Source organism: Aldersonia sp. NBC_00410 (assembly GCF_026342035.1).
Classification (GTDB): domain Bacteria; phylum Actinomycetota; class Actinomycetes; order Mycobacteriales; family Mycobacteriaceae; genus Aldersonia.
Map to the genome: position 1 here is coordinate 1 of NZ_JAPENM010000013.1, position 57,671 is coordinate 57,671.

Genomic DNA, 57,671 nt, shown 5'->3' on the forward strand with positions numbered 1-57,671 from the left:
GGTGGGGGCGAGCCCCCACCGCCAACCGACACGGCGGGCAAGCCCGCCGCGAAACGCATTGCCCTGCGCCATCTTCCGGTGCCCGCTACGCGGGCGAATGAGCGAAGCGAAATCGCTGCTCGCGCAGCGCTTTCCGAATCGGACCGTTCCGGCTCCGCCGGAACTCAACGGCACCACCTGCGGGTTCACTCCCCCACCCAACACACACCCGCTACGCGGGCGGCGGGTACGGGGTCCGGTTTCCATGTAATCCACAGTACGGCAACCCGTTTCAACGGTCAACGCCGACACGCCCACCAACACACTCATTGTCCCACAACGCATTACCTCCACCCCCCACCGTTCCCCAACCGTAACTCACCACACCCCCGGCTAGGCCGGCACCAACCCGGCCCACCAGGCGCCGGCACTCACACCCGCGCCACCTCTCGCACCACACACGAAGGAGCGGCCCGGACTAACCCCGGCCGCTCCTTCGCTTCCACTCACCCCGATACTCAGTCCTTCGTCACCGTCCAGCCCAATGCCGCTGCGAGCATGTGCAGCAGCTCCTCACCGTCAGGCATGGTGACCTTGAGCATCCGCGCAACCACGGCCGCGCACTCGTCCGGCCGCCCACACTGGCACTCATCGCGCACCGGGCCGTGGTCGGCATAGTCAGAGAACAGCGGGTCTCCGAACGTTGTCGGGTCGATCACCCACCTATCGGTGCCGTCGAGGTCACGCATCAGATACACCCGTACGGCTTCCTCGATGTAGTGCGTTCCCCGCTCGCATGCCCGATCGGACGCACTCACATACGGGACCGGAGTACTCACCGGGCCATCCCCGCATCGAACACGACCGCAGCGCGGCAAACGGCCGTCGCCAGCAGGGCGTCCCGCTGCTGGCTCGTCAAGCTCACCGTCTCCCCCTCACCGTCATGGGATACGAACAGCACCGGCCCGAAGTACGGCTGCGAGCGACGCCCGTAGGCATGTGCAATGCGCGTCGCAACCTCGTTCACCACCGGCTCGGACACACACAGCCCCTCGTCGTCCAGCCACATGTCCAGCACCGGCGTCAGCGCTACCACATCGAACCAGCGGCATCCCAACTCAGCGCGGATAGCAGCAGCACAGCCCTGCCCGTCCACACGCGCCAGCTCCACCACCCGCGCGTCCCCATTCACGCCGACCACCACACCCGACACGAGGGCCGTGGTCGCGGGCGCGGTCTCCTGCGAGGCTCCCAGCGCGCTCACTGCGCCTCCACCCCAGCTACCTCGAAGCCCTGAACCGCCAGCCCGAACCGACGGAAACCGCCGACCCGACGGCCCAACGTCCGCGCCACCATTTCCGGCGTTACCGCAGCCGTCGCAGCAGCCTCCGCCGCCGCAGCCGAGGGCCACGGCCCCGGTACCGGAACCTCCACCCGCACCGACAACCGCGCATCCACCGTCGCCATGAACTGACGCCGACGCGATGCCAACCCGTGCTCGGTCATGAACTGGTCGAACCGCTCGCACATATCGTGGTCGTCAGCCCACGCCATTGCGTCCGACACCACCCCCGCCAACCACTGTTCCCGCTCCGCTGCCTCCGCCTCGCGTGCCCGACGCTCCGAAAACACCGCGCCCAACACCCACTCCAGATGAGCAGCTACACCCTCCGGCAGCTCCGGGCCGTCCACCACCGCCGAAACCTGACCCGGCTCAATCTCGCCCACGAACACGCCACCGGTCAGCTTCACCACAGCCGCCAGCGCCGCCGATGCCGAACCCGACGACACCGCCCCGCGAGCAGCAAAATCGACCACCAACCAACCCACTGCCGAACCGCCCGGATCATCGACACCGGAAACCATCACCACCGAACCATCCACCGGAAACACCCCACCCGGCGAGGACGACGACGGCGAATCCACAACACCCTGCTCCACCACGAAACCAGTCATCACGCACACTCCGAACCCGGCCAAAGACCGGAACAAACGCAGTCGGCAGACGGTCAACCCGCCCACTACGCAACCAACCAGGACACCCCCAAACTAACCCACCCCACCGACACAAACAACACAGCAAACACACACGCGCACAATCAAATACGGGATACTCCCACTCACAGATCGCCGCAGAAAACAACCCCTTTACACCGCCCACCCAACCAGTGCCGGGGCACCGGTTGGGTGGGAACAAAGACCGGAAGAGAACTGCTCTAAGCTTTGGTCCCAGGCGACCCAGGCTCCCGGCGAGGACACCGCGATCTCCGATCGCTTCTGAGCGGCCCGCCGCTCTCGGTTTACGCCGCACACACCAGGTGTGGACACGAGAACGCTTTCCTGGGACCACCTGAGCTCTGGTTTTACCGTCGGTACGGGAGCTCTTCGACTTTGAGCGGACAGGTCAGCATGAGGTCTGGGTTGCGGCCCGCTGTTCGCGGGTGCAGTGGAGCCCTGGCCACCTGGGGTTGCCAAAGACCGCGATAAACGCGACGGCACACAAGATCTTTCGACACACGATATGGCCGAGATGAAGCGCCGTGCCTGCCGAGTTTGCGAATGGAGCGTGATGTGCTCAAGCGCTCCGTGGTCCTGATGATGGAGGCGACGAGGTGAGCGCGGCACGCTTTCGTCACTTCGTGGTTGGCGGAGTTCGATGCCCGTGCGTACCCGAAGGCGTCTTCGCCGGCGATCTTCTGCACCGGCACGCCTGATATATGGTCAAATGTCGGTCGTGGCGATCATGCTTGCGTTGGTTCAGGTTCTGGCACTTGTTGTTGCAGTCGTGGGACTCGTCAAACTAGTTGGCGATACTCGAGCGGAAAATTCGCGCAAGCGGCAACAAGCTACGATCGACTTCATTGCATCGACGATTGAGCGGCAGCACACTCTCTACGCGAACGTTTATCGCGATTCAAGCTTTGTCACTAGAGCGAAGGAGATTAATAGCCCGGAATTTCATCAGCTGACCTCTTATCTCGGTTATTTGGAGTACCTCGCTGCAGCGGTAAATATGGAGATTATGGATATCCGAGTCGTAGAACGCACGATTGGGTCCCGGATCACGCGCGGTTTGGAAGATTTTTCATCGTGGATCGCTATCGAACAGAAGCGACTTTTACCAACTGCCTATAACGAAATTGAAACTCTCTCCAAGACTCTGCACAAGCGTCGCAAACCTAAGCTCGCAAACCCGCCAATACAGTCAGCCGACCCGATCCGATAGAACGCCCGCCTTATACCCGCGTGGCTATGGTTTGTGACTTGCTGTCACCGGAACGGGAGTTCGACGAACGCCCTGCGAGCCGGATGCATGTAGGGCGGTCGCAGGCCCATGCGCCCCTGCCCCCCGGTTCGGATACTGCAGCGTCCTTCGATGCATTTGCGAGGAACGGTGCGCCCGAGGCTTCGGTCCGGGTGTAGATGCGCGTAATCGAACGGGTCGCCGCCGGCCTGCGGAGTGACACTCCATTCGAGGATGTGCCCGTGCCCAGCGCCGCGTTTCTTCCCGATCGCGGTGATGTGCTCGAGCAAGCCCGCGATCGCGTCCGGGTCCCCCACCGCACGCCACACCAGCGACTTGCACATGGTCAGCGGCAGCGGCATCACCCGAGCCCGATACCGGCCCTGCCGTTCGGACACCAACGCCAGCAATGCAGCAGCTGTCTGCGCCAGCGCGAGTTGATCTGGTCGCCCGGACCAGTACTGCACGTGCGGGCCCGCGACCTCACCCTCGGGCCACGCGAATGTGGCCGCCCAGTGCCAGAATTCACCCCCTGCACCCGAACATCTCGCGAGCGGAAGCTCGAGCTCATCCGGCACGACCGAGCGGTCGAAGACCGGGTAGTCGACGTCGGCCGTGCGCGCGGCGGCTTTCGCTTCTGCGCGGATCTCGGATGCCAGCAAACCATCGAGGCTGATCCCCCATGGCACTCCGTGCCCAACCCCACCGGCAAGACGCGCCCGCACGATTACCGGCGTGCCATGCCCGATCATGCCGGCAGCGACGTGAGCGCTTCGAGCGCTTCTTCGCGCCGCGCCCCGACAACAGCGCGCCAGTCCAGATCGGGCCCCGCGTAAACCTCCGGCACCAGAGCGGTCGCGACGCGACCATGACCTACACCGGACCGGCCCCCGAGCCAACCCGTACGAACAAACTCGGCAAGAACATCACCCAGGAAAGCATGATCGAGCGCACTGCCCCGCACGATCTGCACCCACGACTCGAATCGCGTTCCCGGGGTGAGCGTTTCGAGTTCGTAGCGCATCAATGGAGACTTGACACCCTTACCGTCACCGGATGCGTCATCCCCGCCGGCCGGGCCGACATCATCGAGGTGGCTGTAGGTCTCGAGCGCTTCGACGTCGAACCTGCTCGGCAACGGATCCGGGTACTTCCCACGCAGCATCGGCCGCGCCTCGTCCACGATCGGCACCACATGCCCCACCTGCAGGCATCCACCAATCGGCGCCGCGCCGACAGCTCCACCGAACACGCTCAGCTGCGGCACGAGGTCCCGCAATCGATGCAATCGACGTCCCGTAATCGGCTCGGCACTGGTCTTCACAATCGCGCCACCATTGCGCAGCGCGTGAGCGACCCCGAGCGGAAGCAACCCCTCGTAGCCAAGCACGTCACGCAGCATCTGCTCACCGATGCGGCGCAGCACGCCGCGAAACGAATTCCCAGAGATCACCGGCACCAACTCGATCGACCCATCGGACTGAATCACCTTCATACGCCGCAGCATCGATGTCGTGCCGAGAACCTCGCCGCTGTGCGATATCGGCGAGCACGCCCGCATCTCGATATCCCAACGCCGAGTGATACTCACTGGCCGCCACCATCGGCCACCCGGGAAGCTCGAACCGCATCGGCGACTATCCGAGTGCGCAGCGTCAAAGCTGTTGTCTGGTCCCGCATGACTCGCAACACCGGCCGCGGTTCACTCGTCAACAACACAGCGAGCTCGTCTCTCTGCTCATTGGTACGTGGAGTAGACCCAAGCCGCGCCGAGGCCGCTGACCACCACTGATGCAGGCTGGCGCTGGAATAGGTGGCCAGCCGCACCCGCGAAGGCAGAAGGCTGTCCCAGTACTCACCGCGCCGAGCACCGACCCAATTCTTATCCGACCAATCGACACCGAAGTGCAGCAGAAGGACCAGGCGTTCCGCGACTTGCGCCGCCGAGTCGGTAAGCAGCGGAAGCGCGGGCGCAGCCGCGATCCATCGAGCCGTAACCGGCGGGGAGCCGCGCCCTCCGACCATCAGACAACCGTACCTAACGGCGGGGCGCACCGGCCAACCGATACGCGGACGCCGCGATTGATATTGCCGCGGACACTGAATCTTGAGAAAAAAATCGGACATGTTGAGATGTTGAGACAAATTGGCCATTGACGGATAGTCGAGCTAAACGCCCAGGCGGTCAGTCCGTTTTCCGCCCTGCGCCGTTGTGGCTTGGGGTTCGGGCGGTCGTTCCGGCGGAGCGGGCGGATTGAAGGTGCAACCCGGGTTCAGCGTTTCGTTCGGCCTCGAACCGCCAGTAGTGCGAGCGCGAGCAGTACCGGAACCAGCAACCTCAGGGCGATGTCGGTTGCAATTCCAATCGGCGTGAGCTCCGGTGTGTTGCTCGGGTTCCGTAGCAACGCCACAGTGTTGCGGCCGGCCAACTCGAACGCATCCCCCCAGTCGAACAACGGCTTATCGACGTCGACGTAGAAGACCGCGCCGGTTGGCCGATCCACCAGAGACACCTCGCGAGTCGACCCGGGAGGGTCCTTCACCCCCACTGTCGCGAACACCACCGAACCAGCCAGAATCAAGACAGCGATCGCAGTGAACGCCCGCCAAGCGCGCAGCCCGTAGCCGGACACCATCCAGTACGCGGTCAACAACCAATGCTCAGCGAGCGACGGCCTACCCCCAGTCGCGCTCGATGCTCGACGCGCCAGACGACGCATCTCCATCTCGCCGTAGTAGAAATCCGCAGCACCCGGCTCATTACTGCTGTCCTCCAGGCCCTTACGGAGCGCACGGTAAACCCCTGCGATCAACTTCGCGTCCGGCGGAGCGGCGTCAGCGCTCCGGTCGGGCGCGACCGGAGCGGTCGCCTCGATCGGGCCGGCGGGCTCGGCGGTCACAACAACCGGATCATTCGGCGCGGACGCTGGCGCCTTGTCCCAAGTCGCGTGCTGCTCCCTCCAGATTCGTTCCTCAGCGATCGCGTCCCGGCGTGTGAACCGCAGGGGTCGACGGAACCTCGTGCCGGTAGGGGTGGTGGGCAGTGTGCAGGCGCTGTCGATGCGCGTCCTGTCGAGACCGTGCGCTCCGGCGAAATGGCAAACGGTGAGGTCGATCGCGGACAATTCGAGGTCGGCGACGGTCGCCCGCCGGAGTGACCGCATCGAGGTCGGCCTTCTGAGGGTCGGTAGAAGGTGATCAGCGAGAGTGGCGCGATCATGGCGACCTTGCTCGTCGCCGACCTCCCGCTGATGTGGTTCGGGAAGCCAGTCGCTCCAATCCTCAGGTCCGGGGTCGGAGATCGTAGTTCGGGCGCCGAATGTAGTGGCGGTGGCATCGACTTGACCGCGTACCAGCAGAGCGCCTCCCAAGCGCAGGTCGACATTGAGCAGACTCAGATCCGGGCATAGCAATCGAATGGTGACCGGCTCAAAGAATCGCGCCTCATCGAATATGACTGTCCATGCTGCCCAGACACCATCGATCGGACCTTTGAACCGCGCCCGCCGAAACGACATCACCGCTCCGAGAGCCTTGCCGAGGCGCAGCGAGGACCCCTCTGTGAATATCGTGTCATCGAACTCGGCCTTCCTCTTGAACGTCGCGCGATCGAACTCGGCCCTCCCGTTGAACGTCGCCCCGCCGAACCCGGCGACCCCGTTGAACGTCGCCTTGTTGAACCCGGCGTCCCCGTTGAACGTCGCCCCTCCGAACCCGGCGTACCCGTTGAACGTCGCCCCGCCGAACCCGGCGACCCCGTTGAACGTCGCGTCACCGAACCCGGCGTTCCCGGCGAACGTCGCCATGCCGAACCCGGCGAACCCGTTGAACGTCGCCCAGCCGAACTCGGCGTTCCCGGCGAACGTCGCCACCATGAACTGGGCGAACCCGTTGAACGTCGCCCCGCCGAACTCTGCGACCCCGTTGAACGTCGCCTGGAACTGAACGTCCCCGGCGAACTTCGCCCCCATGAACTCTGCGACCCCGTTGAACGTCGTCGCCTGGAACTGAACGTCCCCGGCGAACTTCGCCCCGCTGAACCCGGCGACCCCACTGAACGTCGCCAGCCCGAATCCGGCGTACCCGGCGAACGTCGCCTTGATGAACTGGACGTCCTCGTCGAACGTCGCGTACGCGAACTGGGTGACCCCGGCGAACGTCGCCCCCCAGAACCTAACGCCCTCGGTGAACGCCGACCCCACGAACGAGGCGTCCCCGCCGAACTTCACCCCCTTCTGGACCTTCACTGCGCCGAATTTGCAATAGGCTAAATCGATCTCGACGATGTCGGCCGGACCGCTGACATTGAGTTGTCCGGTGATGATCGCGCCTCGCACGGCGACTCTCTCGATGAGCGGTCCCGCGTATCGCTGTCCGCCGGTGATCAGTTCGGCGAGAAACGCTGCACGGATCTCGCGGTCGGGGTCATTCCATTCCGCGATTTCGGCAGGTGTGGGTTCAGCTTCTGGGTCGATGAGGTCGCAGCGTTCACCGGCAAGCGCCGCGTCGAGGAGGCGTTGCTCGGCGGGGAGAAGTTCTGCCAGGTCGGTGGTGGCCATGGTCGGGCCCCTTTACGTGGTGGACGCGGCGCCGGTCCCGGTGGTGTGGTGGCGGCTTGAAGATACCGACCGGGTGGCGTCGAATCCGTCGAAACGGGAGCCTTGTCACGTGGGCGCGTCGTAGTCCTTGCCGACGTACACGTCGACGAAGTCGTCGGGCCGGACGAACTGGTCCTTCGCGTACTGCTTTGGGGGATGCAGGGTGCCGTCGGGGTTACTGGTTCGACGGTCGCGGAAGCTGATGCAAGCCGGGCCGATTCGCGGGTTGATCGTTTCCATCCGGTGTGACATCTCGTGGATCGTGATGCGCAGCGACTCGTCGGGGCCGGCCGCCGAGGTCGACTGCTCCCCCTTCTGCCCGGCGCGCATACTAGCCCCACGCTAGTACGCGCGTTACGCTAGTACCTGCGCGCCGCTAGTACCGGACGGACGGCCGAAGAGGAGCGAAGTGCCAAGCGATCCGATCTCTTCCAGTGACCTCACCGATCAGGTCGAGCAGGGGCCCGACAGTCCGAGTGCGGATTTCAGACGTGAACTCTCGGCGGCGATAGCAGCCGCGCCGGCCGGGACGCCGGCGGTGTGGACGGATGACGTCGTCACTGTCGAAGTGACCGATGCATCGCAGAGAAGTCCGCAATGGCCGCAGCCGCTGGCCACGGTCACCATTTCCACCCCCGACGGCTCCAGCGACGTGCTGTGGGAGACCGCTCCCGCGTCTTGGGATGAGTTGTGGGCCCGCGTTCAGATGCGACGAGAGGCCTGGACCAACGACCGCGACGAACTGCTCGCCGACGCTGTCGCTGCGCAGACACGACTCAACCGGGCGAATGCCAAAGCGAAGGAACAGCTGGCAGATCGCGATGCGAAGGTCCGGCGCACGAAGGCACACGGCGTGACCCCTTACCGGATCGCCAAGGAGCTCAGCGTCGCGGAATCGACGATCGGCCGGGCCATCGGCAAAGAGCATTGACTGCCTCCCGGCCGCGAACGGCCGGGATTCCTACGCAACCGCGACCCGCTGATCGGTCCACATCCGACGGTGCCGCGGCGTGGGGCGCCGTCCGGCATCAGGAACCGCCCTCACGGTCTCCGCGTGATGTGCGGAGACCGACATGGAACCACGGATCCGCCTGCCGCCACGTTTCCAGCGCGCGCCAATCCGTCAACAGTGTCGCCCAGCGATCGCCGCCACACCGGTTCATGATCCGATACTCCGGAGCAGCGGCAGCAAGCATGGCCTCAGTGAAGCCGTCAGCCCGCAACCGCACCATCGCGGCAAGCCGTTCCGAGTCCGCGCGCGACCACGACAGGTGAACGTCATCGACCGTAACGACACCCCAATGCGCCTCCGGCAGCACATGTTTGCGACCCGGCCGCAGAGGAATGACCACCGCGCAGCGTGCACCGACCGGCCCTGACAGAACTTCACGCAACACTGCCGGCGGCGCTCGTCGGATCGAGTCGGGCTCGCGAGTAACCACGTGAGCCTCCGCCCGCAGAGGTGTGTACCGATATCCCCAGACGCACACCTGACACAAATCCCGGCCGCCGAGATTCGTCCACGACTCATACCCGGTGAAACGTCGCGAGAGAACCCGCCCGGCAGGCACCATTTCCGCCGTCCTTTCACCGCAACGCACGCACGATCCAGTATGGGCCGGCTCGCGCCGCGGCGGATCCCCGAACATCGCGCGATACGCACTCCACACCACGTCATCGACACCGCCGGCCACTGCTGCACCGTAACCTTCGTTTGTGCAACGGCTCCCAGATCCCGGCCTGGATCTCACCGTCCTCCGGCGCGTACGCAGCGGTGCCAACCGCACAGGTCCGCGCGAACTCGGCCGGATGCGCGACCGGATCGCGGACCACCTGGACAGGCACGATGGCTACGTCGCGTTCTCCGGCGGCAAGGATTCGCTCGTCGTGCTCCATCTCGCGCGCAGTGTCGAACCCGATGTGCCGGTCGCGTTTTTCGACAGCGGTCTCGAATATCCCGAAACCTACGACTACATCCGCGAACTGGCGACGAACTGGCACCTGGATCTGCACGTCATACCGTCGGTGCCGACGCTGCTGCAGGTTCTCGTCGACTCCGGCCTCTGGGATCACACCCGGACCGGGCGGCCGGTCCCGGACTTGCAACGCGTACTGATCACCGATCCCGCCAAGCGGGCACACGAGCAGCTCGGCCCTGGAGAGCTATGGGGTGTGCGCGCCGACGAATCGGCCGCACGCCGCGCTCTCTACACCCGCCACGGCCGCTGCGACGGCGTCATCGCCCGCCTGGACGGGACCATCGCTTACGGCCCGATCTGGAACTGGTCGACCAGCGAGGTCTGGGGATATGCGGCGTACCACCATCTCTCGGTGAACCCCGTATACGCCAAACTCGCCGCCCTCGGTGTCCGCGAGGAGCACAGCCGGCTCTCTCACCTCATCGACGGAAACCATCTCGAACGCGGACGCTTGACTTGGCTCCAACGCGGGTGGCCAACGCTTTTCGAGCAACTCGCCGACGCGCTACCCCGCATCCGACAAATGACCTGAGCGAAGCGAAGCGCCAGCACTGTAGGGTCTCACGAACCGTGGCAGAGTCTCACGGCACATGGCAAGGGATGCGCTGGGCACCGCAGCCCAACCGTGTGCGCTCGGACGCTCGGACGCGAGCCTATTTGAGGAAGTCGAAGTGTTCGATGACGCGTTGGGCGACGGCTTGGTAGTGCGTGGCGTAGGCACGTTCCTTCGGCGAGAAGGCACCGAGTGGCTGCTCGATCGACATGACAGCTGCGTAGATATCCTCAATCTCTGCTGTGACCAGGCGAAGGGCCTCATCCACGGGTCCCCGAACTCGTAGGTACCATTCCATTGCGTGCGTGATCGTCTGAATCTCGAATGTCTCTTGCGTTCGGTCGAGTTCGGCGAGCTTGTTGACCGCCGCGTAGCGCACACGCTGGTAGGAGTCGTGGATGGCGGCGACCGGGTCCGGTGTGAGCGGGACAGGATGGCGCACATTCGCAGAGTGTTCCGCGTCGACCGAGCCACCCGGCGCCAAGGCCAGACCAGCTGACTCGACAAGCTGTTCGATCCGTGTTTCGAGTTCCACCGAGAACCCCGGACCAGAGACGCTCTTTGCTCCCCTCGCGATGCGATTCAACAGAGTGGCAATGGGTTTGCGCCAGCAGACTGCAAGGCCTATCACCACCAGCGGCCAGATCAGGACACCCACCAACTCTGACGCGAACTCGAATCCGTTCATACGCTGAGTTTGCCCGTCATGGACAGCACCGTCGATGATCCGACGTACACGCTATTTATGTCGCACGCTGATTGCAAAGTATGGGCTGCCCCGTACCCGCACCTACCGGGGGTCAACGAGTTCGAGCGGCGTAACGCCGGCAAGGGCTTCCCATTCCAACGAGATAGTCCGCAGGCTCTCGACCGCCCTATCCAGTAGGGCCCAGTAGATTCGTTCCCCGCGAGTCCGACGTCGTCATTATTGAGCCCTCCCCAACGGGGAACCTCGCCCAAGGCGGACCGCGCAGCGGTATAGCGGGCTTCGGCAGCAGCTACCCGCTCCTGCCTGTACTCAACGTACGAGTCATGGCTGAGGTCTGCTCGGGCAAGGAGATCGGATTCGGTATCGAATTCCCTTTTGGTGGTCTGGAATTCGCCACGCAGCATCCAATACGTGCGCATATATCGGTCCTGGGCAATCGTGAGGACCTCGACGGTCAGCAGCAGATCAGCTCGCGCGCGGTCGAATGCGAGCCGGCCGATGCAGTCCTGGCCCGGGCCTGCGCGAACTTGGCAGCGTAGATCAATGACGTCGATGGGATCGGAGCTTCACCCAGCAACCCGAGCGTGAAGTGAATCAGGTCGCGGTCACGTTCCTGGCGGAATTCCCTGTATGCGCATTGAAGGTCGGTGTGTAATTCCCCCAGCCGTGTGGTGAACAGTCGCGAGCGGCTCGAGGAACGCCCGTGTCTCCACAACCACTGGGCCGGAGTATGTTTCACCGGCTAGCTCGATCGCCGTCGGGTGCACGAGATGGGGCCGTTAGCGGTGCAGGAACTCATCGTCCGGAACGGCGTACGGGTCGCCATCGGCAGGCAGACGGTGCAAGCCGGGGAACTTTGGCGGCGCAGCGACACCATGAACGATGAACAAGATCCGCTCGAAATTTGGATAAAGCGGATGGCTCCGGTTGATCTGGAACTGCGTGTAGCCGTATGCGTTCCCCCGCTCTACCAGGCCCGACTCGACCGCATTGTCCAACTCCCCCGAGAGCGCGGAGCGACTGTGCCCGGTCTTCTTCGCCAGATCCGGCAGGCTTTGTGGGTATCGGCACTGCTGAAGCTCAGCGAGGACATCCCCACCGCCCCCAGTATTCGCGGCCATTCCGAAAATCCTCATCAGAATCCCCATGCCGTCGCACCGTACAGAACTCCACCGACACGTCCACCTGCCTCACCGCACGGCTTGCCAGATGCTGCCGGGGATGTCGAGGACATCGATCCCCGCTACGGCTCGCAGCTCATCCCAGGACTGGGCGGTTCGCGAGCCCATCGGTACCGAGCACCACGAAGTCTCTGCGCTCCACGATTGTCCTGGTCCGGTCCCCGCCGGGCCCGAACAATGCGAGGCAGGCGTCGACGTGAGCCAGATCGTGCAGCGCTCAGTACTGGATCCCGTCGAACTCTTTCGTCTCGTCGAAGGTCGGCATGCACCGATACTTCTTGGCATGACGCAGCAGGACGACGCCGCTTCAGATTCCACGGCCGCCGATGACAGTTCGGCAAGCACCACTCCACCGGAGGTGAACATCGATCACGCCTGGAAGCTTCTTTCCCTGGTCAATGAGTGGATTCGCCATGCGGACGCCAAGGCCACAGCGACATTGGCCTTCGCCGGCGCGCTGGGCGCATTGCTCTACAACCTCGTGAAGAACCAGACCAACACCGCAACAGTCCTCGACGCAGTCGTGGTCGCTGCGTGTCTTTTTCTCGGAGCCACGATCCTCCTGTGCGGCCTGACCCTCGCCCCCCGAATCCGAGACAAAGACGCCATTCCCGAAGACATAAACCGGGTCTTTTTCGCAAGCATCGCCCAGCAACCGCGACTCGACTACCGCGCCGTGCTCCGCACCCTCACCGAAGACGCGCACGAACTGATCCGGGACCTTGCCGACCAGATTCACGCCAACGCGCAGATTGCCACCAAGAAGAACACCTCCGCCAAGTGGGCCATCCGCGCCCTCCTAGCCGCCGGCGTCTGCCTCGCCATCGTCGCCATACTCATCGCACGCTGACCTCGACCCGAAAGGCGAGCACCACTCCGTGGACGGCAACTACAAGTCCTACAGCTGGACATCCAGCGCGAAGCGCATCACCGAGATCCTCGATCAGCCCGCCGGGCAATTTGAGGAAACAGACGACCTCCCGAGCCGCGACAAGCTCACCTACACCAACGGCTTCTACGGCCGCTGCACAGCGCTATTCATCGACATCCGCAGCTCGTCCAAGCTGCCGACCAAACACAAACGGCCCACCCTCGCCAAGATCTACCGCGCCTTCATCTCCGAAATGGTCGCAGCCCTCAACAGTCACCCGAAGATTCGCGAAGTCAACATCGTCGGCGACTGCGTCTGGGCCGTCTACAACACACCGTTTCGATCTGACATCGACGAGGTCTTCAGCACGGCTGCCACCGCGAACACCCTGCTCAAGCTGCTAAACGCCCGCTACCAGAAGCGCGGCATCGACCCCTTGAAGATTGGGATCGGCATCGACTGGGGGCGCGCACTGATGATCAAGGCCGGCTACAACGGGAGCGGCATCAACGACGTCATCTACATGGGCGACGTCGTCAACCGCGCTGCCCACCTCGCACACCAAGCAGGCCGCGACCAGTGGGGCTACTCCTCCGACGCTATCTGGGTCGGAGATGCAGCCTGGAGCAACATGAACGAGCACAACAAAGGACTCCTCACACGCAAATACGACAACGAGCTAGGCGAGGTCTACACCGGCAACATCGTCAACACGCAGATGGATGCATGGGTCGAGGAAAACGGGTAGACGCGAAACCATCGCCCGGCCGGTGGACCACGCTGAACAGAACTCCACCGCGAAGCCGGAGGCGCGGGCGCGAGACGATCCTCGCGGATCCGCGCGGCCGCCGCGGGCTCTACAACCTTCGTGGCCCGCCGGCGGCGAACACGGCCACAGCTCCCACCACCAGGCTGACACCCTCGAACGCAGGGCTGCGGTGCACGCCGTGAGACCAGCCAGGTAACAGCAGATCCGCGCGCCCTGAGATGCAGCCGAACGTGAGAACCCCACAACAGCAGCAGCTGGCGCAGCGGTCACGTACGATTTGGGCACTGCAGAAGCACAGGATGAGTCGGAGGTGTCACCGCTTACGGGCGGCTGGCCCTCCGGCTTTCTTTTTCACTGCGCTCGATCCATTTTCGTCGACGTCGTCGTCGGACACCAAGGGATCCTCGACCGGACGGAAATGTGTCCCACCGAGAATGATGTCGGGGTGCACCACGAGTTCGGGTCGGCCCTTGTCGTCGGTGAACAGGCCCATCAGCTCCCGCTTCCGTTGGTGTCGCGCAGCTGCACCATCATGCGGCGCGCGATCGTTCCGTCCGGGCGACGGTACCTCCCAAGGTGCGACGAGACGACTTCGAACCGCATTCCGCGCGGCAGAAGATGGGCCGTGTCATCGACGCGGTCGGATCGACCCAGATACATCCCGCGGTCTGTCTGGATCTCGAACACGATTTCCCGCTCACCCAGCGCGGGTTCGAGTTGGTGCACGGCATGGGTGGCCATCGTGAATCGATCGAACTCGATCTTGGATCCGGGTTGCAACGTCGAGGGCAGATCCTGCGGGCGTTCGGGCAACTTATCGGGCAGGGTGACCGAGCAGTAGACGACGTGGCCGCGGTCGTTGACCCGCTCGGCTGTCTGGATCGCGCGATCGACCCGCTGGACTCGCACGCGTGTCTTCTCGTCGAGCATCTGCGCATCACCGCTGACGTCGGACAGAACGCCCCCGAGGTCACGCCAGCGATCGGGATTGCCGATGAGCCCGGCGACTTCGCGGTATCCGCTGGCCGGAAGGTCCGATTGCGCACGATGTTTGGCTTTCGACCGCGCTTTGCGTTGCCGCGAGCTCAGCGGTATCCGGACCGAATCCGGGATCGGCAGCGGCCGCCGTTTGCGTGCGGACATCTCTTCGCTGACAGAGGGCCGTGGGTACGCCCGTTCGAGATCCTTGCGGGCGCGGTTGAATTCGCTGTCCTCGACCATCCGGTCCAGCTCGCGCGCACTGAGACGGCTTTGCGCGCGATCCTCGTACTCGTCGCGCAGGCGGTATCCCGCTTCCTTGGACACCAACCCGGCGCCGTCACCGGCTTCGGGATCCAGCCGCCATTGCGCCGGTGCGTCCGGGCTCGAACTGTAGGCCACGGGTTATGGGGCGCCTTCCACTCGATTCGAGCAGCTAACGCGGACGGTGGGTGGCGTGGCAGGCGGAAACATCGTTCCTGGTTGGTGCCTGCCACGCCTGGCCGGCGCGGCTGTTGCGCTGGTGACCAAACCTGCGCACCGTCCCGACGATTTCGAGCATATCGAAACAGCGGACTCCGGCAGGGGTGCTCACTTCGATGCGGGTGGGCGGCCACCACCTGCGCCCTGGCCCGGACGGGTGGGCTCCCATGTACGAATCGTCGCGAGGTACCAGACAGGGCTGCCGCCGATCCGCTCGTCGTGTTCCGGAAGGTCTCCCGGCCGCGGTTGTCCTTCTCGCCTTCGCTTCACCGCACGCGCGTGTGCGGTGCGAGTCGACTTGACCGTCCAGCCCATGTATTCGGCAAGGCGCGCGATGTCCAGCATCCTTGCTTCATTCATAGCAGTCATGTTAGCTACCGGGCGGAACACTGACATCGCGCCATACCACCGCCGACCCGCGTATATGACACGTCCCCGCAGTTCCGAGCCGGAGCCGCACGCGGCCGGCTTCAGCGTCCACCGTGGAAACGGGTGCCGATGCCCGACTTCCGAGCTGAAACATCAGTAAGCCGAGCTGCTGAGCCGCCATCTCACGGTGCTCGGGATCCCCAATTTTGAGTTGCGCCGACCTGGGGGGACGTCGGTAATCAGATCTTCGTGCCCGGAAGGTTCGCTAAACGCGACATTCTTCGTGGTCCGAACGTCGATTCGGCAATGATACGGAGCATGTCGGATGAGTGGGAGTTTCCAGATGCGGACCCGATGCCACGCGACGATGTCCCCATAGAGCGGCTGACATTCCCGCAATCCCTGCACATGTCCACCAGGCTGATCGAGGACGCGGTAGTAGTGATTCCCGGGATCATGGGCACCGAACTGATCGACACCTCGACCGGCAAGCTGTTGTGGGGGTTGAAGCCGAGACTGCTCGCTCAAATGTGGATCTCGCGAACGAGTCTGACGCGATTGGCGGTCACTCGAGACCATGCAGTTCAACCGGGTCGGCTGCTGCGAGTTCCTGCGTTCGCGCCGGTGCTAGCCGGGATCGAGCCGTACACGAATCTGGTGGCGGAGTTGCGGAACATCGTGCGCCATGAATCCGCGATCCTCGAGTTTGGCTACGACTGGCGGTTGTCAGTGCGCCACAACGCTGGCCTGCTGGCCGAGGCGATCGACCGCCACGTGGACGCCTGGCGGGTCCGGTCCGATCGTCGGGACGCCAAGGTGCACCTGGTCGCACATTCGATGGGCGGCTTGCTTTGTCACTCGCTGGCGGCAATCCCCGGTGCCACCGACAAGGTCGCCTCAACGATCACACTGGGTACCCCGTTCGAGGGCGCGGCGAAGGCGATGGTGATGCTCAATTCCGGTGAGGGCACACCGCTGCGATCCGGACAACTGCAGGCGATCGCTGTGACGATGCCGGGGATCTACGACCTGCTCCCAACGTATCGGTGCATCGACGAGGGCGACACGATCCGAGCTTTGACCGCTACCGACGTCGCCGCGGCTGGTGCAGACCGCGACCTCGCGGACGCGGCGTTGGCCCATCGAGCCGAGCTCGCGGATGTTCCGATCCCGCAACATCGGGCGCTGATCGGGATCGATCAACCGACGATGTGCAGCCTTGCCCTGGATGCCGGTCGAATCGAAACACTGTTTCACACGTTCGAGGTCGACCAGGCAGGTGAGCCGGTTCGTCATGTCAACGGTATTCTGAAGCGGTTCCCCGGCCTGGGGGACGGCACTGTCCCCAGGAACTCCGCCGTGCCGCTACACCAACGATGCACGACACCACTGCCGCAGCAACATGGCCCGATCGCCCGCACCGACGAAGCCATCGCCTTCGTCCGGGATCGACTTCTCAATCTCGACACCGGCCCACGGCTCGGTGCAGGTGACCTCGGAATATACTTGCCCGACATCGTGGGTGTCGGCGCCGAGTTCAATATCGCCGTCAACGGTGCCGATAACCCCGACGACATCCGGGCCACGATCGAGGACGTTGCCACCGGCGAGCAGATCGATCGACCGCACGCGCAGCGCCGCGACGGCGAACTAGTTGTGCCCGCGACAATCTATACGCCGGGCCTTCACCGGATCAGGATTGACGGCAGCGCCGTCTCTGCGGTCACCCAACTGGTCTTGGCCGACCCAGGGAACCACCGTTGAGTGTTCACGAGGGTCCCGAACTGTTTCCGATCGCAATCGGTCAGTATGTCGATAAGGGGCATCAGCCGCTCGACGTCGAGAAGGAGGTCACTGCTGTCGCCGAAATCTTGGCCGATTTCGACTGCCAAGTCGTGGAGTGGCCCACCGAGATGGTCGATCGCGGCAGCGATGCCGTCGACGACCGTCTGACTGAATGGGTCGCATCGACGAACCCACACACGGTCCTGTACTGGGTAGGTCACGGCTGGTCCGACGGCGATCGGGCCGCACTTGCCCACGCACGAAGCCCGAAAAACGTAAAGACGGCGGGAATCACCCCGGAGCGTCTCGGCGACGCCCTGATAAAACGTCTTGTCGTTGTCCCGGGGTCGTGGGCCATGGTCGTCGTGGACGCCTGCAGGTCGGCGACTTTCGTCCAGCGTTTGAAGGCCCATATCGGGGGGAGCCGCGACATCCGATATCTGCTTGTCGGTGGTCTGTCCGGCGAGGGTGCCACCACCCTGGGTAGTTGCAGCGACACCTTGCGGTCCATCCTCAATGTGACTTGCCGCGCCGACTATGAGATCCCGCTGCGGAAACTGGCCGAATGCCTTGAGGATGCCGGCGCCGAGGTCGAACAGAAGCGACTTGTCCAGGTTCGGCTGCGGCGGCGCCACGCCGTGTTGTTCAACGTCCCACTCGATGTCGGCAACGAACTCGATGCCGCCCTCGCCGACCTCAGCGTCGACGAGTTGCGGCACTTCCTGCCCAAGGCACACGGCGGGGAGATGCCGTTCACCGAAGCCATGCTCGGCGAGCAGTCGTGGTACTTCCAGGGCCGGGGCGCCGAAACCAGGAGTGTTGCGGGTTGGCTAGCTCGTCGAGAACGCGGGATGCGGGTGATCACCGGACCGGCAGGATCGGGAAAATCGGCATTGCTCGGACACCTCGTCGTACACGCCAACCCGACCCTGCGCACCGCGCTGCACGCTGCCGGTGTCCTCCAACTTCTGCCCAGCGATCAAAAGCTACCCGACAACGCATTCGATCTGATCCTGCATCTGACCGGCGCGTCGACTCAGGAGGTGATCGGTCGCCTCGCCCACGGCATCGGCGCCGACAGTCCCCCGTCACGGGAGGTCGGGCCGGCCGCACACTGGCTCGCCAAACAGTTCGCTTCCCATGCCCCGGTCACGATTCTCGTCGACGCTCTCGACGAAGCGGTCGACCCGCTTTCTGTGGCCCGCACGGTGCTGCGCGAGCTCGCCGCCGTCCCGACCGTGCGACTGCTCGTCGGTACCCGCGCGAGCACACGCGAACAACCCGATCGGCCCGCACCCGACACAGATCTTCTCGACGCGCTGGGCGCAGGTGACGACAACCTGGTCCGGGTCGACCGCGACCCCGACGCGATCTACGACTACGTGCGCGACCGTCTGCGCACCGCGGCCAGTAACGGGGAAATACCAGCGTCGATGCAGGTCGACGCCTTCGCCAAGGCTGTGCAGGCACGCGATCCGCAGTTCCTCTTCGCCCGGCTTGCCGTCCACGAGGTGATCGCAAACCCAGCCTGGCACGCACCCGTGTCGTGGGCAGACCTGCTCAAAGGCAACCATCAGCACCTGTTCGGGCTCGCCGTTGCCCGACTCGCTGCGGCCCGAGCAAGTTATCCGATGCTGCTGGCCGCGCTCGCGTTTGCCCGAGGCCGCGGCGTGCCCGTCGCCGATGACATCTGGGCGACAACCGCCCGTGCCATTTCGCCGACCGGCCACATCACCCGCACCGACATCGATCAACTCGCCGCCGCGGCCGCCCCCTATGTGCTCGCCGACCGGGAGTACGACCAAACCGTATACCGCCTCGCGCACCGTACCTTCGCCGAACACTTCACCAACGAAACCGAACCTACGCAAGCCGACCGCGACACGCATCTGGCCATCACCCAAGCCCTCGCCGCGACCACGGCCGGGTGGGACCACACCGACCCGGTCGCGCGTCCGCTCAACCCCTACCTCACCCATTGCGTGTCTGCGCATGCCGCGAGCGCCGGCGAAATAGGCTGGCGCCTCATCGGGGACGACCAGCGCCTTCTCGCGCTGCTCGACCCAGAATCAGTCGCAGCCGACGCCCTGCGTACCGCGTTCGGGCGCTATCCACTACCGCCCGCAGTCGGAGGTCTGATCACTTCACTCGACGGGTTGATTGGCCTCGACATCCCCGGTCGCAGTTTCGTTATCACGCTCGCCACTGCCCGACAAGCAGGCACGTACACACCCCCCAACGACCGTGCGAGCCCCGATCCCAACGCACGCCTGACCCTCCAGTTCGCCGATCTAAAGCCGCAGCCCGCGCACCGGATTCTGACCGGGCACACCGGAACAGTGCAGGCGTTGGCGACGGTACCGTTGCGCGACGGAGGAGTGCTGCTCGCCAGCGGCGACTACTACGGGACGATCCGGTTGTGGAATCCGCTCAGCGGGACACCGCACGGTGACCCGATGCCCGGACACAATGGCCCGGTACGGGGATTGGCGGCAATGCCGTTGCGCGACGGGGGCACACTGCTCGCCAGTAGCAGCGGTGACTATCACGGAACGATCCGGTTCTGGGACCCGGTGACCGGCGCAGCGCATGGGGACCCTCTGCACACCGGGCGTGTTTCGGCGCTGGCGGCTGTGCCGCTACCGAACGGGAATTCGCTGCTCGCCTGCGCAGGCGGTTACGACCGGGCGATCCGGTTGTGGGATCCGCTGACCGGTCTGCCACACGGGGACCCGCTGCCAGGCAGCACCGGTCGGGTGGTGACGTTGGCGGCGATGCAATTACCGGACGGGCGCGTGTTACTCGCCGCAGGCGACCACTACGGGACGATCCGGTTATGGGATCCACTGACCGGTCTGCCACACGGGGACCCGCTGCCCGGCAGCACCGGTCGGGTGGTGACGTTGGCGGCGATACAGTTGCCGGGCGGGGGTGTTCTCCTTGCCAGCGCCGGTGGCTACGGATTCGGCGGGACGATCCGATTGTGGGATCCACTGACCGGTGCACCGCACGGGGACCCGCTGCAACTAATACATCCCGTGAATGCGTTGGGGGCGGTGCACCTGCGGGACGAGGGCGTGCTGCTCGCCAGCGCCGGCGATCACACCGGGTCAATCCGATTGTGGGACCCGCTGACCAATGCGCCACACGGAGATTTGGCCGGACCCACCGGTCCGATGAGCGCGTTGGCCGCGGTGCAGTTTCGTGACGGGGGTGTGCTCCTTGCCAGCGGCGGCTGGGATGGGACGGTCCGATTGTGGGATCCGCTGAGCAACGCGCCGTACGGCAAGTCGCAAACGCACACCGGAAGTGTGGTGGCGTTGGCGGCCGTACAGCGTGCAGACGGGGGTGCGCTTCTCGCCGTCGCCGCCGGCGCAGGCGACGGGACGATCCGGTTGTGGGATTCGCTGACCGGTGCGTCGTACCGAAAGACGCTGAAGCACACCGAAACGGTGTGGGCGTTGGCGGCGATGCAACTACTGAACGGGGATACGCTGCTCGCCAGCGGCGACAGTCGAATGGTCCAGCTGTGGGATCCGTCCACCGGTCAACCCCTGCGTGTGTGCGGCGGGCGCGTACGGAACTGGTTCCGTCGACGTGGCCACGACTACCGCGGAATCAAGAGCGTGATGGCGTTGGAGACGGTGCAGCTACCGGACGGTGGCGTGCTGCTCGCCAGCGGCGACGGTCGAATGGTCCAGCTGTGGGATCCGCTGACCGGTGCGCCACACGGAAAACCGCTCAAGGTCACCGGTCGGACGCGGGAGTTGACGGCCCTGCAGTTGAGGGACGGGGGCGTACTGCTCGCCATCGGCGTCGAAAAAATGGTCCAGTTGTGGAATCCACTGACCGGTGCGCCACACGGCGATCCGCTACGCCACACCACCTACGTACGGGAGTTGGCGGCGTTGCCGTTGCGCGACGGGGGCGTACTGCTCGCCAGCGGTGACGGCCCAATGGTCCAGTTGTGGGATCCGCTGACCGGTGCGCCACACGGCGATCCGCTACGCCACACCAGCCACGTGCGGGCGTTGGCGGCGGTGCACTTTCGTGACGGGGGCGTACTGCTCGCCAGCGGCGACCAAGAAGGAACTGTCCGGCTGTGGAACCCAGATCCTGCGAACGGACAGGGAACGGTCGTGGCAGCTATTCCGACCAGATCGACTATCCGCTGCATGTCCGCGCTCGATGACGGATTGCTCGCAGTCGGGTTAGCCGACGGAATAGTCGTGATGCGCTTCAATCCAACCGTCCGATGCGGTCTCCCACCTCCTCCTGCAGAGGCACGGTCGACATGATGTCGATCACCCGAAGTCGTCCCGGCCATGGGTGCGCACCCTCCTGCAGTCGATCCACGACCAGACGACGCCGGAAGCGGTTCACGCGCAATATGATCGGGTGCTCGATGCGCTGAGAGAGACTATTGCCGGGCCGAGCAAGTCCGCACCGACCTACTCGCTTTTACGATCTTCCGGACCAGACCTGGCGCCAGATCTGGTCCAATGACCCGGGAACGGTTCAAAAAGAAATCCGTCGCCACCCGACCGCGCCGTCATCATCGGCCTCGTCGGCGCCGTGCTCGCCGAACGACACAACGAATGGATCGAGGAGCCGCCGCTACCTCGAGTTCGACGTCCTCACCGGCGCTCGCGCCGTCGTCACCAACAACGACGACACCAACCAGAACTGATGTGTGTGGGCTCAGGACATAGGTAACAAATCGTCACCGGGACATGGTTACCGCTTCCGGGGGCGGTGAGCGTTGAAGTTGCGGATGGGTTTGGTCGATGCCCGCGCGTGCAGTGAAAGCTCCTTGATGCCGTCGAGCACGCGGAAGTGATGATCTTCGACCACGACGGTGACGATGGTGCCGGCGTGTGTTCGTCCCACTCGAAGTCGCTGTCCAGCAACCATCACGACACCATCTTTGGGAACTCGCCGCTGAACACTCTGCGGCCCAGGTGGCGGCGGCAACGGCAGCGCCGTAGTCGCGGGCCGGGCACCTCTGATATCCTGAAACTCCGTGACAGAGAACGGGTTCGGTAGCGTCTTGAGTAGCATGTTGCCCGCCGAGGCGTGGATGAGGCCGATGTCGAATCTCAGCGTCACCCGAGTTCCGGCGGCCCCGGTGCCCAACGCCAGCTCCTGACCGCGGACAACGACGATGCCGTCGCGGTTGGCGGTGCGCTCGATTTCGATGTGCGTCGGTCGTCTGTTGGAACCGGGATTGGGTGGTGTGGGCGGCGCGGGGTCGGGTCGTCCGGCGCGAACTCCGCGTAGTGACAAGCGTTCGAGGTCGGCGGTGGTCACTCGCGACGAGACGGTCTTGATCACCTCGTCGGCGAGCAGGATGTGGATGCTGGTCAGGTGAATCCACAGGGTCACCGTCAGCCCGGCGTAGTTCTTGCCGATCCAGAGCTGCTGCAGACCCGCGATCACCACAACGCCCGACGGCGGCACACGGGCCTCCATTTCGATCGGTCGTGGCCCACTGCGGACGTTGGGCGGTGTCATCAGCGGAATGGGACCAACCGGCTTGTCGGGGCGGCCGACGCCGGCGACCGGGTGTAGTTCCGGATCGGTGGCTCGGTTGCGGAACAGGCTCGCTGGCGTAGCCATGTCCAGCGATTGGTGGGGCCGCACGGTGTTGTAGGCGTGAACCCATTCGTCGATTCCCGCTTGGGCAGCCTCGATCGATTCGAATGCGCCTGTCTCGTCGAGAAGTTCGCGTCGCAATGTCTTGTGAAAGCGCTCGACCTTGCCGGTGGTCGTTGGAGAGCGTCGTTTGGTTAATCGGGCGGTGATGCCGTTGTCGCGACAGATCCGTTCGAAGAGGACCTCGGCCGGTAATGGTCTGGTGAACTTGCCGGTGAACTGTTTGCCGTTGTCGGTGAGCACTTCGAATGGTGCACCCCAGCGGGCGATTGCGGCCAGGAACGCATCGCACACTGCAGGACCGGACGGCACAGGTAAGACGGTGGCGGCGACGACGAACCGGGAATGGTCGTCGATGGCGGTCAGCATCTTGTGCTCGCGGCCGTTGACCAGGAACACTCCGCCGACGATGTCGAGTTGCCACAGGTGCATCGGCACTTCGGGTGCCCACCGTTTGTAGACTCGTTTATGTTGCTGCTCTTGGCTATTCAAAGACCATTGCGCACCAGAACGCGGTGGGTCGTAGATCGCGACGGGGCTTGTTCGCCGATTTCGAGCGTCAGTTCGTACGCGATGCGTCGGGCTCCCCAGCGTCGATGGTGGCGGCGCATTTCGCAGATCAACGCTTCGAGATCGGGAGAGATCCGGCCTGGGCTGGAATGCGGGCGACGCGACAGATCGGCCAAAGCGTCCAGGCCGCCGGCCTCGTAGCGTTTACGCCACGCCGTGACCGTCTGCCGCGTGACGCCGTACCGTTCGGCTACCTCACCAACGGGCGCGCCGTCGTTGACTTCGGTGACAGCGCGTAGACGGATCTCCACCGTGACACGTGCCGCAACTTCGGAATCAGATTCAGGAACCTTTGGATTGACCACCACGAGAGCGTGGCATGCACGGGTTGCCCGTCAACGATGTCCCGATGACGAACGGTCAAAGATGTCCTGAACCCATACACGTCAGAACGAGGCAATTACTCCGGCACTGACCAATCACGCGGTCAACCTGACCTCGTACACCACGCATCTGGAGCCGGCACAATTTTGAGGCCACCATTCCGCACCGTTGGCTGGCTGCACAATATCGGTAGCCTAGCCACCCCTTATATGCCATGTCCCCCTTGCCATCTCCAATCGCCGCTTGCCTGCCAGGGCTGTCCGATCAGCCACCGGGATCGGGTGTTTCCGACATCGCCAGTCCTTACCGCCAGTCTCACGATCAACGTGTCAGACCAAAGATCAGTCCACCGCTGTTCAGACACTCCCACTCCCCCTGCCAGCGTGCGATGGATGGTGCGAAGGCTTGCGCGAAGGCGTGTGCGAACCACGAGGTTAGTGTGCGGTGGCTGCCCAGGTGGTGCCGTGGCGGATGTCGATGTCGAGGGGTACCGACAGGGTTATCGCCGTGGTCATGGCGGTCTGGAGGAGGCGAGCGAGCTGATCATGTTCACCGGGGGCGACTTCGAAGAGCAGTTCGTCGTGGATTTGCAGGATCATGCGTGATCGCAGGTCGCTGCGGTTGAGTGCGGCGGCGACGTCGCGCATCGCGAGTTTGATGATGTCGGCGGCGGATCCTTGGATGGGTGCGTTGAGGGCTGCGCGTTCGGCTGCGTCGGCGCGGGTGGGGTTGGCGCTGGACAGGTCGGGTAGGTAGCGGCGCCTTCCGAGCAGGGTTTCGGTGTATCCGGTGGTCCGGGCTTGTTCGGCCACGCTTTGGAGGTAGTCGCGGACGCCGCCGAATCGGTGGAAGTACGCGGCGCGGTGTTGGCGTGCTTCGTTGACACCGATGCCGAGTTGGCCGGCGAGGCCGCGGGCGGTGAGGCCGTAGGCCAGCCCGTAGGAGATGGCTTTCGCGCGGCGTCGTTGTTCGTTGGTGACGTCGGCGGGTGCGACTGCGAATGCTTCGGCAGCGACGTAGCGGTGCAGGTCCTCTCCGGATTCGAATGCGGCGATGAGCGCGGGATCTCCGGAGAGGTGCGCCATGATCCTCATTTCGATCTGGCTGTAGTCCGCGCTCATGATCGTATCGAATCCTGTGGCGGGGGTAAATGATTCGCGGATTCGTCGCCCCGCGGTGCTGCGGACGGGGATGTTCTGCAGGTTGGGGTTGATCGAGGACAGCCGCCCGGTCGCGGTGACCGTCTGGGTGAGGGTGGTGTGGATCCGCCCGTCACTGTCGATGGCCTTGAGCAGGGTGTCCACGACGCCGCGGAGTTTGGTCGCTTCACGGTGGTCGAGGACATGCCGAAGGAACGGGTGGCCGGTGCGGTCGTACAAGGATTTCAGCGCCGCGGCGTCGGTGCTGTGGCCCGTCCTGGTGGCTCGTGTGGCGGGCATCTCGAGGGTCTGGAACAGCGTGGTTTGCAGCTGTTTCGCCGATCCGAGGTTGACTGGTTCACCGAGCAGTTCGCCGGCCGCGGTCGTGGCACGCGCGGCGGTGCCGGTGAAGTCGCTGCGCAGCTCCTGCAGTTTGTCCCGGTCGACGGCGACACCGATGGCTTCGACGTCGCCGAGCACGGGCAGCAGAGCGAGCTCGACGGTGCGGTAGAGCTGCAGCATGCCGGTGCGCGCGAGTTCGGCGTCGAGGACGTCGCCGAGTTCGGCGACGTGCCGGGCCGCGGCCACCAGCGTTTCCGCTGGGGGTCGGTGCGCGCCGAGCAGCGAGTTCTCGAGCGCTGCGCCTGCTTCGGCGCTCCTATGCGGGAGGTACCGCGCGGCGAGGTCGCCGAGGCGGCACGATCCGTCGCCGGGCGCCAGCAGGTAGGCCGCGAGCGCGGTGTCGGCGTCGACACCGTGCAAGGCCCATCCGTGCCGTCGCAGGGCCCGGATGGCGGGTTTCGCGTCGTGCAGTGCTTTACGGGTGTCCGGGTTCGCGAGCCATGCCGCGACCGAAGCCCGGTCGGTTTCGGTTGCCGTGGCGAGGTCGAGGTAGCCCGCCGTGTTGTGGACCGCGACCGCGATCGCGGTGAGATCGCCGTGCGGCCCGAATTCCGCCGCGACACCGACGCGGCGGCTGTAACCGTGTTCGGTGAGCCAGCCGGCAGCATCGCGCAGCTCGGTGATCTGACCGTCGTCGCCGCTGGTGTCGGGTAGGCCATCCAGGATCCGGGAATGCAGCTGCGGCAGACCGAGATCGGTGAAGATTTCGTCGATCTCGCCGCGCGAGGCACGCGGTGGCCGTTGGTGTTCGGCCGGAAGGTCCACTGTAGTGAGTGCGCTGCGTTCCCGGTTTGCGCGGACGGTGTCGAGGTGTGCACGTAGTGAAGCGCCACCGCGGCCGGCGATGTCGTCGACACGGGCGAGGATGGCGTCGAGGTCACCGAACTCGCGCAGCCACCGCGCGGCGGTCTTGGCTCCCACTCCGGGCACGGAGGGAAGCTGCAATGCCGGATCGCCGCACAGCGCGACGAGATCGGCGTGACGTTCGGGCGTCACGCCGTAGCGCTCCCGGATCCGGGCGGGCCCCAACTCGACCAGCGCAGAGCCCGGGCCGTTGCTGCGCAGCAGGTTGATCTCGTCGGTGACGAGCTGCGCGAGCCGGGCGTCGGCACCGAGGACTCTGATCCGCACACCCGGACCCGTCTCACGCACCGTCAGCGACGCCACGACATCGCCGGCCGCAGCGGCGTCGGCTTCGACGATCGTGATTCCCAACGCTGTCAGGATGTTTCGGATGACCGGGAGCTGCGCGTTCAGTTCGGCCGGTAACCCGGTCACCTGCCCGGCGCCGGCATCATCGCATTCGGGAAGGACCACCACCACCCTCGTCGGCGAGCGTGCGTCGATGGCGTCGAGCAGCACGGTGAGAAACCCGTGGACAGCGTTCACGGGTTCCCCGGCGCGGGTCGCGAAACTGGTCACCGCGACGCTGTTGAAGGCGCGGTCGAGCAGCGAAACGCCCTCGACGATCAGCACCCCGGCACCCTCACTGGTTTCGCTCACGAACGGAGCCCGAGCTCCACGGCCAGGACTGACAGGTCAACCTTGGGAGCGTCCTCGGACCATGTTTGCCCGCGACCTTTCGTCATGAACCGCGCCTGGATCTGCCAGGGCGCCATGCGGTTCATCACCTCGTGCACGAGGACGTCGGCGTGGAACCTGGTTGCGACGGTGGTGACGTCGATGGGTTCGCCGCGGCGGCGCAGTTCGGTCAACGCCCGCCCTCCACCTCTGGTCAGCACAACCTGCCGCCACGGCCCGGCATGCAGGTCGAGGACCATCACCAAGTGCTGGTCGAGCCATCCGTCGCGTTTCCATGGCGGCAGGATCCCGCGGCCTTTCGGTAATGCGATCGCGCGGATCGCTTCGCGCGCGTACTCGGCCTTCGCCGCGGCATGCTTCTCGACGGCGGCGCCGCCTGTGGTCAGTGCCGCCAGCCGCGCGGCGGGGATCGCCGCGGGCGCCTCGTCGCTGCCGGCGATCCAGCGCCGCACCGTTCTCGTACTCACGTTCTCGACGCGTGCGACGGCAGCGACATCGACTGCGCCGCGCGCGGTTTGGCCGTAGCAGTCCCGCAGCAGCTGCGCGACACGTCCGCGGGTCCACACCGGGCCCGCGGGCACTTCGTCCGGGCGGCCGGTCACGTCGACCCGCTGTCGGGAAAACCGATGTCGTCGAAGTGGAAGACGTTCCAGTCCTCGGTGTTGCCGTAATCGTCGCCGGCCGCGTAGCCGCGCATCCAGTCGAGCAGACCGGCCTCGCCCCCGTCGACGTAGGAGTTCCACATCGCGTCGACCTGGTCGGGGTCGAGGTCCCAGTAGACGGTGCGGTCGCGCTCGTACCCTTCCACGCCCTGGTAGCCGGTGACACGCAGCCGCGCACCATAGTTCAGAGCATGCTTGCCCTCGCTGGTGCTGCGCCGCGCCTGCACCGCTCGGCGCCGCCCGGCTTTGGTGGTGACCGCGCGCCGGGCAGTCCCGGCGAGGTGCGCGAGGTTGTCGGTGTTGGGGGTGCTTTTCCCGTTGAGCCAGCGGTAGACGGTGCTGCTGTGCACACCTTCACCTTTGGCCGCCGCCTTCACATCGACCGCCCCGCCGCGTTTCCCCGGTCCGTAGGCGGCGATGAGCGCACCACGAACACCCGCATGACGGGTGGTGTCGGCGCCGCTTCGCCCGGTGATCGCGGCGAAGACCTTGGATCTACCGGTGTCGGCGAATTGCTCGATGACGTTGCGCACGTGGATTTTCGAGACGCCGAGCGACTTGGCGACGTTGTCGACGTCGACGGTGCCGTTCACGATGGAGCCGCCGCCCTCATTGCGCAGGTTCTCGAGCGTGGTCCACGGATGTGCCGCCGGGAACGGGTCACTCATCCGCGCTGCCCTCCCCCGCCGCCGCGTGCTCGCCCGCGACCCAGTCGGTGTACTTGGTCAGCAGATGCTTGCCCTTGTACGGGCGCCCGTTCAGATAGGGCAGCTGATCTGCGAGCAGTCCCGACCGTTCGGGCTTGTACTGCCCGAAGGCGCGACCAAATGTTGTGCGCCGCTTCGGGTCAGCGGCCTCGATATCGTGCATCGGCCAGGCCGTGACCGGATCGGGGTCATCGGAGGCGTAGCAGACACTGTCGCGGGTGATGGCCAGCGGCCAGCGCCCGGTCAGCTTCCCGACCTCGTGGACGCGGTAGACAATATTCGCGACCGCTTTCGCGATGATATGGAACCGCCGCTCGGGCGAGTACCCGGGCAACGGGTTGTTGTCCTTGTCGATCAGGGACTTGCTTGCCAGCATCCCTACCCCCGCCGTGCGGATCAGCTTGAGCTGGTCCCGGACCGCCTGCAGATCGGGGTCCGGCTTGTCGAGGTCGACAGTCGCGCGCGCGAACGGTTCGTACCAGCCGCGCAGCACCCGCCCGTGGGTGTGCCACACGTAGGCTTCGTGGATCTCGAGCTGGTAGTCCAGTTCCACGGCCCGCGCGAACATCGGCGTGGTCACCCACTGCGGGCCGTCGAACCTGCGCCCCGCGACGGGGTTGAGCGGATGCGGGAACCGCAAGTCCAGAGGATCCCCGATAGTGGTGAGAATGTATGCTGGGCACCGGTCGTCGAATTCCCACTCCCCGGGCCCGTAGTGCGTGGGCAGCCCGATGGGGAGCTCGAGCCCCGCGATCGGCCCGGTGTGCGAACCGCCACGGTCATAGCAGTGCAGATACCGCAGTCCCGCTTCCACTTTACTCGGTTCGCGGCTCCATTCGATGTCGGCGGCAATGATCCTGCCCGGGGCCTTGAACGTCGATCCCGCCATCACGTCCCCGTTCCATTGCTCGGGCGACCAAGTCTGGGAACGCGATTCGCGCATCATGTCGATTGCGGTCATCGGCGCGCTCACTTTCCACGGATATCCGAGCGTCGAGGCGATCAGCCCCAGCCGCCGCGCCGTCACCGCCGCGCCCGGCTCGTCGGACAGGATCGGCATGTCGTCGCGGCGAGTGCTCAGCCCCGACATCAGCACGACCCACATCCCGGTGACCCCCTCGCGCCACACTCTCGTCCAACCGCCGAGTCCGGCCGGTTCGCCGCTCCTGCCGCTCATCGACCACCCCGCGGCGACGGCGTCGGTGACGAACGGCAGCGTCGCGGTTAGCTTGCGCAGCTCGTCGTTGCGCCCGCGCCGCGACATCGCGGTGATATCGGTGATCCCGAACCGCTGCGCGAGGGCGTCTGTGATCCAGATCTGTCCGGGCTCGCTGAACGTCTTCGACAGGCGTGTGCCGAGGCCGAGCTCGGAGGCGAACTCGACCAGTTCACCGACGTGGCGGCACTTCTGGGGAAGTGGGCGGCGGGTGCCGTCGCCGAGGAACGCGCCATCGACGTCGAGCACCACCGCCGGACCCGTGAACGGCTGCTCCCGGGTCGCAACGCGGGTAGGTGCAGCGATCTCCGTGTCCACCTCGTCACCGTCGACCAGATCGTCACGCACAGCAGGATCGTCGCCTGCTCGGTCCTGATCGTTCTTCCCGCCACTGGCAGCGGCCGCGACGTCCTCATCGACCGGTTCACCGGCCGGGCCTTTCGAATCCCGGTTCTCACCACGGCGCGTGTCGGCGGGAAGGGCGGTCTCCTCAGCATCGGGTGTCGCCGAGGCCTCGACGTCGACGATGCTGCTAATGCCCTGCGCGGTGGTGACCAGCCCGGCCGAATCCAGCGCCGCGGCCACATCGTCAATGCTCTCGGGCTGGACCAGACGCACCAGGTCCTCGTCGGTGAACACGTCGAGCTCGACGCGCCCATTGACTGCCATGCGGCCGAGTCTGCTCGAACCATCCGACAGATCCAGGCCCGGTTCGACTGCGTACACCATGGCGGTATCGCTGACCTGCAGCGGCCATACCCGATACTCACGCGAAATCCGCATGGCCGCGGTCCGGCCACGGAACCGTGCGTGCCCACAAATCGTGGCCTGCCACGCCGGCTGAAGATGGTGCACCTGTTCGGGCGATTCCCACCGCGCGGCGTCGGCCAGGCTCGTGAGATAACTCGCCGCGCAACGATCCACGAGCTGCACAAACGGCATGTCCCCCAAGGCTTCCCGCGCCTCCCGTGCCTCACGAAGCGCACGCGCGAACGGTTCGAGCGCGCGCCCCTGCCTGGCCCACACCCAGGCCTCACCGACATCGAGATCGGCCACCGCCAACCCGGCACCGCCATCGCGAACCGTCGCGCACAGCCCTTCGAGTTCCACGGTCGTCAACCACGCTCGAACCGGCTCGTCGTACCGCATCCGCGGATCCGGCAGTGGCAAGAACTCGGGCAGCTCATCGACGAGCCCTGCGGCGGCAGGCAGAACGACGTGCCACAACGCGAATGGGAGCTTTCCCCGCGCGACCGCATCACGTGCGGCCACACTGTTCAGATGCTGCGTGGCCCCATGCCCGAGGTTAACCATTCCGGCCGAGGCGATCAGGCCCGCAACCTGTTCGAGCACAACGAGATCGACATCTTCGCGGAAGTCGTCGACGGGCAGTCTCGTCCACCGCGGCTGAACACGTTCCGACAAGGGACCCACGCCTGCGGGCAACGCCCCGGACCCAGTGACGACCAGACCTTTGCCGCGCTTGTCCCGCCGTGCGCGAATACGATCGACGATCGCCGATCCAGTCGTGACCGGATCCGTCCTAGGCAGCGTCGCGAATTGCCCGAACCACACGCTCAACCGCCGCCCGAGTTCGGCCGCGACGCTCTCGTCATCCCCCGCGTCCCCCTCGGCAAGCTCCGGCCCGAGCACCCCCGGCACCGGCAGCCCGGAATCGGTCCACGCGTATGGCTGCAGAATCACCTCGACCGCCATGCCACCGCGCTGCGACAGCCCAACGCGGTGGCCGTTGCCGCGCACCGCCCAGCCACGCTCCATCAGCGGAGCGGCGTTCGCTCCGATCGCCCTGGTCAGCGCTGCCCGGACCTCTTCCCGCCGCGCCTGCTCGGCCGACGGCCGCTCCGCGATCTCCCACCCCAGCAGCGCGCAGGCCTTCCGCCCCACAATCCACAACTGCGGGTCCGCACCATCCGGGCACCGAGTCAATCTTCCGCTACGCGAAGCCCATTCGAGCAGCTGCCCGAGCTTCTCCACCGAATCGACCGGCCCGGTCAACGATGCCCCCGAAGCAGTCCTGGATCCCCGCGACGTCACCACGATCGCATGCACATCCGCCCGATCGGCAGAAACACCGGCGACCTCCTGCGGCCCCCGCTCACCGGTCGACATCGCCACCGCTCCCACCGAGTTGGGTACGAGCACAGAGCTCGGCATATTCGTCCGCACCGAAATCCTCGGGCAGGCTCGCCCGCAACGCACGCAACAGATCGGCCAGCACAATGGGCGGCTCGGTGTCCGGGTTCGCAGCAAGATCGGCGACGAAGCGCCGCAGAAACGCCGCGGCTTCCTCGGGCTGCGAGCGCCACATCCAGGTCACCACGCGCCCCATCGGCTCACCCACTTGATCGAGGTGGCCGGCGGCCGCAATTCGGGCCCGGGCCTGACCGGCTTCTCGCATGCCGAACGCGCGCACCAGCTCGTCGCGAACATCATCGGGGAGTTCACCGTTCACCGACATCAGCACCGCTTCGGCCTTCCGGTACGCACCGACGTAGACCCTCGCTCCGGGAACGTCCACCTGCTTCATGAACGCGGGCAGATGCTTGCGGAAGGTCGTGATCGGCTGCACTTCACGGAAGGCGCACATGCCCAAACCGTACTAGATGAGCTACATCATCATGTACATCATGATGTACGCGCGTGTCGCATCATCTGCGAGGCACGTTCGTGTCTCGCGTGCCGCGCTGATAATTGCTCCGATCGCGTGGACGGAGGCCTGACCGATAGGCACATCCATACTGGGCGAATGAGAAACGTCGAAGGACGACCGGCCCGCCCAACGTCGTCGCCCCTGGAAGCGATCCTTCACCGAACAACCCGCAGACGCCGACGACAGTCGTAGCAAAGACTTTGTCGACCGATCGTCTGACGCAACTGCGATGCTAATCATTGGGATTGGCGGCCGGTCGCTACACATCGCCACCTTCGTCTGCGTCTACTTCTGAATCCAATTGGGCGATGCTGTCATCTACATTTCTGGGGGCTTGGCCTCCGCCGAGGGCATCGCTGATGCCGATTCCGTCGCCGAAAGCATCGCTGAGGCCGAGCGCTTGTGGGGCGATATTGAACTTGCCGAGGGCATCGCTGAGGCGGCGAAGTTCCGGGATGGTCCCGTACGCGGCGAGGGCATCGCTAAGGCCGGGTAGTTCCGGGGCGATATTTAACTTGCCGAGGGCATCGCTGAGGCGGCGAAGTTCCGGGGCGGTCCCGTACGCGGCGAGGGCATCGCTAAGGCCGGGTAGTTCCGGGGCGATATTGAACTTGCCGAGGGCATCGCTGAGGCGGCGAAGTTCCGGGGCGGTCCCGTACGCGGCGAGGGCATCGCTAAGGCCGGGTAGTTCCGGGGCGATATTTAACTTGCCGAGGGCATCGCTGAGGCGGCGTAGTTCCGGGGCGGTCCCGTACGCGGCGAGGGCATCGCTGAGGCTGGGTAGTTCCGGGGCGGTCCCGTACGCGGCGAGGGCATCGCTGAGGCGGCGTAGTTCCGGGGCGGTCATCCCTACCGCGTCAGCTCTCGCCCACGACCGTCGCATCGGATCGTCAGAGCGAGCTTCGAGAGCCTCTATGGTGAGACCGATTAATCGGTGATCGGCGGCGACAACCACGCGGCCTGAGACGACGAGTGTTTTTGACGTTTCGCTGACGTCCATCCGGTGATTTGTGACCTCGAGGCCGACCTCCACCTCACAGCTGAACTGGGCAGTCCAGGTTCCAGCGGCTCTGTGCGCTGCCTCGCTGAGCCGGAGGGAATCGTGCTCCCGAATGCTGGAAATCACGGTGGCAGACAATGTATCTAAGGGAAGCGCAGCAGACCGCGGCTCTACTTCCGCGCGGAACAGCGCTAGAACGAGTGCCCGGTCCAATTCGGTTTGGTCGACCGACTCCCAAAGTTCCGCAAGTTCTTCATCCGAAAGAGGTGCGAACTTGGACTGCAGGTGCTGTTCCAAGCGGTGTAACCCCCTGGCGTAGAACACGCGGTCAATCAGGCCCCTGGCCGTGAGCTCCTGCTCCAGTTGCTGGTGCCATCGAAGAGGATATTCCTGTGTATCCCTGGGATCCTTGGAACCGTCGCCCTTCGTGCCGAAGTCCGAATAGTTGTCGCTTACGAACCACACGTCACAGCTCGGATCCCGCTCCGCAATCGACAGCACGGTCAGCCAGATCAGGGTGTCGCGATATCCATCCTTGGTCGACTGGTCCTGACCGTGACCGTGACCGCTTGAGACGTACGGAGCCCTGCGTTCCGAAGCTCGGCGTGCGATCTCCATGTGACTGATCGAGCTAGGTACCGGCACGACCTCCACCCCGCACACTTCGAGCCGGGCTGTGAGTTCGTCCTCATAGCGGGCATGGCGCGCTTCCGCCGCGCTGAGGATCGCGTCGATCTCTGTCCGCCGGCCGAGTTGGTCGACCCAAGCCACGAGCCCTTTCAACTTGTCATATGAGGGCCGCCACACCCTGTGGACCACGTTCACCGTTTCCATCACCACGACTGCTGGCACAGCGAACTGCAGCTGCCACTCCTCCGCGTGGGCGTGAAGGACGATCCAATCGTCAGAATCCAGGTGCGGGGACCTCGATACGATGTTGCTATCGAGGATGATGATCGACTTGGTCACCTCAGTAGTTTGTCCGAGCACCAGCGTATTTCGCCACGAAGCGTCACCCGTTCCCCGGGATTTGTGGATCGTCGAGGGCCTCCGCGATCAGGATCAGCCGCCGCACCCGGCCCGCGATCGTGTCTTTACTCATCGGCGGGTCGGCGAGGCTCCCGAGCTCGGCGAGACCGACCGTCGGGTACTCCATACGCAGCTCACCCGCCGCCCGCAGATGATCGGGTGCGAGGTCACCGAGGCGTCCGAGCGCGAGGCGGGCGCGTTCGGCCATCCTCACCGCGGTCTGGACTGCGCGGGCGTGGTTGGCGTCGGTGAAGTTCTCTTGAGACCGGCTTACCCCACTCGGCACGAGGTCTCCGCTGTGCGCGAGCAGCGCAGCGTGGCGGTCAGCCCCGATCCGTTCCAAAAACGCCACGACTGGGTCGGCTCCGCGGATCGTCACGGTGACTTCGCGACCGGCATAACGGGGTTCGGCCAACACCTCGAGCTTGCGGGCCATCCCAAGGACCGCGCTTGTCGCGAGCGGACCCGGGCAGGCGATCGCCAGTCCCATACGGATCCGCCCACGGTCGACGTGACCCGAAGCGAGGAACGCTCCACGGATCGCCGCCGTCGCGATCTCTGGCCCACCGGAAACGATCGCGGGATGCAGCCCCAGCATTGGCCGCCCATGCGGATCCATCAGCCCGGCATGGCGCGCGAGTCGGTCTGCGGCACCGATCCGCACCAAATACCGATCCGGCCCACGGGCAGCGGCCCGAGTCAATTGCAGCACTCGGGTGCGGACTCCGAACAACGCGGCCAGCTCACGCTGCAGGCGTCGCACGACGGGCAGCGAGTCGAGTTCGACCTCGATCATGGTGGCACCGGTGATCGTCTTGAGGCGCGCGCCAAAGCGCAGCAGCGTCGACAGTTCGGCGAGACGAGCCGCCCGGTCGATGACCGTGACCGCGCACAGTTCCTCCTTGATCGCACCGCCAACTCCGCCCGCGCCGATCGGCGGCGTGGCTGCCCGGTTCCCGTCGCGGCCCAGCGCCGGGCGGTGCGATGCCGTCTCTGCAACGGTCGCGGTCGTCTCCGATTCCACCGCCAAGGCGTCGGTGCTCTGGGTCATGTCAGCGTTCCTCCGTCGTTCGTTGGGAATGGAGCGTTCGCGGTGATTGCAGTGCCGCGAACAGTGCGCTCGGTGGACGGGCCGGCGTCCGTGCGATGTCCTCACCCGCTCAGCTCGCCGGGTGTCCGGTGATGGTGATCGAGGACACCGCGAAATCGGAGGCACCGCCCTCGTTCGCCGGTACCGGGCCCACGGCGAATCCCGTGTCCCCCTGGCCAGGTCCGGCTCCGGTCGGCTCTGCCGTGGCAAGGATCGTGATCTGAACGACCGACGCCAGGACCGGTGTCGTGATCGGGGTGACGACCTCGTCGCGCACGCTCTGGGTCTGCTCGGTGAAGGTGCTGTGCGCGGTGTCGTCGAAGCCGTATTTCACCGTCGACACGGTGCGGTGCTTCACCCATTCATCGCTGCCATCGGCGTTCGTTTTGTTCCAGCCGGGCACGATGCCCATGCTTGTGATGACGTACGGGTGATCGAGATGAACGGTGAGGACCTGGCCGTCGATCCCGTAGACACGCACACATTCCCAGGCGGTGTCGAGGTCGCTGTCGAATGCCTGCATCGGATCGGTGCTGCCGGCGGGGCACCTGCTCGAAACCGATACCGGGCGGAGGGGATGGTCACCGGCAGACGGCGCCGGCGAAGCGGTCCCCGGACCTGCGGACGCGGCCGGAGCCTCGGTGCCGGAACCAGGGACGACGACGAACGGTGAAGCCTCGGTTTGGTCACCGCCCTCGCCGCCCGCGATCCGCATGAACCCGACCACGATGACCACCGCCACGCCAGCTACGCACGCCAGTTTCGTACGGCCCTTGGCGCCCTTCCATCGCGACAACGCACGCTCGGTGACCGCGCGCCACCGGGGCTTCTCGGAGTCTTCGTCGGGTTCGGACTGGGTGTCGGGTCCCTCCGGTCCAGCAGCCGCCGAGGGCGTTTCGGCCGGGGCCGGGCCACGCAGGGACCGGTCGAACGGATCGTCATCCTCGGGTGCCGAGGCAACGGTGACCGGATCGGCCACTGCGGTACCGGCCGCGGCCCCACTGAGGACGGATTTGATGAAGTCGCTAGCGTCGGACACTGGACCTTCCGGGGCTGAGGTCTCGCTCGCATCGACGTCCACGTCGCGCGAAGGGATGGGCTCGTCTAGGTGCCCGTCGGCGGCCAGCAGCAGATCCACGATCCCGTCTCGGGTGAGACTGCTTGTGGGGCGGCTCATCGGCTCGGTCTCCTGTGCTGGTGGGTCGCGTGGAAGCGATGCACCCGATCGTATGAGCGTGCGGATCGCTATTCGTGAATCCGACCGATCGATCTTGCGGCCCCCGCCGGTGCACGCTCAGGCCGCTGCGACCTCGTCGCCGAACATGCCTGTGTGCGGTTGCGCGATCGCTTCGCGCAGCCGCGCCCGGGCGCGCCGCAACCGAGTCTCGAGACGGTCTTCGGGCAAGCCCATCGACTGGGCGAGTTCGCGCACCGACACCGGCTCATCCGCGGCGTACTTCGCTTCCAGCAGCGCCAGATCGCGTCGCTCACGCGCGGTCCGAGACCGCGCCCATTCCTCGATCTCCGCGACGGTGATGTCCTGCCCGAACGGCTCGGCGCCGTTTTCGGCCGCGAGCTGACTGGCTGCCCTGGGGCCGGCTTTCGGTCGGGGTCCGTCGTGCCTGTGGAACTCCTCGGGCAGCAGCTGCTCACCGTGTAGATCAACGGGTACTTCGCGCCCCGGGGTCCGCCGGCGCCGGCCGACGCGATCCAGTGTTTCCCAGTAGATCTTCTTCGCGTAGTCCTCGCCGCCGTGCAGCTCACGAACGACGGTGTAGAACGCCGCCATCGTCGTCTGCGCCTGCACGTCGGCGCGGACCTCCCTGTCGACCCAGTCGTAGTCGTCGATGTCCACCGACCGCGACACCGTGCGCAGCGTGCGCATGTGCCGCAATGCCAGCAGAGCCCCTGCGACTGCGGTCCCGACGTTGAACGCCTCGACCAATTCAAGGTCGCTGATATCGGCTGTGTCGCCGCCGAGGCCGGCGAGCTGCGCCCGGGCGCGTGCGGTACCGGTTTCCCTCTGCAGTGACTCCTCGATCGTGGTCCAGATCGGCGCGGTCATCTCGTTCTCCCCTGGTGCGGATGCGTGAATAAGAGGAGAAAAGCCGCCCCGGTTGCGTGCTCGCGGTTGCGCGGACGGTTGCGGTTGTTGCCGCGCTGGTTGCGCCGCGACGGTGGAATGCAGTTGCGAACCGCGCCGAATCCGGGGTCTACCTGCATGAACTGGAATGTGATGCAACTGTGACGGGTTCGGTTGGCGGAACCCTGATCCGGACGGCCCGGGACCGGCTGGCGTTGCCGGCACCCGGCGAACACCGGCCCGTTCGACGCCGCGTCCGCCGGGTGCCGATCGCGCCGGGCTTCGCACGAGTGGCCGCATGGCGCTACGCGGAGCCGTGCGTGCGGGCGGACTGGTACCGGTCCGCGCGCTGCGGGGATCGACGTGGTGCGCCGCTGTTCCTGGCCCGGTCCGTGCGGTCCTGGCCTCGCTGTCGCGTTGCGCCGTGCACGCCGAGATCCGGGCCTGGTCGTGCCACCGCCCGCCCGGCGGGGCGCGAACCACTCACACCGCGACCGCCTGCGCAGCGCCGTGGGACTTACCGGGCACGATGGCGCAGGCGCGGGTGGGCGTGACGGTGCATGCAACAACCGACAGGAAATGCGGAATCCGCTACTGACACGGGAACTTCCGGCATCCCCCGAAATCCCATAATCAGGAGGTACGCTCGGGCGCAGCAGCGGCCCGCTCAGGGACGGCGGAGCCCGAGCGACCCCCAGTGGGGAAGGTTGCGAAACCGCGGCGCCCAGCAACGTTGCCGCCCACCACCGCGAACCACCACCCGCTGTATCGCGCAGCCTTGCAAGGCCTCACCCGAATCGGGTGGGGCCTTCCTTCCTACGGGTCCCGTGCCGCCACTCACCGCCGAATTGCCCGGGACGATTCCGGGAGCGCGACCGTCTTTTCATAACTTTCTGGGCTCCCGGTGACGGAATCGGCCTATTCGAGTCCCTATATCCCTCTGTGTAACCACGCGCCGCCGGCAGTCCCAGCGCGTCCGGCGACCACGCCGCCCCGGCGGCCGGTCGTCCACACATCGAGAGGAACCCGCGACCGAATGACCGCCACCGTTCACCAACTCCGCGACGACGAGACCAAGGTGCGCAAGTTCGTGCGCGACCTGAGGAAGTCGCTCAACGACCTGTTCGACGCGCCGCTCGACGAGGAGCTCGCCGCCGAAGTCGTCGACCTTCTCGTCCGGGAGGCCCCCGCGATCCGCGACGCCTGCGGCCGTGTCTCCGACCCGCGCCTTGACCCGAACCGACCTATCCCGGACGGACATTGAGATGCCTGTCGATACCTCAGCCCCCATCCGCAGCGGCGACGTTGTCGTGGGCTCCGGGGCCGACGCGGCGCTCGCCCGGCGCCGACGCAACCGGCGCCGCGCGATCGCCGAACGTGTCGTTGCCGTACTCGCGATCATCGGCGGAGTTGCCACCATTCTCGGCTGGGTCCGGCCCGATCCCGCGCCACCGGTAACGGCGGCGAACTCCTCGGTTCCGGTGGCGCAGCTCGTCGGTTCGTTCGCCGCCGATTTCGCCGAGACATTCTTCTCGGCCAAGACCGGTGACGACAAGAAGTTGCAGGCCTACATCACCCAGCGATCGGTCACGCTTCCCAGCGTCGCGGCGACCGTGTCCGACACCCGCGTCGTCTACCTCAAGCAGCTCACTTCCCAGCCGCATTTGCAGACGTGGACAACCGTCGTTTCGCTGCGAATCAACGGCACAACCAACCCGTCCAACGAGCGCTCGTTCTACCGAATCCCGGTGTCGGTTTACGACGGCGCACCGCGCGCGCTCGCGCTGCCGGAGCGGGTCGATTCACCACCGATCGGGATCGACGTTCAGCTCGCCTATTCGACGAGTATCGACCCCGGAACCGAGCTGTACGCGCTCGCGAACGGCTTCCTGGCGGCATACCTCACCGGGCAGGAAGACCTCCCCCGATACACCGCCGCGAACTCGACCATCGCCACCATCGTTCCCCCGCCCTACACGGCGGTCACCCTCACCGGCGTGCAGGCCGACAAGCCCGCATCCGACAACGAGGTTGTGCACCTGTTCGTCACCGCCGAGGTCCGCACCCGCACCTACTCGACCACGCAACTGCAGTACCCGATCACCGCTGTCCGAGCCTCCGGCCGGTGGCAAGTCCAGGCGCTCGACGAACAGCCGCTGATCACCCCGAAACTCACGGCTCCGCCATCGGCGCGATCCCCCGCCGGCACCCCAACCCCCGCGCCACGAACGACCACCCCGGCCGTCCGCTGATCAGCAGAACAGGACCAAGTCGATGAACACCAACGGCACAGCTGACCTGAATACCCTCATGAGTCATCTCGGCACCTGGATCCACATATTCGGATTCGGCGCCATCGGCATCGCCGGTCTCGCCTTCTATCTGTTTCACACGCTCAAGCACAAGTTCAGCCCGGCAGCGCAGGCCGGCGCCCTTCTCGGCATCCTGATGGCCGGATTGGTCGTGTGGTACCTGCCGGCAATGCTGTCGGTCACCCGCAACTCCGGCGACGAGATCACCGGTATCAACAGCGGCACTTACGGCATGCACGTCACCGCGCCCGAACGCCACCAGCTCCCCGGCGTAGGGGGCCGCGCGTGACCGACATCGTCAAGGTCTACACCGGGTCACGAAAGTTCCCGATCGTCGTAGGCAAATTCACCAACGGCAAACCGATTCCGCTCGGACCGTACACACTCACCCAGCTCGTTACCGGCGTCACGATCATCGTGGCGTTCACCGCGATCGGTATCCTCGCGCGGCTGAGCCCGCTGGCGGTGCTGGGGCTCAGCCTCGTCGGCGTGGTGCTCGGCGTGATCGGCGTCCTCATCACCGGACAGATCAATTGGGACGGGGTCCCGATCACACACCGCCTCCTGCGCGTCCTGGGCCTCGTGCTGACCGCCCGCCCGGTAGCGGCAACCGGGGAACCCCAATCGCCAACCGGGGAAGCCTTCCTCGACGAGGACGACATCACCGAAGACGACGACAAACGGTCCGCGACACATCACAACGGGCACGTTCTGCAACCGACCCGGCACGCGAGCGGACATCTGCAACTCAACCGCGACGGCGCGGTCACAGCCATCTACTTCGTCAACCCGCTCGACTACGGCCTACGCCCGGCCGGGGAGAAGGAAGCTGTGCGCGGCGCACACAAAACCCTCATCCAGGCCGTCCCCACCGGCACCGTGTTCATGGGTATCGAGGCCCCGATGGACCTGCCCCAGATCCTGTGCGACACCGTCGGATCGGCCGACATCGACATCCTCGACGAATACGCCGAGGAATGCGTCGCCAACTTCGAACGCTTCCGCCTGATCCGCCCAGGTGAGCGGATCCACCTGATGTGCATCCCCATCAGCGTGCCCAGCCAGGCCGGCAACCTCTGGCGCCGGCTGCGCACCCGCACACCGCGCCACGAGATCCTCACCGACGAGCAGATCGCCGCGGCCAACGCGGCCGCCGAGTCAGTGCTGTCCAAAATCGACGACGGCTTCGAACCTAAGCCCGCGCCCGCACCGCTGCTCGCATGGCTGTGGGAGCACAACCTCACCCGCGGAATCCATTCCGCGCCGCTACCGAACCGGGGCGCGGACCTGCCCGCTGCCAGCACAACATTCATGTCGGCAACCCTCGACGAAGGCGCCCAGTCCGACCGCCCGCATCCCACGCACAACTCACTGGTCATGCGCCTGGCCGCCGCGCTTTCCCTGCGGCTGCGCCCCTCCCGGACACCGGTCGTCAAAATCGACTCCGCGATCGGCACCGCCTACCAGTCCATGCTCACCATCCGGTCCTTCCCCACCGCGGGCATGGTGTTCCCCGGCGGATCCGAAATCCTGTCTCTGCTCGACGGCATCGACAAGGACCGCGAGGTGTCCGCCGACTGGGCGATGCGCGTCGAGCGCCGCGACGCCGACCAGACCGTCCGCAAGAACTCCGCGGCCCTGCGCCGACTCGACGAGCAGGTCGACCAGCGCGACCACGAACAGTCCTTCGCGCAGAACTCCCTGATCGGACGCGGACAGCAACTCGCCGAATACACCCAGCATCTCGAGGACAGCGACGGCGAATCCGAGATCGTGTTCACCACCGTCGTCGCGCTCGGCGCCGCCAGCATCACCGCGGTCGGCAACGCCGTCGACAAGCTCGCCCTCGCCTACAAGCCCGCCAAGATCGAATGGCGCCGCCCGGTCGGCGCCCAGATCGATTTGTGGAGCATCTTCAATCCCGGCATGCCGGCCGCCGGAGCGTGGGAGGACTACAGCCACCTCACCGCCTCGGACCTGTGGGCCGGGCTCGTCCCCTTCATTCAGTCCCGTGTCGGAGACCGCACCGGCCCCATCATCGGCGTCAATCTGCTCTCCGGTCACTTCGAGCCCGTGCGACTGAGTCTGCGCGACAAGGTGCTCAACAACTTCTCCGGCTCCATCGCCATCGGCGGCGACACCGGAGGCGGCAAATCCCACTTCCTCATGAGCCGCTGCTTCGACATCGTCGACCTCGGCGGGCAATTCCTCGCCATCGACACCACCGAAATGGGTGAATACGCACGCCTGGCCGGCGCGATCACCGACGCCACCATCGTCGACCTCAGAGACCCCCGGGTGTCTTTCGACCCGCTGCGCATCTTCGCCGAGACCCCGCACGAGGGAACCGACATCGTCCTCGACGTTCTGCTGCCCCTGCTCGGCACCGACCCCATGGCCTCGCGCGGCATCCTGCTGGCCAACCTGCTGTCCCCGCACAACCGCGCGTCCACCCTCACCAGCCTCCCGGCACTGCACCGCCACCTCGCCGACCTCGCCGACCGGGAGCGCGGAGATTCCGACGACGCCGCGGCGCTGCTTCGCGCCATGAACGCGATCGCCCACCGCGCCCCGGTCCTGTTCGACCTCGACCTTCCCGTCCTGACCCTCACCACCCCCGCGACAGTGGTCCGCACCTACGGCATCGACCTACCCACCATCGAGGAAATGCGCACCGAGCATCTCTACAAGCGGATGGGCGCACCGAAACTGCTCGGGCAGGCGATGTACGAACTCACCGCCGTCGTCGCACGCAAGGCGTTCCTGCGCCGCAACGGCCGCTTCGGCGGGCTGATCACCGACGAGGCCGGCCGGATGACCGGCTCACCGATCGGGCGGCGCGTGATGCGCGACTTCTCCACCGACGGCCGCAAGAACAGTGCCGCACTGCTGATGGCCTCCCAGGATCCCTGCACCCACTTCGAAGGCGTCGACGAGGACCTGATCCCCACCCGGTTCGGATTCAGGCAGGTCATCGAGAACCTTGCGCGCGGCGAGCTGAAATGGCTGGGCATCGATCCCGACGAGAACCCGCACATCCTCAAGCAGCTGCGGTTCAACACGTCCCCGATGAACGAGCACGGGAAAGTCACCCCCGGTCGCGAGGGTGAGTGCTTCATGCGCGACGGCCGCGGACGGATCGGGCGCATCAAAACCCTCAGCCCCGCCCGTCAGGCACGCATCGACGCCATCGACACCACACCCACCCTGGACGGCCCGAGAAACTCATGAGACTCGACGGCCTCCGACGCCGCTTCGCGCTACTCCCGGAGGGGGAGTGGGACTTCGAGGCCTCCCTGGCCCACCAGATCGGCGGCCGGTTCGTGGGCTGGATGAACGCGAACCCGTGGCGGCGCAGGATCGGGTGGCCGCTGCTGATCACCGAGCTGCTGCTGGTCCTCGCCACGACCTTCGCCCCCGAGGCCGCCGCGGCCACCACCGCGACCGGCGTCTCCTGGACCGGGGTCACCGACTCCTACAGCGTCCCCGCCTCGTCCTACATGTTCTCCACCAACCACGGCTCGACATTCAATCCTTTCGGAGACAGCGGCCAAAGCACCATCCTGCAGATGCAGTTCGGGCTCTACCTCGTGATCACCGTCTCCGCTGTCTGGTTCATCTCCTACGCCATGAGCTTCAACTGGATCGGATTCTTCGCCAAACCGCTGCAGGAGATCAGCGCCTCGATGAACCACAGCCTGATCGTGCCGGGCATGCTCCTGGCCTGCGCGAGCATCGGCGGTCTCTACGTCGGCTTCCAGTTCTTGCGCGGCAACATCTCCCGCGGTGCCATCCACATCGCGTCGATCATGCTGCTCGCCGTACTCGGCACCACCATCTTCGCCCACCCACTCGAACAGGTCCTCTCACCGGACGGACCTGTCGCCGCGGCCCGCGACGTAGGCGTCACCATCTCGGCCGCGGTCACCTCCAACAACGACACCGACCCGAAAACGATGACCAAGACCCTGCAGGCCAACCTGACCGACAACTTCATCCGTCATCCCCTGCAGGTGTGGAACTTCGGCGAAGTCATCGACTACCAGTCCCCCATGTGCGCCAAACCCTGGTCGGACGCAATGAAAACCGGTGACGAAGACCGCGTCAAAGACTCGATGCGCGACTGCGGGTCCCCGACATCGGCACGCATGAAATCCATGGCCGACCACCCCAACGGCGGACAGATCGGCACCGGCTTCCTGCTCATCTTATTCGCCATCCTGTTGCTCGCGTTCGGAGTGAAATTCGGCGGCAAGATCATCGAACGATTCCTCCAAGCCGCCGGCATGGCGCTGCTCGCCTACCCCTCCTTCGCGGTCAGCCAGATCCCCGGCGCACCCCAAGTGCTCTACCTGCGCTGCATCGCCGACGCCCTGATGGCCGCACTCTCGATGGTCAGCTACATCGTCCTGCTCGGCGTCTACGCACTCGGGCTACGCTCGGCATTCGACGCGTCCCGCGAGAACGGGATCGCCGTGATCTTCATCGGCGCGCTCTTGATGGTCCTCGGCGTACGCGCGGTCAAAATGGTCGGCCACGCTCTGGAAAACGCCGGCCGCCGACTCACCTCGGGCCTGAGCAAAGCCACCGGCAACACCCCGGGACCGGTCCACAAGATCGGCCCCGGGCACACGTCCCACCACCTGCGAAACATCGCCACCACCGCGGCGGTCGTCGCGTCCCCTCCCGCCCGCGCCGCCCTCGCCGCGATACGCGTTGTCCCCCACGCCCTCCCGAACCGCGCAGGCAAGACACCGGCCGCACACCCCGCGTCCACTTCTCACCACGCGCCGACCACGCCCCCGACACAACCCAACGACACCGGCGAGAAGACCAGCGCCCTGCCCGCCATCACCACCTACACGCACACACTCGCCGACCGCAGCGGCCTCAAGCACGCCTTCGGCACACGCACCGTCAGCACCCCTACCGACCCGAAACATCCCGCGCACCCCGACAACACCGCTCACCTCACCCGCCAGGCCACCGCAGCCCGTGAGTTGGCCAGCAGCAGCAGCCACACCCCCGCACCAGCGGTGCCGGCCAACGCCAACGCGCACACCGACACCCCGCGACCGTTCACCCCGCCGGCACCCCCGCCCACCGACGACGCGCCGCCACCAACCGCCGGCGGCGCACTACACGCCGCGCCCCCCGCCCCCCAACAGCACCCTGCGACCCCCGCGCCGCTGCCGTTCCACACCCTGCCCGGCCCGGTGCACACCGCACCGCAGCACCGTGCCGACCCACCACGCCCCACACCCGCCGACGGCGACAAACCCGTCTCACCGGCACTACGCGGGCCGACACCGTTCACCCGGCGCCCCCTCGCCGCGGCAGAGCCGCGGCCCGTACGCCGCCCGCCACCAGGTTTGAGCGCATCATCCAACAATTAAGCCCGCGACCAGTGCGACGATGCGATTCAGCCAAGTTCGCTCGAAAGGCAGACACCGATGGCGACCACCGCGCAACCACCGAGCCGGCCCGGCACCGCACTGCACGCGGTGGCCGTGAGTGCCCTAGATGGCTGCGGTGATCGGCACGCCCACCGCCGCCGCCGCCGCAACGCTTCGGCCCTCGACCCGAAAGGCGCCCACGGATGACCAGCCCCGACGACATCGCCTCGTTCGACGCGCATGGCGCCGGATGGCACGTGGGCGCCTACGTCGCCCCCGATGGCGACACCGACTCCCCGTCCGCCGACGGTGACTCCGCATCCGGGCGTCGCAAGAACGGCCGCGGCCCAACACCTTTCAGTCCGATCGTGCCCCGCCCACCCGTGAACAGCGCCCCACCCGCCGACAACGCCGGCGCCCCGGCGATCACCCAGACCGCTCCCCACCCGGAGCCGGCCTCTCCCACCACCACGCCACCACCGGCCACCGCACCACCCGCCCCGGCACCTGTTCCCGCGCCGATACCCAACCCGACAACCGTTGCCCCGCCCACCGATCCGGGCACCACCACCGCACCACCACCACCGTCCATCCAGCTCAACACCCCACTCGGATCGCTCACCGCCCAAGTAGCACCACTACCCGCTCTCCCCCCGCCACCGCAGCTGCCCGAGCTGAGCCCCGACCAGATGTCCACCCTCGCGTCCCTCGCACCCACCGTCATGTCCTCACTGCTCACACTGCCCACCGCGATGCTCGGCGCCACCATGAGCGTCATGGGCGCGCTCACCGCGATGCGCGCCCAGTTCGGCAGCGGCACCCCCTACGTCGGCGATCCCTCCACCATCGCCCCCGACCAGCTCTACGGCTCGCTCGACGCTGGAATGAACACCGGCACCTGGGCCGGGCAAGGGACCGGCGCCTACTCCGGCGCCATGACCGACCAGACCGCCACCGCGCAGGCCATCATCGACCTCGACCGGCAGCTGCGCGTCATCCTCGAAAGCTCCGCCGGCAACGCGCGCGACGGACGCGCACGCATCGACGCGATCATCGACAAAACCGACGCCGCGCTCATCGCGCTCGCCCCGGTCGCCAACACCATCGCCGGGCAAGCCGCGATCGTCCAGATCATCAGCCAGGCCATCACGCAAGGTACCGCCGTCGTCAACTCCGGTGTCGCCGCGACCCAGGCCGACGCCAACGCCGTGAACTCGTTATCGGGCACGCCCCGCAGAAGGAGCCGCGCGCAGCTGGTCTCCTCCCACGTCACCCCCACCCACCGCGGCCACACCCGCGCAGACCCCGACACCGACACCGCGATCGAGCAGGCGCTCGACCATCTCGGCATCACCGATCCCCGCGCCCGCGAGAACTGGAAACGCGGCTACCGGGTCCTCGTCGAGCGTGAGTCCGGCGGAAACCCGAACGCCATCAACCTCACCGACTCCAACGCCGCCGCGGACAACCCGTCGCAGGGGGCCGCGCAAACCACGCTTACGACGTTCAAGTCGTACCACGTCCCGGGAACCAGCACCGACCCAAACGACCCCACGGCAGACATCGCCGCGTCGATGAACTACGTGATGGACCGCTACGACGTGAGCCCCGACGGTTCCGACCTCGCAGCGAAGGTTCAGCAGGCCGATCCGACACGGTCCCCGAAAGGCTACTGATGGCCACCACCGCCACCAAGCCATCGGGCCCGGACACCCTTCCCCCCGAACTACTCGCACTCGGGCTCACCGCCCTCGGCGGTTTCCTCGCATGGCACGCCGGCCACACACCGCTGTCACGCTGGGCGTTCGAACACCACCTGTTCACCACCGACCCGGTTTTCGAATTCCCTTCCGCCGCAACCCCGCACACCGGACCCACCATCGCCGCACTGGTCGCGACGGTGACGCTGCTCCTCACCGCGATCTGCGCCGCCGCCACCATCACCGGCACAGTGACGTGGCTACGGGCACGCCACGACCCCGCCGCCACCGACCGCGAACGCCGCGCACCCACGGTCGCGGGCTCCGCGACCCTGGCCACCGGCATCGTGACTTCGATCGCCCTTGGACTGACGGTGCTGTCCGGCGGTGCGCTGCCCCAGTCCGTCGTCCTCGCCGCCGCCGCCATCACCGCCACCGCCGTGACCACTCTCGCCGTGCGCGCGCTGCGCCCGCACCTCGACCGGGCCGAGCTGATCGCCGAGATCACCGCCGCGATCCATTCCTACCTTGGCTACACCCGGATCCCGACCGGCCGCATCGTCACCGCCTCCGACTGGCACGGCGACACCCCGCACACCCTGACCCTCACCTACACGGGTCGCCTCGAACGGCTTCCAAAGGAGCTCGGCGACGCGATCGACACGATCCTCGGCCAGAAATATGCCCTGACTTCGGACCGCAAGAAGCGACGCATCACCGCCACCGTCGACCAGACCGACACCGGCCTGCCCTCGATCAACCGGCTCCGCACCCTGATCGCCACCCCGACCATGTTCGAGGCCGGCGCCACCGTCACCGACATCGACCCACCCGCAACACCCGACTTCACGACATTCACCGTCAACCACAAGATTTCACACAAACTCGCCGGATCAGCGCGCGCACAACTACTCGAACGCAAGGTCAGCGAAATCCTGCCCGGCCGCTGGCGCGGCGCCTGGGACCTGGAAAGCGACCACGTCACCTTCACCCTGCGCCCCGAATTCCCCGACGCGGTAACTCCCCTGCTCCCAAGAACTCCACTCGCCACAGCTCGAGACGCCATCGACCACTACGAGACAACGAAATTCGCGTTCGCCGACGACGAAGACGGCAACCCACTGACCTGGGATCCCAAGCGCTTCCCGCACGCCCTCATCATCGGCACCACCGGCTCGGGAAAAACGTCCACCACGCACACCCTGATCACCCAGGCCTCCCTCGCCCAATGGCCAATCGTCATCATCGATTTCAAAGGCCTCGAATACACCAGCTACCGGACGTGGCCGAACGTCCAGATGGTGATCACCGAGGTCGAAGAGGCGATGACCATGATCGAACTTATCTACCAAATCATGCTGCAACGCAACGACAAAGGAAAACTCGACCCGACAGCCAAAGCGAAAATGCTGCCCTTCCTCATCGTGATCGACGAGTTCACCGAATTCGTCGACCGCATCACCGAGTTCTACAACAGGCACAAAGACCGCGGCGCCCCGAAAGAACCACCGACGCTGACCCGTTTCTACTCGATCGCCCGCCTGGCCCGCACAACCCGAGAGCACCTGGTCGTCGGACTACAGCGCCCCGACGCGACGATCATGGACGGCGAGGGTCGCGACAACTTCATCATGCGCATCTCCATGGGCAAACTCAGCCGCGTCGCCGCGGACATGATGTGGGAATCCAGCTACATCGGCCGCACCGTGCCTCCCGGCGTCCGCGGCCGCGGCACCGCCCGCAACCACAAGAGCAATCCCGTCGAAGTCCAGTGCTACTACACCCCCGACCTCACCGACCCCGACCCTCGCGCGCAACGCGTCATCAACGCACTACGCCCGAAAACCGCCAGCCACGAACGACTCCTGGTCGTCCCCTCCCGCAAGTCCGCCGAACCTCCCGAGTCGTTCAACGGCTACCTGCACCTCGAGATCGTGCGCGCCGCGGACCGGCCCGATCTCGACCCTGTCTCACCCGATTACTACCGCATCAGCGAACTCGCCGATGTCGACCCTTCCGCCGCGATCACCCCGACAAACGACACGTCCCCCACACCCACCGCCACAACGCCGGCCCACGAGCGCGAGCAGGAGCCGGCACCGGAAGCCGCGGTCGAAGAATGGTTCGACAGACTCGAACTCGAACCCCAAACCACGCCGATCCCAGACCTGGAACCAGGTGACTGCGTGCTCATCGACGACCACCTCGACCGGTGGGCGATCCTGAGCGAATCGCCGATCGTCGATGACACCGCATCCACCGCCCTGCTCGTCGTCCGCGATCCCGTCAGCGGAGCCGAGGAATGCGTCGAGATCGACGACCGCGCCACGGTCCTCGTCCGTCCCGAAAAGCCGGAGGAGATCCGCGGCGCGAAAAGGACCGCGACGCGGGAGGTCCTCGACCTGACCGAATAGCCGGCCTATCCGGATACGATCAAGAATGTCCCAATGGTGGGAATGAATCCCTCGACACCGACGGAGGAACCGACACCGATGCCGACCCTGAAATCCGAACGCGACAAAGCCCTCAAAGCCGCACGCGAACGCCTCGAACGCAAAGCCGAACTGATCGGTGACCTCGGCGAGCTCGTGTATCAGGAGAAGGATCAACTCGCCGGACTCGAGAAGACCCGCGCCGCGATCGGTGACGCCTACGACGCGGCCATCGACGCCGGCTGGACCAACGCCGAGCTCAAGGACATGGGCTTCCAACGCCCCCGCGGCCACCAGCGCCTTAAGGGGGCTGCGACCAACGGTCACTCCCCCAACGGGCACCTGACAACCGCGCCGACTCCGCCCGTCGACAACGCGCCCACCAACGGACACCCGCCCACCGACAGTCCGCTCGTCACCGCACCCCAGGAATACGGTGGCTGACGAGGTCGACACGCTCCTCGACCGGATGCGCATCTGCTACGGACAAGGACGCCCCGCCCGCGACGGAAACTCCGCCGCGGCAGCCACCGTGTCCGAGCACCTCAACGCCACTGCCAACCCCGCCCCACAAACCACGAGCGCCGCCACCACCGCCTACACCGCCGCCAACCGTGACCAGATCAGCACCATCAACTCGCTGACCGACCGCGACACCGCCATCGGCAAGATCGTCGACGAATCCGCCCGCGCCACCGACGCAGGCCGCGCCGCCATCGGCACTACCAGCGACCAGTACCAAGCAGCAAAGACAGCCATCGCCCCCGCCGCCGGCACCCCCACAGGTTCAATGGCGCTACTGAAACTCAAGCACGCCAAGGTTTCTCAAGGACACGGCATCGTCGCATCCGACACCGAACGTGCCGCCGCGCGCGCCGCGCTCGTCCGCAAACTCGCAGAGGACTACATTCGCCGCGTCCGCTCCGCCACACCGATGCCACAGTTCACCCAACAGGCACCGTTCGGTGGTGTGCCCGGCCAAGCAGCGTTCGCTGGGATGCCCGGTCAGGCACCGTTCGCCGGCGCGACCGGGTTCAACCCCGCGATGTCGGCCACGCCCTCGATTCCCGCGACCGCCCTGATGGCCTCGCCGACGCCCCGCACGACACCGCGCCGCCGTTCACACACCGCGAGCGGCCAGGCCCGCCTCGTCGACCGACGCACACCCTCCCCCTCGGCCGCGCAAGCCGGGCGCCGCGTCGTCGACGCCGCCCGCGGCGCGCTGGGCCTCCCCTACGTCTGGGGGGCCGAAGGACCCGACTCCTACGACTGCTCCGGACTCGCGCAGATGAGCGTCGCCAAAGCCACCGACGGCCACCTCGTCATGCCCCGAACCACCTACGACCAGATCAACCTCGGCGACCGCGTCGACCCGCGCGATGTCCAACCGGGCGACCTCGTGTTCTGCAATTTCTCCGACCGCGGCCCGGAGCACGTGCAGATCTACGCCGGTGACGGCCGAGTGATCGAAGCCCAACAATCCGGGGTGCCAGTCAAGTACTCCACTTTCAACCCCGCCGGCGCCGTCATCAAACGAGTAGTCGAGTAGGAGCGCAGTCCCATGAGCGATACACCGAAGTTGATCGACATCGTCACCGGCGGCAACGCGGATCAGATCGCCCCCTCGACACCCCCTGCCGGTGACCCCGCCCCGCCCGCGGCGCCCACCGGGACGAGCACGCCCGCACCGGCGGCGAGCGCGAACACTCCCGTCGCACCGGCCTCCGCGTCCACGCACCGGGCGACTACAGCGACCTCCTCGGCCGCCGCGTCGACAACGCCACCAGCGTCCACGGTCGGGCAGCAACCGCCCGGGCCGCTCGGCTGGATGGCGACACCACCTCCAGCCCAGCCCGTGGGCGGGCTCGCCGACATCGTGCACTTCACCGACCACGGCAAGCCCCCGCCCGGGCTGACGACGAAACTGCCCAGCGGGGCCACCTACACCACCACCGCAGACGGCGGCTCCGCCTGGACACTGCCCAAATCGCCGGCCACGGTCCGCTCGACAACCGAACCGTTGATGCAGTTCCCGCCTGGCACCGATCCCACCATCCGCAACGCCGTCCAAACCTCGATCGACCGCTTGTGGTCGGCATTGGGCCGCGCCACTCCCGTCACCACCGACGCCGCGAACGTTCCCCCCGGCGTCGCAGCGTCCGACCCCGGAATCGGCGCCTACTCGAACGTGCTGACCGGAATGCAAACGGTCCGAGACCAATTCGTCTCCGCCGAAGCGCAGCTCGCCCGGTTGATCAGCATGTCCGCGACAAACACCACGCAAGCCCGCCAAGCGATCCTCGACTGCGTCGACGAATTCAACGCCGCGATTCTCGACGTCGACACCACCACGCCCGGGGGCCAGAAGCAGCTCCTCACCCGGATCCAGACCGCGCTGGACAAGGCCCAGCAGGCGGTGCAGACCGCGGCCACCGCGACAGCCGATCCTCCGGCCCTTCCCAACGACACCGGCCCCCACACCAAGAGCGACGTCAAGGACCCCACCAAGCCCGACCCGGGATCGACTACGACCGATCCGAAGTCACCGTCCACGGCCGAGATCACGCCCGACACTCTCTCGGGGCTGGCGACCGGCACCGACGAAGACGACGGATACACCGACGACCCGTACGGCTCGCTACTCGACACCCCGGCAGTCAGCCCCTACGACAGTTCGGCAATGAGCAATCCCTACGGTGCGATGAGCAACCCGTACGCTGCGATGGCAGCCAACCCCATGACGAACCCGATGACCAACCCGATGCTCAATCCCTATGGGCAGCAACAGATGAATCCCATGATGAGCAGCCCGCTCTCCTCGCTTCCCGGACTGATTCAGGCACTCTCGAAGACACCGAGCGCGGACACCGCGACACCGGCACCAGCGCCAGAACCCGCGCCGGCCGCCGCCGATCCCGCGCCCGCCGCCACGGCGGATCCACCAGACGACATCACTCCGCCGGCCACCCTCGCTCCCGAACCCACCACCGACACTCCCTCACCGGCCCAAGCACCGACGGCCGTCGCCACAACACCAACGGTGCCCGTCACTTCGAGCACCCCCGTCGCACCGGCAGCACCGGCCCCGCCCGCTCCAGGCACCGATCCGGCAGCCACCACAAGCCCGACCCCCACCGCGCTACCCGCACCCGGACCGGCACCGGGAGATCCCAAAGTCACCCTGCCCGACGGCTCACAACAGACCGCCCCCAACCCCGAAGCAGCCCAAGCGGTCCGCAACGCACTCGCCAACTCCTCCAACGCCGGCGACGCCGCCCAGTCCGCCTACGCCGGAACCCGTGTCACCATCCCAGCTGGCCACGACCCCGGCTCCCCGATCGATCCCGCCGACATGGCGCCCGGCGACGTCGCAGTCTGGGGCGACCACACCGCCGTCATCGCCGGACCTGGGCAAGCAATCGATCACGGCAAACTCCGGCCCATCGCCGAAATGATGAGCGATGGAACCGATTTCAAGGGATTCTTCCGCCCCACCCAACCCCTGACCGACCCGACACCGCCAACACCGGCAGATACCCGAAGCTGAACCACGCAATGAAGGCGCCCCAACCCCGCGAACCTATGTGTGCCCATAACGGTCGCCTGCGGCGTCCGAGCCGCCGGATGGCGCGGTGTCATGCTGCCTCGGGCCCGACGTCATCGATTTCGCGTCCATCCGGTCGTCGAGATCGATGAACAGGTATGGCAGGAACGCATCGACAGCGGGCGGGGTCCAGAGCTGGATCGGTCGACCCTGCTGATCTGGGAGTCGTGGACGGTCGACCTCGGTCCGATGCCACCCCGATCACCGATGTCGATTGTCGGGTTCGCATCGACGGCCGCAAACCGGCCGATGCGTTGTATGCGCTCGATTCGCTGGCGGCTAAGCGCCTCCGCAGCTCCCCCGCGCCCACGCCGCGCATGCACGATCGCCCCAAGCCTGGTAACGATCGTCGCACTCACTCACGTCCCTGGACCCCACGTTCCCGACTTCGTCGACCATCGCCGACGTCCTCATCGTCGGCGGCGAGCCAGCCTGGCTAGACCTGGACAGCGACGGCGGGCGCGCCCTCTCGATCCAACTGGCCCCTTGACCGATCGGCGGCCGCATAGCGCGTCAAACCTGATGAACAGTCAAGGTCAGGCGCTACCTTTCCGCGCATGACATCACCACCGGCACCATCACCCGCGACGACCTGGCGAAACGCCCGCAAATGGGCGGCCGCCACCCGCACCACCCGCACCACCCCGGACATCACTCTTCGTTGGAGAACATCCTTTCTAAGGTGCCCGCAGGGCGGAACCGCCGCTCACGCATCTCGAAAGGCGTTCTCATGTCGATGATCGATCTCGACGCTGTCTTGACTCGGGCCGTTTCTGTAATCGTCATGAACATCCCCGCGATGGACCAAACACTCACCCGACTGCCCCGTTGTCGGCCTCGTCCTTCCGTTTCAGCGACACCGTCTCCCCGGCCCCGAATCCACGTGATCCCACCGATCCAGCGACGACGGCGGTGAACGCGGTGGGCACACTGATAGGCAGCGATAAACAGCTCCCGAACGATCACCGCCCGTTGCCAATCGCCCGCCCAGTCGCGGATCCGGCGACACCCAGTTCACGGCGGAAGGACGCGATCCGATGAGCACCGTTGTCGAAGTCACCTTGATCCTGGCCGCCTGCTTCATCGGCTACCTCATTCTGTGCGCCGTGGTCGTGCTGCGCACCGGCACGACCGACGGGCTGAAGGCCGTGGGCGACGCCGTGCACGCACTCATCGGGCCGGTTGCGCAACTACTGCGGCGATGGCCGATCGACACTCACCGTCACCCCGACCAGTGAGCGCCTCGGCCGCACCCGCCAGCGCGTACTGCAGATGATCCGCGAAAGCATCCTTCCGGCACGCAAAGTCGGCGCCGCGTTGGGCGATCGCGGGAAGTGCGGTCGCCGCACTCTCGAGCACACCCCCGGAAGCGGCCACTCCGCACCCCAGACCAACATCACTTCCCAAGCGGTCGGGAAAGACGAGTCCCGTTCGTGGACTGCAGCCGGACCCGGCGATCACGTGGCGGTTCACCTACATCGCGGCCGCGGTCGGGTTCACAATCAGGGCAACAATCACCAACCGAAGGCCGCTGACGATTCGGCTGGATCCCCTGGAAAGCCGAATCCCGCTGCCACCGACCGACTCCAGTAAATGACCGGGCTCGTCACATTTCTGCGGTGGGAGTGATTGCGGCGGCAGGGAACCACTGATCCAGCTCGAGATACCCACCATGACCCGCCGGAACCCGTACCTGGCACCTACCCAACCAATCGCCGCGGCTCGTCCTGGCCCACGCACACAGCCGACCTGGAGTCTTGATATCGAGTTGCAGCCCTTCTGCCCGCACACGCAGAGGCACCTCGTTCGCGAACGACACCTGGCCGCGCGCGATCCCGATCGACAGGTCGACAATGACCGCGACCGGCGGCGAGACCTCGCGGCGGACGGCCGGCTCGAAGCTGATCGGCCAGGACTGGAACACCATCCTCCAAAGTGTTTGCGGCCCGCCACCTCAGCGGTGCTTCCCGAGCGCCTAGCGTCCGGCGCTCCACCGGTGACGGGCCGAATTCACCATACACCGCGCTCGAACATACATTCGATTACTGGCGGATGAAGTGGTCTCCACCTGCACATACGACACGTCCCCCAGCGAGACGTGCTGTTCGGAGCAGTGCCAAGAACCGTGGCGGATCAGGTCACGAACTCGAAAGAGGGCCTTACCTTTTGTGTTTGGTGGTCAGTCCGCGACGGGCCCGCGACCTCGTTCGACGACTTCGATGCGCTTATTGAGCCGATGACGGCTGACCCAGGGCCCGAATACGCACGGCGTGACCTGGTGTATTTCATCGGATGGCTCCGAGTCCCTGGGCCCCGATGTCGCCGTCGGTGGCAGTTCCGCCGTTGGAAGTCGCATGTCCGCCAGCGCCCCCGCGCCCTTGATGCAACTCCCACTCGATTGCGGCCTTGAGGATTTCCAGGGCCGTCGCCTCGGGATTGAGAACGGGAGGCCAAGTTGCCGCGCCCCCGTCTCCGCCATCGCCGCCTCGGGCATTGCCTGTGCCGCTAGCGGTTGCCGTACCGCCGGCGCCGCCCCCACCGCCGTTATCGCGACCGTCCGCGCCCCAGCCTCCGTCCGCGCCGCGGGCGTTACCGGATCCTTCGGTTGCCGCGTTGCCGCCGGCGCCGCCGCTACCGCCAACGCTGCCGCTACTGCCGTAGCCTTGAATGACGACGCCGCCCTGTCCGCCATGGCCTCCAACGCCACCTACTGTGTCGGCCGCGGAGGCGCTGTTATGGATGAACGCATCGCCGCCTGCTCCGCCGCTGCCACCGGTTTGGAAAGCCCCGTCAGTGCCGTTTCCGCCGACGCCGCCCTGGACACTTCCCAGTCCGTAGGTGACTGCGTCGCCACCGTTTCCGCCGTTGCCGCCGCTGGCTCCCACGCCACCTGTGCCACCGGCTCCGCCGACGACGCCGCGCGTGGAGGTGCTGGTGTAGATGGTCGCAGTACCGCCATCGCCGCCCGTGCCGCCGACGCCGCCGAACCCGTCGGTGAGGGTCGGGCTGTTGTTGGTACTTGCCCCGCCCTCGCCTCCGGCGCCGGCGGTGACGTTTCCGGTGCCGTACGTGGTCGCGCTGCCGCCGCCGCCGCCTGCACCACCGTTGGGGCCGCTGGTGCCGATCTGTCCGGTATGGCCGATAGCGTTTCCGGTGCCGTAGGTGACTGCGCTGCCGCCGGCCCCGCCGGCCCCGGCTGTGGTGGCGCTGCCGCCTCCCAGCCCGCCCGGGGCGCCGTACGCGTCGGCGGCCGAGGTGGTGCTGGCGATGACCGCATCGCCGCCGACCCCGCCGGCCCCGCCTCGGGTGGTGCCGTAACCGCCGTTTCCGCCGGCACTGGGGGTGACATGTCCCGTACCGCCGTTGTATGCGGTCCCGCCTGTTCCGCCGGCCCCGCCGGTTACGGTCCCGCCGTTTCCGGTTGCGTTTCCGCCGTTTCCGGCGAGCCCGCCGTATGCTTCCCCGGTTCCGTAGCTGTATGCGGAACCCCCACCACCACCGGTACCTCCGGCGCGCCTCCAGTACTGGAAGGGCCATTCACCGACGACGACGTCGATTGTGCCGTCACCACCGTGCCCGCCGGCGCCACCTCCGATATCGACACTCGAGGTGGTGTTGATAACGAACGCGTTGCCGCCGACTCCGCCGGCCCCGCCGTACCCGGCGGTGCCGTTCCCGCCGTCGCCACCCTCACCGGCGGTGACATGCCCACTGGCATAGGTGATCGCGCTACCGCCGCCGCCGCCTTCACCGCCGTTGGTGCCGGTGCTGCCGTCTTGTCCGGCCGCACCCTGGGCGTTTCCGGTGCCGTACGTCTGGGCGCTGCCGCCGGAACCGCCGTTCCCGCCACCAGCGCCGGCGAGCCCGCCGCTCGCGCCGACGGCATCAACGGTCGACGTGCTGTTGACGATGTAGGCACTACCCCCGACACCGCCGGCGCCACCCACGGTGGTTCCGGCGCCGCCGTTTCCGCCGGTGCCGGGGTTGGCGTGTCCGAGTCCGTAGTTGTAGGCCGTGCCGCCGGTTCCGCCGTTGCCTCCGGTGTTGCCTTGGCCGCCGGCCCCGGCGTCTCCGCCGGTGGCGGTTGCGGTGGACGAACTGCCGTTGACGTACGGAGGGTCGGTGATGTTGTAGATGTAGGGGAGCGACCCGTTCCCGGCGATGTAGGCGGTGCCGCCGTCCCCGCCGCGCCCGCCGTGTCCGCCGGGGGCGTCACCGCCGTCACCGCCGGCGCCGCCGGCGCCACCCGCGGCGCCCCCGGTTCCGTAGTTGTAGGCAGTACCGCCGGATCCGGCGCCCCCGCCGTACTGACCGGCCGCGGCGGTGTCGCCGCCGTTCCCGCCGTCCCCACCCGTGGCGATGCCTGCGCCGTAGTTGGTCGCCTTGCCGCCGGTACCGCCCGCGCCACCGCCGAATTGCTCGTTGCCGGGACCGCCGCTGCCACCATCCCCGCCCACTGCAGCCGCTGTGGAGGTGGAGTTGTTGATCGTGGCAGTGCCACCCGCCCCGCCGCTGCCGCCCGCGCTGATGCCCATGGTGCCGTCGCGTCCATCGGCGCCGCGAGCGTTACCGGTGCCGGACGTGGTGGCGTCACCGCCCGCCCCGCCGGTACCGCCCACTTGACCGTCGCCGCCGAAGC

47 protein-coding genes and 1 pseudogene (1 of these 48 running past the window's edge) are annotated in these 57,671 nt (G+C 66.2%); 20 read left to right on the plus strand and 28 right to left on the minus strand.

What is annotated here, in order from left to right:
• The 4 genes from OG921_RS23930 to OG921_RS23945 form a co-directional block, all read right to left on the minus strand.
• A partial coding sequence (locus tag OG921_RS23930) for a hypothetical protein (RefSeq protein WP_266115074.1) occupies positions 1–246 on the minus strand: 246 nt, incomplete at its 3' end.
• A gap of 251 nt (positions 247–497) precedes the next feature.
• Positions 498–818 carry a hypothetical protein gene (locus OG921_RS23935; protein ID WP_266115075.1) on the minus strand — a complete coding sequence of 107 codons (321 nt, stop codon included), beginning with the start codon at positions 816–818 and terminating at the stop codon, positions 498–500.
• Entirely contained in the window at positions 815–1,243 is a 429-nt protein-coding gene (locus OG921_RS23940) for a DUF3846 domain-containing protein (RefSeq protein ID WP_266115076.1), read from the minus strand. The genes OG921_RS23935 and OG921_RS23940 overlap by 4 nt, the downstream gene beginning before the upstream one ends.
• Positions 1,240–1,935, minus strand: a complete 696-nt coding sequence (locus OG921_RS23945; RefSeq protein ID WP_266115077.1) for a hypothetical protein — start codon at positions 1,933–1,935, stop codon at positions 1,240–1,242. The genes OG921_RS23940 and OG921_RS23945 overlap by 4 nt, the downstream gene beginning before the upstream one ends.
• A gap of 778 nt (positions 1,936–2,713) precedes the next feature.
• On the opposite strand from OG921_RS23945, the gene OG921_RS23950 reads away from it, so the two are divergent.
• Positions 2,714–3,205 (plus strand): hypothetical protein, encoded by a 492-nt coding sequence (locus OG921_RS23950; protein WP_266115078.1) that lies wholly within the window; start codon positions 2,714–2,716, stop codon positions 3,203–3,205.
• Positions 3,206–3,249: 44 nt separating this feature from the next.
• On the opposite strand, the gene OG921_RS23955 is transcribed toward OG921_RS23950, so the two are convergent.
• The 5 genes from OG921_RS23955 to OG921_RS23975 form a co-directional block, all read right to left on the minus strand.
• Positions 3,250–3,975, minus strand: a complete 726-nt coding sequence (locus OG921_RS23955; RefSeq protein WP_266115079.1) for a hypothetical protein — start codon at positions 3,973–3,975, stop codon at positions 3,250–3,252.
• Positions 3,972–4,814: an RAMP superfamily CRISPR-associated protein gene (locus OG921_RS23960; protein ID WP_266115080.1), complete on the minus strand. Its 843-nt coding sequence runs from the start codon at positions 4,812–4,814 to the stop codon at positions 3,972–3,974. The genes OG921_RS23955 and OG921_RS23960 overlap by 4 nt, the downstream gene beginning before the upstream one ends.
• On the minus strand, positions 4,811–5,377 hold the full coding sequence (locus tag OG921_RS23965) for a hypothetical protein (protein WP_266115081.1): 567 nt from the start codon (positions 5,375–5,377) through the stop codon (positions 4,811–4,813). The genes OG921_RS23960 and OG921_RS23965 overlap by 4 nt, the downstream gene beginning before the upstream one ends.
• A gap of 119 nt (positions 5,378–5,496) precedes the next feature.
• Positions 5,497–7,782, minus strand: a complete 2,286-nt coding sequence (locus OG921_RS23970; protein ID WP_266115082.1) for a pentapeptide repeat-containing protein — start codon at positions 7,780–7,782, stop codon at positions 5,497–5,499.
• A 105-nt stretch (positions 7,783–7,887) separates the two neighbouring features.
• Positions 7,888–8,151, minus strand: coding sequence for a hypothetical protein (locus OG921_RS23975; protein WP_266115083.1), 264 nt, complete (start codon positions 8,149–8,151; stop codon positions 7,888–7,890).
• Between the two features lie 79 nt (positions 8,152–8,230).
• Between OG921_RS23975 and OG921_RS23980 the strand changes: the two genes are divergently transcribed.
• Both OG921_RS23980 and OG921_RS23985 read left to right on the plus strand, forming a co-directional pair.
• The gene (locus OG921_RS23980) at positions 8,231–8,752 is read left to right on the plus strand and encodes a hypothetical protein (protein WP_266115084.1); all 522 of its coding nucleotides are present in this window, start codon (positions 8,231–8,233) and stop codon (positions 8,750–8,752) included.
• A gap of 785 nt (positions 8,753–9,537) precedes the next feature.
• A complete protein-coding gene (locus OG921_RS23985) occupies positions 9,538–10,332 on the plus strand; it encodes a phosphoadenosine phosphosulfate reductase family protein (protein WP_266115085.1) in 795 nt (264 codons plus the stop codon).
• A 121-nt stretch (positions 10,333–10,453) separates the two neighbouring features.
• Here OG921_RS23985 and OG921_RS23990 read toward each other — a convergent pair whose 3' ends face one another.
• A complete protein-coding gene (locus tag OG921_RS23990) occupies positions 10,454–11,041 on the minus strand; it encodes a hypothetical protein (protein WP_266115086.1) in 588 nt (195 codons plus the stop codon).
• A 344-nt stretch (positions 11,042–11,385) separates the two neighbouring features.
• Here OG921_RS23990 and OG921_RS23995 point away from each other — a divergent pair, with 344 nt between their 5' ends.
• Entirely contained in the window at positions 11,386–11,601 is a 216-nt protein-coding gene (locus OG921_RS23995; protein WP_266115087.1) for a hypothetical protein, read from the plus strand.
• A 240-nt stretch (positions 11,602–11,841) separates the two neighbouring features.
• Here the strand turns inward: OG921_RS23995 and OG921_RS24000 are convergent, their stop codons facing one another.
• Positions 11,842–12,183, minus strand: coding sequence for a helix-turn-helix domain-containing protein (locus OG921_RS24000; RefSeq protein ID WP_266115088.1), 342 nt, complete (start codon positions 12,181–12,183; stop codon positions 11,842–11,844).
• Positions 12,184–12,439: 256 nt separating this feature from the next.
• Here OG921_RS24000 and OG921_RS24005 point away from each other — a divergent pair, with 256 nt between their 5' ends.
• Together OG921_RS24005 and OG921_RS24010 are read left to right on the plus strand one after the other, a co-directional pair.
• On the plus strand, positions 12,440–13,093 hold the full coding sequence (locus tag OG921_RS24005) for a Pycsar system effector family protein (protein WP_266115089.1): 654 nt from the start codon (positions 12,440–12,442) through the stop codon (positions 13,091–13,093).
• A gap of 28 nt (positions 13,094–13,121) precedes the next feature.
• A complete protein-coding gene (locus tag OG921_RS24010) occupies positions 13,122–13,862 on the plus strand; it encodes an adenylate/guanylate cyclase domain-containing protein (RefSeq protein ID WP_266115090.1) in 741 nt (246 codons plus the stop codon).
• 334 nt (positions 13,863–14,196) lie between these two features.
• Here the strand turns inward: OG921_RS24010 and OG921_RS24015 are convergent, their stop codons facing one another.
• The 3 genes from OG921_RS24015 to OG921_RS24025 all read right to left on the minus strand — a co-directional run bounded on the left by OG921_RS24015 (position 14,197) and on the right by OG921_RS24025 (position 15,704).
• Positions 14,197–14,376, minus strand: coding sequence for a hypothetical protein (locus OG921_RS24015; RefSeq protein WP_266115091.1), 180 nt, complete (start codon positions 14,374–14,376; stop codon positions 14,197–14,199).
• Positions 14,376–15,263: a hypothetical protein gene (locus OG921_RS24020; protein ID WP_266115092.1), complete on the minus strand. Its 888-nt coding sequence runs from the start codon at positions 15,261–15,263 to the stop codon at positions 14,376–14,378. The genes OG921_RS24015 and OG921_RS24020 overlap by 1 nt, the downstream gene beginning before the upstream one ends.
• 189 nt (positions 15,264–15,452) lie before the next feature.
• Positions 15,453–15,704: a hypothetical protein gene (locus tag OG921_RS24025; RefSeq protein ID WP_266115093.1), complete on the minus strand. Its 252-nt coding sequence runs from the start codon at positions 15,702–15,704 to the stop codon at positions 15,453–15,455.
• 327 nt (positions 15,705–16,031) lie between these two features.
• Between OG921_RS24025 and OG921_RS24030 the strand changes: the two genes are divergently transcribed.
• Positions 16,032–17,477, plus strand: coding sequence for a hypothetical protein (locus OG921_RS24030; protein WP_266115094.1), 1,446 nt, complete (start codon positions 16,032–16,034; stop codon positions 17,475–17,477).
• Here OG921_RS24030 and OG921_RS24035 read toward each other — a convergent pair.
• The gene (locus OG921_RS24035; protein ID WP_266115095.1) at positions 17,399–18,217 is read right to left on the minus strand and encodes a hypothetical protein; all 819 of its coding nucleotides are present in this window, start codon (positions 18,215–18,217) and stop codon (positions 17,399–17,401) included. The two genes, OG921_RS24030 and OG921_RS24035, sit on opposite strands and share 79 nt — an antisense overlap.
• Here OG921_RS24035 and OG921_RS24040 point away from each other — a divergent pair.
• The gene (locus tag OG921_RS24040; protein ID WP_266115096.1) at positions 18,137–21,796 is read left to right on the plus strand and encodes a hypothetical protein; all 3,660 of its coding nucleotides are present in this window, start codon (positions 18,137–18,139) and stop codon (positions 21,794–21,796) included. The two genes, OG921_RS24035 and OG921_RS24040, sit on opposite strands and share 81 nt — an antisense overlap.
• A 10-nt stretch (positions 21,797–21,806) precedes the next feature.
• Positions 21,807–22,188, plus strand: a pseudogene (locus OG921_RS24045) (transposase); the annotation flags it as partial.
• 47 nt (positions 22,189–22,235) lie between these two features.
• Here OG921_RS24045 and OG921_RS24050 read toward each other — a convergent pair.
• The 11 genes from OG921_RS24050 to OG921_RS24100 form a co-directional block, all read right to left on the minus strand.
• Positions 22,236–23,585 (minus strand): integrase core domain-containing protein, encoded by a 1,350-nt coding sequence (locus tag OG921_RS24050; protein WP_266115155.1) that lies wholly within the window; start codon positions 23,583–23,585, stop codon positions 22,236–22,238.
• A gap of 56 nt (positions 23,586–23,641) precedes the next feature.
• Entirely contained in the window at positions 23,642–24,028 is a 387-nt protein-coding gene (locus tag OG921_RS24055; protein ID WP_266115097.1) for a helix-turn-helix domain-containing protein, read from the minus strand.
• A gap of 453 nt (positions 24,029–24,481) precedes the next feature.
• Entirely contained in the window at positions 24,482–27,091 is a 2,610-nt protein-coding gene (gene polA / locus OG921_RS24060; RefSeq protein WP_266115098.1) for a DNA polymerase I, read from the minus strand.
• Positions 27,088–27,732 (minus strand): hypothetical protein, encoded by a 645-nt coding sequence (locus OG921_RS24065; RefSeq protein WP_266115099.1) that lies wholly within the window; start codon positions 27,730–27,732, stop codon positions 27,088–27,090. The genes polA and OG921_RS24065 overlap by 4 nt, the downstream gene beginning before the upstream one ends.
• Entirely contained in the window at positions 27,729–28,460 is a 732-nt protein-coding gene (locus tag OG921_RS24070) for a helix-turn-helix transcriptional regulator (RefSeq protein ID WP_266115100.1), read from the minus strand. The genes OG921_RS24065 and OG921_RS24070 overlap by 4 nt, the downstream gene beginning before the upstream one ends.
• A complete protein-coding gene (locus tag OG921_RS24075) occupies positions 28,453–31,890 on the minus strand; it encodes a hypothetical protein (RefSeq protein ID WP_266115101.1) in 3,438 nt (1,145 codons plus the stop codon). The genes OG921_RS24070 and OG921_RS24075 overlap by 8 nt, the downstream gene beginning before the upstream one ends.
• On the minus strand, positions 31,832–32,323 hold the full coding sequence (locus OG921_RS24080; RefSeq protein ID WP_266115102.1) for a hypothetical protein: 492 nt from the start codon (positions 32,321–32,323) through the stop codon (positions 31,832–31,834). The genes OG921_RS24075 and OG921_RS24080 overlap by 59 nt, the downstream gene beginning before the upstream one ends.
• 322 nt (positions 32,324–32,645) lie before the next feature.
• On the minus strand, positions 32,646–34,355 hold the full coding sequence (locus OG921_RS24085; protein WP_266115103.1) for a PIN domain-containing protein: 1,710 nt from the start codon (positions 34,353–34,355) through the stop codon (positions 32,646–32,648).
• Between the two features lie 43 nt (positions 34,356–34,398).
• The gene (gene whiA, locus OG921_RS24090; protein ID WP_266115104.1) at positions 34,399–35,466 is read right to left on the minus strand and encodes a DNA-binding protein WhiA; all 1,068 of its coding nucleotides are present in this window, start codon (positions 35,464–35,466) and stop codon (positions 34,399–34,401) included.
• Positions 35,467–35,575: 109 nt separating this feature from the next.
• Entirely contained in the window at positions 35,576–36,682 is a 1,107-nt protein-coding gene (locus OG921_RS24095; protein WP_266115105.1) for a hypothetical protein, read from the minus strand.
• Positions 36,683–36,799: 117 nt separating this feature from the next.
• Positions 36,800–37,570, minus strand: coding sequence for a hypothetical protein (locus OG921_RS24100; protein ID WP_266115106.1), 771 nt, complete (start codon positions 37,568–37,570; stop codon positions 36,800–36,802).
• A gap of 1,054 nt (positions 37,571–38,624) precedes the next feature.
• Here OG921_RS24100 and OG921_RS24105 point away from each other — a divergent pair.
• The 11 genes from OG921_RS24105 to OG921_RS24155 all read left to right on the plus strand — a co-directional run bounded on the left by OG921_RS24105 (position 38,625) and on the right by OG921_RS24155 (position 54,270).
• Positions 38,625–38,852 carry a hypothetical protein gene (locus tag OG921_RS24105; RefSeq protein ID WP_266115107.1) on the plus strand — a complete coding sequence of 76 codons (228 nt, stop codon included), beginning with the start codon at positions 38,625–38,627 and terminating at the stop codon, positions 38,850–38,852.
• A gap of 1 nt (position 38,853) precedes the next feature.
• On the plus strand, positions 38,854–39,840 hold the full coding sequence (locus tag OG921_RS24110) for a conjugal transfer protein (protein WP_266115108.1): 987 nt from the start codon (positions 38,854–38,856) through the stop codon (positions 39,838–39,840).
• A 22-nt stretch (positions 39,841–39,862) separates the two neighbouring features.
• Positions 39,863–40,189, plus strand: coding sequence for a hypothetical protein (locus tag OG921_RS24115; protein WP_266115109.1), 327 nt, complete (start codon positions 39,863–39,865; stop codon positions 40,187–40,189).
• On the plus strand, positions 40,186–43,131 hold the full coding sequence (locus OG921_RS24120; protein ID WP_266115110.1) for an ATP-binding protein: 2,946 nt from the start codon (positions 40,186–40,188) through the stop codon (positions 43,129–43,131). Before OG921_RS24115 ends, OG921_RS24120 begins: the two co-directional genes overlap by 4 nt.
• Complete coding sequence (locus tag OG921_RS24125) at positions 43,128–45,296, plus strand: hypothetical protein (protein ID WP_266115111.1); 2,169 nt, start codon at positions 43,128–43,130, stop codon at positions 45,294–45,296. The genes OG921_RS24120 and OG921_RS24125 overlap by 4 nt, the downstream gene beginning before the upstream one ends.
• Positions 45,297–45,499: 203 nt before the next feature.
• Positions 45,500–46,972 (plus strand): DUF4226 domain-containing protein, encoded by a 1,473-nt coding sequence (locus tag OG921_RS24130; protein ID WP_266115112.1) that lies wholly within the window; start codon positions 45,500–45,502, stop codon positions 46,970–46,972.
• Positions 46,972–49,410 (plus strand): FtsK/SpoIIIE domain-containing protein, encoded by a 2,439-nt coding sequence (locus tag OG921_RS24135; RefSeq protein WP_266115113.1) that lies wholly within the window; start codon positions 46,972–46,974, stop codon positions 49,408–49,410. The genes OG921_RS24130 and OG921_RS24135 overlap by 1 nt, the downstream gene beginning before the upstream one ends.
• A 78-nt stretch (positions 49,411–49,488) precedes the next feature.
• On the plus strand, positions 49,489–49,872 hold the full coding sequence (locus OG921_RS24140; RefSeq protein ID WP_266115114.1) for a hypothetical protein: 384 nt from the start codon (positions 49,489–49,491) through the stop codon (positions 49,870–49,872).
• Positions 49,865–50,977 (plus strand): C40 family peptidase, encoded by a 1,113-nt coding sequence (locus OG921_RS24145; RefSeq protein ID WP_266115115.1) that lies wholly within the window; start codon positions 49,865–49,867, stop codon positions 50,975–50,977. The genes OG921_RS24140 and OG921_RS24145 overlap by 8 nt, the downstream gene beginning before the upstream one ends.
• Before the next feature lie 12 nt (positions 50,978–50,989).
• Positions 50,990–52,975, plus strand: coding sequence for a hypothetical protein (locus OG921_RS24150; protein WP_266115116.1), 1,986 nt, complete (start codon positions 50,990–50,992; stop codon positions 52,973–52,975).
• Between the two features lie 1,094 nt (positions 52,976–54,069).
• Positions 54,070–54,270 carry a hypothetical protein gene (locus OG921_RS24155; protein ID WP_266115117.1) on the plus strand — a complete coding sequence of 67 codons (201 nt, stop codon included), beginning with the start codon at positions 54,070–54,072 and terminating at the stop codon, positions 54,268–54,270.
• A 368-nt stretch (positions 54,271–54,638) separates the two neighbouring features.
• Here the strand turns inward: OG921_RS24155 and OG921_RS24160 are convergent, their stop codons facing one another.
• Complete coding sequence (locus OG921_RS24160) at positions 54,639–54,959, minus strand: hypothetical protein (RefSeq protein ID WP_266115118.1); 321 nt, start codon at positions 54,957–54,959, stop codon at positions 54,639–54,641.
• A 358-nt stretch (positions 54,960–55,317) separates the two neighbouring features.
• A protein-coding gene (locus OG921_RS24165; RefSeq protein ID WP_266115119.1) for an Ig-like domain-containing protein crosses the window boundary here: on the minus strand, positions 55,318–57,671 show its final stretch. It continues 6,523 nt past the right edge of the window; the window shows 2,354 of its 8,877 coding nt (coding positions 6,524–8,877); its start codon lies beyond the right edge, outside the window — the gene reads right to left on this strand; it ends in the stop codon at positions 55,318–55,320.

Bases quoted from the DNA above. Each gene is read 5' to 3' on its own strand.
- OG921_RS24155 (WP_266115117.1), top strand. From the start codon at position 54,070: ATGAGCACCGTTGTCGAAGTCACCTTGATCCTGGCCGCCTGCTTCATC.
- OG921_RS23965 (WP_266115081.1), bottom strand. From the start codon at position 5,377: ATGGCCAATTTGTCTCAACATCTCAACATGTCCGATTTTTTTCTCAAG.
- OG921_RS24130 (WP_266115112.1), top strand. From the start codon at position 45,500: ATGACCAGCCCCGACGACATCGCCTCGTTCGACGCGCATGGCGCCGGA.
- OG921_RS24160 (WP_266115118.1), bottom strand. From the start codon at position 54,959: ATGGTGTTCCAGTCCTGGCCGATCAGCTTCGAGCCGGCCGTCCGCCGC.
- OG921_RS23995 (WP_266115087.1), top strand. From the start codon at position 11,386: ATGGCTGAGGTCTGCTCGGGCAAGGAGATCGGATTCGGTATCGAATTC.
- OG921_RS24080 (WP_266115102.1), bottom strand. From the start codon at position 32,323: ATGTGCGCCTTCCGTGAAGTGCAGCCGATCACGACCTTCCGCAAGCAT.
- OG921_RS23970 (WP_266115082.1), bottom strand. From the start codon at position 7,782: ATGGCCACCACCGACCTGGCAGAACTTCTCCCCGCCGAGCAACGCCTC.
- OG921_RS24030 (WP_266115094.1), top strand. From the start codon at position 16,032: ATGTCGGATGAGTGGGAGTTTCCAGATGCGGACCCGATGCCACGCGAC.
- OG921_RS24105 (WP_266115107.1), top strand. From the start codon at position 38,625: ATGACCGCCACCGTTCACCAACTCCGCGACGACGAGACCAAGGTGCGC.
- OG921_RS24000 (WP_266115088.1), bottom strand. From the start codon at position 12,183: ATGGCCGCGAATACTGGGGGCGGTGGGGATGTCCTCGCTGAGCTTCAG.
- OG921_RS23990 (WP_266115086.1), bottom strand. From the start codon at position 11,041: ATGAACGGATTCGAGTTCGCGTCAGAGTTGGTGGGTGTCCTGATCTGG.
- OG921_RS24025 (WP_266115093.1), bottom strand. From the start codon at position 15,704: ATGAATGAAGCAAGGATGCTGGACATCGCGCGCCTTGCCGAATACATG.
- OG921_RS24100 (WP_266115106.1), bottom strand. From the start codon at position 37,570: ATGACCGCGCCGATCTGGACCACGATCGAGGAGTCACTGCAGAGGGAA.
- OG921_RS24070 (WP_266115100.1), bottom strand. From the start codon at position 28,460: ATGAGTGACCCGTTCCCGGCGGCACATCCGTGGACCACGCTCGAGAAC.
- OG921_RS23955 (WP_266115079.1), bottom strand. From the start codon at position 3,975: ATGATCGGGCATGGCACGCCGGTAATCGTGCGGGCGCGTCTTGCCGGT.
- OG921_RS24135 (WP_266115113.1), top strand. From the start codon at position 46,972: ATGGCCACCACCGCCACCAAGCCATCGGGCCCGGACACCCTTCCCCCC.
- OG921_RS24140 (WP_266115114.1), top strand. From the start codon at position 49,489: ATGCCGACCCTGAAATCCGAACGCGACAAAGCCCTCAAAGCCGCACGC.
- OG921_RS24150 (WP_266115116.1), top strand. From the start codon at position 50,990: ATGAGCGATACACCGAAGTTGATCGACATCGTCACCGGCGGCAACGCG.
- OG921_RS24050 (WP_266115155.1), bottom strand. From the start codon at position 23,585: ATGCACCTGTGGCAACTCGACATCGTCGGCGGAGTGTTCCTGGTCAAC.
- OG921_RS23975 (WP_266115083.1), bottom strand. From the start codon at position 8,151: ATGCGCGCCGGGCAGAAGGGGGAGCAGTCGACCTCGGCGGCCGGCCCC.
- whiA (WP_266115104.1), bottom strand. From the start codon at position 35,466: ATGACCCAGAGCACCGACGCCTTGGCGGTGGAATCGGAGACGACCGCG.
- OG921_RS24095 (WP_266115105.1), bottom strand. From the start codon at position 36,682: ATGAGCCGCCCCACAAGCAGTCTCACCCGAGACGGGATCGTGGATCTG.
- OG921_RS24075 (WP_266115101.1), bottom strand. From the start codon at position 31,890: ATGCCGAGCTCTGTGCTCGTACCCAACTCGGTGGGAGCGGTGGCGATG.
- OG921_RS23945 (WP_266115077.1), bottom strand. From the start codon at position 1,935: ATGACTGGTTTCGTGGTGGAGCAGGGTGTTGTGGATTCGCCGTCGTCG.
- OG921_RS24015 (WP_266115091.1), bottom strand. From the start codon at position 14,376: ATGGGCCTGTTCACCGACGACAAGGGCCGACCCGAACTCGTGGTGCAC.
- OG921_RS24115 (WP_266115109.1), top strand. From the start codon at position 39,863: ATGAACACCAACGGCACAGCTGACCTGAATACCCTCATGAGTCATCTC.
- OG921_RS24125 (WP_266115111.1), top strand. From the start codon at position 43,128: ATGAGACTCGACGGCCTCCGACGCCGCTTCGCGCTACTCCCGGAGGGG.
- OG921_RS24110 (WP_266115108.1), top strand. From the start codon at position 38,854: ATGCCTGTCGATACCTCAGCCCCCATCCGCAGCGGCGACGTTGTCGTG.